52 protein-coding genes and 1 pseudogene are annotated in these 54623 nt (G+C 74.3%); 30 read left to right on the forward strand and 23 right to left on the reverse strand.

What is annotated here, in order from left to right; translation table 11 throughout:
* Positions 1 to 21: 21 nt before the first annotated feature.
* Positions 22 to 2148 (reverse strand): prolyl oligopeptidase family serine peptidase, encoded by a 2127-nt coding sequence (locus V9U70_RS27165; protein ID WP_336679474.1) that lies wholly within the window; start codon positions 2146 to 2148, stop codon positions 22 to 24.
* 165 nt (positions 2149 to 2313) lie between these two features.
* On the opposite strand from V9U70_RS27165, the gene V9U70_RS27170 reads away from it, so the two are divergent.
* The 4 genes from V9U70_RS27170 (at position 2314) to V9U70_RS27185 (ending at position 6324) form a co-directional block, all read left to right on the forward strand.
* Entirely contained in the window at positions 2314 to 2508 is a 195-nt protein-coding gene (locus V9U70_RS27170; protein WP_026290246.1) for a hypothetical protein, read from the forward strand.
* 75 nt (positions 2509 to 2583) lie between these two features.
* A complete protein-coding gene (gene mshB / locus V9U70_RS27175) occupies positions 2584 to 3534 on the forward strand; it encodes an N-acetyl-1-D-myo-inositol-2-amino-2-deoxy-alpha-D-glucopyranoside deacetylase (RefSeq protein WP_336679477.1) in 951 nt (316 codons plus the stop codon).
* A complete protein-coding gene (locus tag V9U70_RS27180; RefSeq protein WP_336679479.1) occupies positions 3531 to 4007 on the forward strand; it encodes a DUF6113 family protein in 477 nt (158 codons plus the stop codon). Before mshB ends, V9U70_RS27180 begins: the two co-directional genes overlap by 4 nt.
* A gap of 175 nt (positions 4008 to 4182) precedes the next feature.
* Positions 4183 to 6324, forward strand: a complete 2142-nt coding sequence (locus tag V9U70_RS27185) for a VanW family protein (protein WP_336679480.1) — start codon at positions 4183 to 4185, stop codon at positions 6322 to 6324.
* Between the two features lie 189 nt (positions 6325 to 6513).
* Here the strand turns inward: V9U70_RS27185 and V9U70_RS27190 are convergent.
* Together V9U70_RS27190 and V9U70_RS27195 are read right to left on the reverse strand one after the other, a co-directional pair.
* Positions 6514 to 7073 (reverse strand): annotated as a pseudogene (locus V9U70_RS27190) (sugar O-acetyltransferase).
* A gap of 32 nt (positions 7074 to 7105) precedes the next feature.
* Positions 7106 to 8332, reverse strand: coding sequence for an MFS transporter (locus V9U70_RS27195; RefSeq protein WP_336679482.1), 1227 nt, complete (start codon positions 8330 to 8332; stop codon positions 7106 to 7108).
* A gap of 135 nt (positions 8333 to 8467) precedes the next feature.
* Here V9U70_RS27195 and V9U70_RS27200 point away from each other — a divergent pair, with 135 nt between their 5' ends.
* The 5 genes from V9U70_RS27200 to V9U70_RS27220 all read left to right on the forward strand — a co-directional run bounded on the left by V9U70_RS27200 (position 8468) and on the right by V9U70_RS27220 (position 16648).
* The gene (locus V9U70_RS27200) at positions 8468 to 9445 is read left to right on the forward strand and encodes an ArsR/SmtB family transcription factor (RefSeq protein ID WP_336679485.1); all 978 of its coding nucleotides are present in this window, start codon (positions 8468 to 8470) and stop codon (positions 9443 to 9445) included.
* A 266-nt stretch (positions 9446 to 9711) separates the two neighbouring features.
* Positions 9712 to 12345 (forward strand): class III lanthionine synthetase LanKC, encoded by a 2634-nt coding sequence (gene lanKC, locus V9U70_RS27205; protein ID WP_336679487.1) that lies wholly within the window; start codon positions 9712 to 9714, stop codon positions 12343 to 12345.
* 43 nt (positions 12346 to 12388) lie between these two features.
* On the forward strand, positions 12389 to 12520 hold the full coding sequence (locus V9U70_RS27210; RefSeq protein ID WP_336679488.1) for a SapB/AmfS family lanthipeptide: 132 nt from the start codon (positions 12389 to 12391) through the stop codon (positions 12518 to 12520).
* A gap of 286 nt (positions 12521 to 12806) precedes the next feature.
* On the forward strand, positions 12807 to 14624 hold the full coding sequence (locus tag V9U70_RS27215; protein ID WP_336679489.1) for an ABC transporter ATP-binding protein: 1818 nt from the start codon (positions 12807 to 12809) through the stop codon (positions 14622 to 14624).
* Between the two features lie 95 nt (positions 14625 to 14719).
* Positions 14720 to 16648, forward strand: coding sequence for an ATP-binding cassette domain-containing protein (locus tag V9U70_RS27220; protein WP_336679490.1), 1929 nt, complete (start codon positions 14720 to 14722; stop codon positions 16646 to 16648).
* On the opposite strand, the gene V9U70_RS27225 is transcribed toward V9U70_RS27220, so the two are convergent.
* The 3 genes from V9U70_RS27225 to V9U70_RS27235 form a co-directional block, all read right to left on the reverse strand.
* Positions 16617 to 17222 carry a response regulator transcription factor gene (locus V9U70_RS27225; RefSeq protein WP_336679492.1) on the reverse strand — a complete coding sequence of 202 codons (606 nt, stop codon included), beginning with the start codon at positions 17220 to 17222 and terminating at the stop codon, positions 16617 to 16619. The two genes, V9U70_RS27220 and V9U70_RS27225, sit on opposite strands and share 32 nt — an antisense overlap.
* A 248-nt stretch (positions 17223 to 17470) precedes the next feature.
* On the reverse strand, positions 17471 to 18346 hold the full coding sequence (locus V9U70_RS27230) for a transglutaminase-like domain-containing protein (RefSeq protein ID WP_336679494.1): 876 nt from the start codon (positions 18344 to 18346) through the stop codon (positions 17471 to 17473).
* A gap of 194 nt (positions 18347 to 18540) precedes the next feature.
* Complete coding sequence (locus tag V9U70_RS27235) at positions 18541 to 19599, reverse strand: GNAT family N-acetyltransferase (RefSeq protein WP_336679496.1); 1059 nt, start codon at positions 19597 to 19599, stop codon at positions 18541 to 18543.
* Between the two features lie 117 nt (positions 19600 to 19716).
* Here V9U70_RS27235 and fdxA point away from each other — a divergent pair, with 117 nt between their 5' ends.
* Together fdxA and dapC are read left to right on the forward strand one after the other, a co-directional pair.
* Positions 19717 to 20037, forward strand: coding sequence for a ferredoxin (fdxA, locus tag V9U70_RS27240; RefSeq protein ID WP_336679498.1), 321 nt, complete (start codon positions 19717 to 19719; stop codon positions 20035 to 20037).
* Positions 20038 to 20152: 115 nt separating this feature from the next.
* Positions 20153 to 21247: a succinyldiaminopimelate transaminase gene (gene dapC / locus V9U70_RS27245; protein WP_336679500.1), complete on the forward strand. Its 1095-nt coding sequence runs from the start codon at positions 20153 to 20155 to the stop codon at positions 21245 to 21247.
* 90 nt (positions 21248 to 21337) lie between these two features.
* Here dapC and V9U70_RS27250 read toward each other — a convergent pair whose 3' ends face one another.
* Both V9U70_RS27250 and V9U70_RS27255 read right to left on the reverse strand, forming a co-directional pair.
* Positions 21338 to 21745, reverse strand: a complete 408-nt coding sequence (locus tag V9U70_RS27250; RefSeq protein ID WP_336679502.1) for an ATP-binding protein — start codon at positions 21743 to 21745, stop codon at positions 21338 to 21340.
* 306 nt (positions 21746 to 22051) lie between these two features.
* Positions 22052 to 22969, reverse strand: a complete 918-nt coding sequence (locus tag V9U70_RS27255) for a hypothetical protein (RefSeq protein ID WP_336679504.1) — start codon at positions 22967 to 22969, stop codon at positions 22052 to 22054.
* Positions 22970 to 23030: 61 nt separating this feature from the next.
* Here V9U70_RS27255 and dapE point away from each other — a divergent pair, with 61 nt between their 5' ends.
* Both dapE and V9U70_RS27265 read left to right on the forward strand, forming a co-directional pair.
* Positions 23031 to 24110: a succinyl-diaminopimelate desuccinylase gene (gene dapE, locus V9U70_RS27260; RefSeq protein WP_336679506.1), complete on the forward strand. Its 1080-nt coding sequence runs from the start codon at positions 23031 to 23033 to the stop codon at positions 24108 to 24110.
* Positions 24111 to 24193: 83 nt separating this feature from the next.
* Positions 24194 to 24979 (forward strand): LOG family protein, encoded by a 786-nt coding sequence (locus tag V9U70_RS27265; RefSeq protein ID WP_336679508.1) that lies wholly within the window; start codon positions 24194 to 24196, stop codon positions 24977 to 24979.
* 181 nt (positions 24980 to 25160) lie between these two features.
* Here the strand turns inward: V9U70_RS27265 and folP are convergent, their stop codons facing one another.
* The gene (folP, locus tag V9U70_RS27270) at positions 25161 to 26033 is read right to left on the reverse strand and encodes a dihydropteroate synthase (protein ID WP_336679510.1); all 873 of its coding nucleotides are present in this window, start codon (positions 26031 to 26033) and stop codon (positions 25161 to 25163) included.
* Between the two features lie 104 nt (positions 26034 to 26137).
* Between folP and V9U70_RS27275 the strand changes: the two genes are divergently transcribed.
* Both V9U70_RS27275 and V9U70_RS27280 read left to right on the forward strand, forming a co-directional pair.
* Positions 26138 to 26644, forward strand: coding sequence for a cell division protein DivIVA (locus V9U70_RS27275; RefSeq protein ID WP_336679512.1), 507 nt, complete (start codon positions 26138 to 26140; stop codon positions 26642 to 26644).
* A complete protein-coding gene (locus tag V9U70_RS27280) occupies positions 26641 to 27228 on the forward strand; it encodes a DNA-3-methyladenine glycosylase I (protein ID WP_336679514.1) in 588 nt (195 codons plus the stop codon). The genes V9U70_RS27275 and V9U70_RS27280 overlap by 4 nt, the downstream gene beginning before the upstream one ends.
* A gap of 4 nt (positions 27229 to 27232) precedes the next feature.
* Here the strand turns inward: V9U70_RS27280 and chcB are convergent, their stop codons facing one another.
* Positions 27233 to 28045 (reverse strand): 2-cyclohexenylcarbonyl CoA isomerase, encoded by an 813-nt coding sequence (gene chcB, locus V9U70_RS27285; RefSeq protein ID WP_336680111.1) that lies wholly within the window; start codon positions 28043 to 28045, stop codon positions 27233 to 27235.
* A 315-nt stretch (positions 28046 to 28360) separates the two neighbouring features.
* Between chcB and V9U70_RS27290 the strand changes: the two genes are divergently transcribed.
* Positions 28361 to 28528 (forward strand): DUF3117 domain-containing protein, encoded by a 168-nt coding sequence (locus tag V9U70_RS27290; protein ID WP_003966491.1) that lies wholly within the window; start codon positions 28361 to 28363, stop codon positions 28526 to 28528.
* Between the two features lie 189 nt (positions 28529 to 28717).
* Here the strand turns inward: V9U70_RS27290 and V9U70_RS27295 are convergent, their stop codons facing one another.
* Positions 28718 to 29383: an O-methyltransferase gene (locus tag V9U70_RS27295; protein ID WP_336679515.1), complete on the reverse strand. Its 666-nt coding sequence runs from the start codon at positions 29381 to 29383 to the stop codon at positions 28718 to 28720.
* Positions 29384 to 29561: 178 nt separating this feature from the next.
* On the opposite strand from V9U70_RS27295, the gene sigE reads away from it, so the two are divergent.
* The 5 genes from sigE (at position 29562) to V9U70_RS27320 (ending at position 34646) form a co-directional block, all read left to right on the forward strand.
* Positions 29562 to 30323: an RNA polymerase sigma factor SigE gene (sigE, locus tag V9U70_RS27300; protein WP_336679516.1), complete on the forward strand. Its 762-nt coding sequence runs from the start codon at positions 29562 to 29564 to the stop codon at positions 30321 to 30323.
* Positions 30320 to 31363 carry an anti-sigma factor family protein gene (locus V9U70_RS27305; RefSeq protein ID WP_336679518.1) on the forward strand — a complete coding sequence of 348 codons (1044 nt, stop codon included), beginning with the start codon at positions 30320 to 30322 and terminating at the stop codon, positions 31361 to 31363. The genes sigE and V9U70_RS27305 overlap by 4 nt, the downstream gene beginning before the upstream one ends.
* 89 nt (positions 31364 to 31452) lie before the next feature.
* Positions 31453 to 33252, forward strand: coding sequence for a S1C family serine protease (locus V9U70_RS27310; RefSeq protein WP_336679520.1), 1800 nt, complete (start codon positions 31453 to 31455; stop codon positions 33250 to 33252).
* A gap of 118 nt (positions 33253 to 33370) precedes the next feature.
* Positions 33371 to 33859, forward strand: coding sequence for a sec-independent translocase (locus V9U70_RS27315; protein WP_336679521.1), 489 nt, complete (start codon positions 33371 to 33373; stop codon positions 33857 to 33859).
* Positions 33860 to 33983: 124 nt separating this feature from the next.
* Positions 33984 to 34646, forward strand: coding sequence for a hypothetical protein (locus tag V9U70_RS27320; RefSeq protein WP_336679523.1), 663 nt, complete (start codon positions 33984 to 33986; stop codon positions 34644 to 34646).
* A 71-nt stretch (positions 34647 to 34717) separates the two neighbouring features.
* On the opposite strand, the gene V9U70_RS27325 is transcribed toward V9U70_RS27320, so the two are convergent.
* Genes V9U70_RS27325 through V9U70_RS27335 form a run of 3 tightly spaced genes read right to left on the reverse strand, consistent with a single transcriptional unit; the run spans position 34718 to position 37719 of the window.
* Positions 34718 to 35851 (reverse strand): Mrp/NBP35 family ATP-binding protein, encoded by a 1134-nt coding sequence (locus tag V9U70_RS27325; RefSeq protein ID WP_336679525.1) that lies wholly within the window; start codon positions 35849 to 35851, stop codon positions 34718 to 34720.
* Positions 35852 to 35894: 43 nt separating this feature from the next.
* Positions 35895 to 36455 (reverse strand): DUF1003 domain-containing protein, encoded by a 561-nt coding sequence (locus V9U70_RS27330; protein WP_336679528.1) that lies wholly within the window; start codon positions 36453 to 36455, stop codon positions 35895 to 35897.
* The gene (locus V9U70_RS27335; protein WP_336679530.1) at positions 36442 to 37719 is read right to left on the reverse strand and encodes a magnesium transporter MgtE N-terminal domain-containing protein; all 1278 of its coding nucleotides are present in this window, start codon (positions 37717 to 37719) and stop codon (positions 36442 to 36444) included. Before V9U70_RS27335 ends, V9U70_RS27330 begins: the two co-directional genes overlap by 14 nt.
* 230 nt (positions 37720 to 37949) lie before the next feature.
* On the opposite strand from V9U70_RS27335, the gene V9U70_RS27340 reads away from it, so the two are divergent.
* Positions 37950 to 38717 carry a hypothetical protein gene (locus V9U70_RS27340; protein WP_336679532.1) on the forward strand — a complete coding sequence of 256 codons (768 nt, stop codon included), beginning with the start codon at positions 37950 to 37952 and terminating at the stop codon, positions 38715 to 38717.
* 13 nt (positions 38718 to 38730) lie between these two features.
* Here V9U70_RS27340 and V9U70_RS27345 read toward each other — a convergent pair whose 3' ends face one another.
* Complete coding sequence (locus V9U70_RS27345; RefSeq protein ID WP_336679534.1) at positions 38731 to 39267, reverse strand: hypothetical protein; 537 nt, start codon at positions 39265 to 39267, stop codon at positions 38731 to 38733.
* Between the two features lie 98 nt (positions 39268 to 39365).
* Positions 39366 to 40493 (reverse strand): magnesium and cobalt transport protein CorA, encoded by a 1128-nt coding sequence (locus V9U70_RS27350; RefSeq protein WP_336679536.1) that lies wholly within the window; start codon positions 40491 to 40493, stop codon positions 39366 to 39368.
* Positions 40494 to 40937: 444 nt separating this feature from the next.
* Here V9U70_RS27350 and V9U70_RS27355 point away from each other — a divergent pair, with 444 nt between their 5' ends.
* From V9U70_RS27355 to V9U70_RS27370, 4 genes are all read left to right on the forward strand, one after another.
* Entirely contained in the window at positions 40938 to 41522 is a 585-nt protein-coding gene (locus V9U70_RS27355) for a suppressor of fused domain protein (RefSeq protein ID WP_336679538.1), read from the forward strand.
* A 132-nt stretch (positions 41523 to 41654) separates the two neighbouring features.
* On the forward strand, positions 41655 to 42335 hold the full coding sequence (locus tag V9U70_RS27360; RefSeq protein ID WP_336679540.1) for a DUF6758 family protein: 681 nt from the start codon (positions 41655 to 41657) through the stop codon (positions 42333 to 42335).
* Between the two features lie 174 nt (positions 42336 to 42509).
* Complete coding sequence (locus tag V9U70_RS27365) at positions 42510 to 43376, forward strand: PHP domain-containing protein (protein WP_336679542.1); 867 nt, start codon at positions 42510 to 42512, stop codon at positions 43374 to 43376.
* A gap of 145 nt (positions 43377 to 43521) precedes the next feature.
* Entirely contained in the window at positions 43522 to 44127 is a 606-nt protein-coding gene (locus V9U70_RS27370) for a MarC family protein (protein WP_336679544.1), read from the forward strand.
* Between the two features lie 130 nt (positions 44128 to 44257).
* On the opposite strand, the gene V9U70_RS27375 is transcribed toward V9U70_RS27370, so the two are convergent.
* Positions 44258 to 44410, reverse strand: coding sequence for a hypothetical protein (locus tag V9U70_RS27375; protein ID WP_336679545.1), 153 nt, complete (start codon positions 44408 to 44410; stop codon positions 44258 to 44260).
* Positions 44411 to 44622: 212 nt separating this feature from the next.
* Here V9U70_RS27375 and V9U70_RS27380 point away from each other — a divergent pair, with 212 nt between their 5' ends.
* Positions 44623 to 45567, forward strand: coding sequence for an NYN domain-containing protein (locus tag V9U70_RS27380; RefSeq protein ID WP_336679547.1), 945 nt, complete (start codon positions 44623 to 44625; stop codon positions 45565 to 45567).
* Positions 45568 to 45703: 136 nt separating this feature from the next.
* Here V9U70_RS27380 and V9U70_RS27385 read toward each other — a convergent pair whose 3' ends face one another.
* Positions 45704 to 46561 carry an alpha/beta fold hydrolase gene (locus tag V9U70_RS27385; RefSeq protein ID WP_336679548.1) on the reverse strand — a complete coding sequence of 286 codons (858 nt, stop codon included), beginning with the start codon at positions 46559 to 46561 and terminating at the stop codon, positions 45704 to 45706.
* Between the two features lie 112 nt (positions 46562 to 46673).
* On the reverse strand, positions 46674 to 48896 hold the full coding sequence (locus V9U70_RS27390) for a DEAD/DEAH box helicase (protein WP_336679550.1): 2223 nt from the start codon (positions 48894 to 48896) through the stop codon (positions 46674 to 46676).
* Between the two features lie 450 nt (positions 48897 to 49346).
* Here V9U70_RS27390 and V9U70_RS27395 point away from each other — a divergent pair, with 450 nt between their 5' ends.
* Positions 49347 to 50093, forward strand: a complete 747-nt coding sequence (locus V9U70_RS27395) for a ferritin-like fold-containing protein (protein WP_336679552.1) — start codon at positions 49347 to 49349, stop codon at positions 50091 to 50093.
* Positions 50094 to 50112: 19 nt separating this feature from the next.
* Here V9U70_RS27395 and V9U70_RS27400 read toward each other — a convergent pair whose 3' ends face one another.
* From V9U70_RS27400 to V9U70_RS27415, 4 genes are all read right to left on the reverse strand, one after another.
* The gene (locus V9U70_RS27400; RefSeq protein WP_336679554.1) at positions 50113 to 50385 is read right to left on the reverse strand and encodes a hypothetical protein; all 273 of its coding nucleotides are present in this window, start codon (positions 50383 to 50385) and stop codon (positions 50113 to 50115) included.
* 186 nt (positions 50386 to 50571) lie between these two features.
* Positions 50572 to 50799 (reverse strand): DUF3107 domain-containing protein, encoded by a 228-nt coding sequence (locus tag V9U70_RS27405; RefSeq protein WP_336679556.1) that lies wholly within the window; start codon positions 50797 to 50799, stop codon positions 50572 to 50574.
* A gap of 141 nt (positions 50800 to 50940) precedes the next feature.
* Positions 50941 to 51582, reverse strand: a complete 642-nt coding sequence (locus V9U70_RS27410; protein WP_336679558.1) for a TetR/AcrR family transcriptional regulator — start codon at positions 51580 to 51582, stop codon at positions 50941 to 50943.
* A gap of 167 nt (positions 51583 to 51749) precedes the next feature.
* A complete protein-coding gene (locus tag V9U70_RS27415) occupies positions 51750 to 51965 on the reverse strand; it encodes a hypothetical protein (protein WP_336679560.1) in 216 nt (71 codons plus the stop codon).
* A 110-nt stretch (positions 51966 to 52075) separates the two neighbouring features.
* Here V9U70_RS27415 and V9U70_RS27420 point away from each other — a divergent pair, with 110 nt between their 5' ends.
* Together V9U70_RS27420 and V9U70_RS27425 are read left to right on the forward strand one after the other, a co-directional pair.
* Complete coding sequence (locus V9U70_RS27420) at positions 52076 to 53044, forward strand: alpha/beta fold hydrolase (RefSeq protein ID WP_336679562.1); 969 nt, start codon at positions 52076 to 52078, stop codon at positions 53042 to 53044.
* A gap of 8 nt (positions 53045 to 53052) precedes the next feature.
* Positions 53053 to 54597 carry a DUF3152 domain-containing protein gene (locus tag V9U70_RS27425; RefSeq protein WP_336679564.1) on the forward strand — a complete coding sequence of 515 codons (1545 nt, stop codon included), beginning with the start codon at positions 53053 to 53055 and terminating at the stop codon, positions 54595 to 54597.
* Positions 54598 to 54623 lie beyond the last annotated feature (26 nt).

Genomic DNA, 54623 nt, shown 5'->3' on the forward strand with positions numbered 1-54623 from the left:
CCGGTCGCCCCGGGCCCCGGCTCAGGCTCCCCGCAGCCCCAGCGACCGCTTCAGGAAGTCCACCTGGAGCAGGAGCAGGTTCTCCGCGACCTGCTCCTGCGGCGTCATGTGCGTCACCCCGCTGAGCGGCAGCACCTCGTGCGGCCGCCCGGCCGACAGCAGCGCAGAGGACAGCCGCAGGGCGTGCGCCACCACCACGTTGTCGTCGGCCAGCCCGTGCACGATCATCATCGGGCGGACCTGCTCCGCGGGCGCGGACAGCCCCTCGTCGGTGACCAGCGCGTTGGCCGCGTACACCTCGGGCTGCCGGCCGGGGTCCCCGAGATAGCGCTCGGTGTAGTGGGTGTCGTACAGCCGCCAGTCCGTCACCGGGGCCCCCACCACGGCCGCGTGGAAGACGTCCGGGCGGCGCAGCACGGCCAGCCCCGAGAGGTAGCCGCCGTACGACCAGCCGCGCATCGCCACCCGGGAGAGGTCCAGCGGGAAACGCCCGGCGAGCCCGTGCAGGGCCTCGATCTGGTCGCCCAGGGTGAGGGTGAGATCGTCCCGCACCGCCTTCTCCCAGCCGGGCGAGCGGCCCGGGGCGCCCCGCCCGTCCGCCACGACCACGGCGAAGCCCTGGTCGGCGAACCACTGGGAGGTCAGATGCGCGTTGTGAGCGGCGACCACCCGGCGGCCGTGCGGACCACCGTACGGGTCCATCAGGACCGGAAGGGGACCGTCCGCCTCCTGGTAGTCGGACGGCAGCAGCACGGCGCACGGAATCCGCCGTGCGCCCCCCTCGGTGAGGGTCACCCGCGCGGAGAGCACCGGCTCCTGGGCGAAGCTCGCGATCCGGGCCACCCGCTTGCCGTCCCGCACCGCCCACGCGGAGGCCCCGGGCTCCTCCGGGACGGCTGAGACCAGGACCGTCAGACCGCCCGAGCGGACCGCGGAGTGCACACCCACCCCTTCGGAAATCCGCTCGATTCCCAGCTCGTTGACCCGGTACACATGGCTCTGCCCGACCTCCGGCTCGACCGCGTCCTCACCGGCCACCGCCGAGATCAGGATGTCCGACTCCCCGATGTCCAGCACCGACTGCACGTGCAGCTGGGACCCGGTCAGCAGTCGATCGCCGACCGCGAGCACCCGCGCGCCGCCCTCGTCCGCGATCCGCACGAGCCGCCCGTCAGGGGCCCAGGCGGGGGCCCCGGGGAAGAGATCCAGCCATACCGGGTCCTCGTCCACATGCACGATCCGGGTGGCGCCGCTCTCCGGGTCCACCGCGAGATAGCGCTGACTGCGCTGGTCACGGGCCTGCACCAGCAGGAGCGGAGCGCCCGCCGACGACCAGTGCACCTGCGCCAGATACGGGAACGCGGCCCGGTCCCAGACCACTTCGGTCCGGCCGCCCTCCAGGTCCATGACGAAGAGCCGCACCTCCGCGTTGGCCGTTCCCGCGGCCGGGTAGGCGATCTCGGCCGGTTTGCGGCCCGGATGCGCGGGATCGGCGATCCACCACCGCTGCACGGGGCTGTCGTCGGCCCGCGCGACCAGCAGCCGGTCCGATGCGGGGGACCACCAGAAGCCCCGGTGGCGGTGCATCTCCTCGGCCGCGATGAACTCGGCCAGACCGTAGGTGACCTGGGCGCCCTCCGGCTCCGCCAGCGCCCGGTCGCCGTCCCCCTCTGCGCCCACCACCCGCAGCGCTCCCTTGGCCGCGTACGCGATGTGCCGGCCGTCGGGCGAGGGGCGCGGGTCGACCGCAGGCCCCGGCACCGGCAGGGCCCGCGCCGTGCCGGCCCGCAGCTCGGCCACGTACACCTTTCCGGACAGCGCGAAGGCCGCCAACTCCGCCGTGGCGTCCACCGCGTAGGAGACGATGCCCGCCGAGCCCTCGCGGGACCGCTCGCGCCGGGCCCGCTCCTGCGGCGACAGCTTCTCCGCCGAACCGCCCAGCAGGGCTTCGGGGTCGGCGGCGAGGCGTTCCTCGCCGGTCGTGAGGTCGAGCACCCAGAGCCGGTTGGTCCGGTCCGTCCCGGAGGCGGACCTCAGAAAGAGCACCCGCGTCTCATCCGGCGAGACGGTGAAGGCGCGGGGTGCGCCCAGAGTGAACCGCTGGGTCCGTGCGTGCTGGCGGGGAAAAGACAGCTTCTGCGAGGTCATGGCTCCGAACTTAGCTGTGTCACGCGGTCCGTGCGCCCCTCGTGCTGCCGTGCACCGACCAATGCCGTGGCACGGAAAGTTATGATCCGTAGCGCTCGGTGGGTAGAAACCCGCTGACTCCGCGTGTGCCGCCCGTCCCGACCGTACTGATGGAGGTGAACCGCCGTGGCGCTCTCGATTTCGGCGGTAGTGCTGCTGGCGATCATCGTCTTCCTGCTGATCCGGAAATCCGGGTTGAAGGGCGGACACGCGGTGGTCTGCATGCTGCTCGGGTTCTACATCGCGAGCTCGTCCGTCGCGCCGACCATCTCCGATCTCACGAGCAACGTCGCGGGGATGATCAGCAGCATCAAGTTCTGACCGCGCCCGCCCGCACCGGCGGCCGGCGGGGGTCGCGGCGGCACGGGGGCCCCCGGGGCTCGTAGGGTGGTTCCCATGAAGGACCTTCCCGCCCGCCGTCTGCTGCTGGTGCACGCGCATCCCGACGACGAGTCGATCAACAACGGCGCCACCATGGCCAGGTACGCGGCCGAAGGCGCCCACGTCACCCTGGTGACGTGCACGCTCGGCGAGGAGGGCGAGGTCATCCCGCCCGGCCTCGCCCACCTCACCGCCGACCGGGACGACTCCCTGGGCCCCCACCGCGTCGGCGAACTGGCGGCGGCGATGCGGGAGCTCGGCGTCGCCGACCACCGCTTCCTCGGCGCGGCGGGCCGGTTCCGGGACTCCGGCATGATGGGCGCCGCGCAGAACGACCGACCGGACGCCTTCTGGTCCGCCCCGGTGGACGAGGCCGCCGCCCTCCTCGCCGAGGTGATCCGCGAGATCCGGCCGCAGGTCCTGGTCACCTACGACCCCGACGGCGGCTACGGGCACCCCGACCACATCCAGGCCCACCGGGTCGCGATGCGCGCCGCCGACCTGGCCGCCGACCCGGCCCACGGCGCGGGCGCCCCGCACACCGTCGCGAAGATCTACTGGAACCGGGCGGAGCGGGCGGTGGTCGAGGCCGGTTTCGACGCCCTGCGCACCACCGCGCCCGACGCCTTCCCCGGCATCGCGGCCGTGGACGACGTCCCGGGGGTGGTCGGCGGCGAGGAGATCACCGCCGAGATCGACGGAACGGCGTACGCCGGGGCGAAAGCAGCCGCGATGCGCGCCCACGCGACCCAGATCGTGGTGGACGGGCCTTTCTTCGCCCTCTCCAACGACCTCGGCCAGCCGCTGCTGACGACCGAGCACTACCAACTGGTGCGCGGCGTCGCGGGCGTGCCCGCGGGGAGCCGTGAGCACGACCTGTTCGCGGGCCTGCCCGACGCCCCGGCGTCCGTGCCGGGCGCCGGGGTGTCAGCCGCGTCCGCCTCCGTGCCTGGAGAGGGCGTATGAGCGGGGGTCGGGGCGAGGGGCGCGACCGTGCGGACTCCTCCCGCCCCGCGCGGACCGGAGGGCCGCCCGGGGCGGCCGAACTCGCCGGTTTCTCCGCCGCCCGCCCCCGGCCGTCCCGGATCGCGGCCTACGCCGGCCTGGCCCTGCTCGGAGTGCTCGTCTCCCTCGCCGGGAGCCTGGTGCAACCGGCCTGGTTCCCGGGCGGGTTGCTCATCGCCCTGGCGGGCGCCGGGGGCCTCTTCTACGGCGGCCGCCTGCTGACCGGCACCCAGATGGGCGCCCTCGCCCCGGCGATCGGCTGGTTCGTGACGGTGTTCCTTCTGCTGAGCGGCCGCCCGGAGGGCGACTACGTCTTCGGCGACGAACTCGGTCTGCTGCTCTACATGCTCGGCGGCACGGCCGTCGCTGTGATGTGCGCCACCACATCGAAAGTGCCGCAACCAGCCATCCGCACCACGCGGTCCGGCACCTGAAACGCCATGTACGGGCCCGGAAAGTCGCCCACGGGCGTGAGGCGCGGGGGGAGCTTCCCCCCGGTCGCGGAATGTCCGACGGCGGCGGCCAGTATGGTGGTGCGCGCGCCGAGCCGTCCCCTGGCCTGCGGCATGGGGGAAGTACGGGCGGCGGAGCCAATCGGGAGAACCTGCTTTGAGTCGTGAAACTGACAGTTCGTCCTCCGGGCCCCAGGGTCGCGGAGGAGCCGCGTACCCACCGGGTACGCCGCCGTACGGATCACGCCAGTATCCGTCGCCGCACCCGTCGCAGGACGGCGCGGACGAGACTCCTGAATCCGTGGACCCGCCCCGGCCCGAGGAGCCCAGGACCGAGACGACGCTGACCACGCGCATCCGGATCAACATCCCCGGCTCGCGGCCCATCCCGCCGGTCGTGGTGCGTACTCCGGTGGGCGAGGGCGACGCCGCCGGGGGCCGGACCGACCCGGAGCGCACCACCAGCACCCCGCGTCCCGGCGCACCGGCCACCGCGGGCCGCTCCACGGGCTCGGACGAGCCCGCCTCCGGCGACCGGCCGCGGGACGGCGGCGCACCCGCCGGCCCGGCGTCCGGCGACAAGCCGGCGAGGGAGAAGAGCGGAAGCGACTGGTTCGCCCCGCGCAAGTCCCCGACCCCGCCGCAGGGTGTGGCCACCCAGGGCCCAGGGGCCTTTGGCGCTCCCGGCCCCGGCACGTCCGGCCCCGGCACGTCCGCTCCCGGCACGTCCGCTCCCGGGACTCAGGGAGCTCCCGGCGCGGGCGGGCCCGGCGCCGACGGCCCCGGTGGCGTCTCCGACACCGGGGCGGGGCGTGTGCGCCCCGACATGCCGTACTTCTCGGACTCCCCGCGGTCCGGCGGCGCACCGGGCGGCCCCGGCGCGCCCGGCCCCGGCGGCGGCAGCGCGCTCGACGGCCTCGGCGCCCAGGTCCCCGGCGGCCCGCGGCCCGCGCCCGGAGCGCGTACGCCCGCCCCGTCCGGCCCCACGACGGGCCCGGCCACCGGCAGCTCTTCGCTGACCCCGAACCTCGACGGCGTACCGGGGCTCGGCGGTCCCGGGCCCGGCCCGATGGTGCCGGGCGGCCCCGGCGGCGCACCGCCCCGGTTGTCCGACGACACCGCGATCCTCACGCCGCAGGTCCCGGCGCCCGGGCCCGGCCCCGACGGCCCTGTCCCGGGGGCCACGCCGGCCGGCGGCGTCCCCGTCGTGCCCGGCGGGCTCCGCTCGCCGTTCCCGGACCGGCCGGAAGGCCTCGGCGGCCCGACGACGGACGCCCCGGGCGTCCCCGGCGTCCCCGCCCCCGGCCCCTCCGCCCGCCCGGCCCCGCAGCCCCCCGCCGCGCCCGCGAAGAAGGGCCGCTCCAAGCTGGTCCTCCTCGGGGTGGCCGCGGTCGTGCTGCTGGGCATCGCCTACGGGGCGGGGCTCCTGCTGAACCACTCCGAGGTCCCCAAGGGCACCACGGTGCTCGGCGTCGACATCGGCGGCGGCACCAAGGAGGAGGCGGTCGTCAAGCTCGACGCCGCTCTCGGCGAGCGGGCCCAGGCGCCCCTCCGGCTGTCGGTGGACGGCAAGGAGGAGAAGCTCGACCCGGCAAAGGCCGGTCTGACCCTGGACAGCCAGGAGACCGTGCGCGGCGCCGCGGGCAGCGACTACAACCCGGTCTCCGTGATCGGTTCGCTGTTCGGCGGGGAGCGCCCGGCCGACCCGGTGATCCCGGTCGACGAGGAGAAGCTCGGCGTGGCCCTGTCGGATCTGGCGGGCGCCTCCGGCTCCTCCAACGACGGCACGATCCGCTTCGAGCCGAACAAGGTCGTGGCCGTGCCGGGGAAGCCCGGCAAGACGCTCGACGTCGGCCAGTCGCTCATCTCCGTCCGGGACGCCTACCGCGCCCAGGTGCAGACGGGGCAGGCCCGGACGGTCGACCTGCCCGTCGCCACCACAGAGCCCACCATCACACAGGCCGAACTGGACCGGGCGATGAAGGAGTTCGCCGAGCCCGCGATGTCCGGCCTGATCACGATCAAGGCGGGCCCCAAGTCGATCCAGTTCGGACCGGCGCGGAGCCTGCCGCAGATCCTCTCGATGAAGGCCGTGGACGGCCGGCTGGTGGACGTCTACGACAAGAAGGCGATCGACCGGCTCCTGGACGGCGTCTTCGACGGCATCACGGCGGTCAAGGCCGACGGCAGGGAGCACCCGGTCGGCGCCGACGACGTGGCCCAGGCCATGAAGACGGCCCTCACCGGCACGACCCCCGCCGAGCGCACGGCCGTCATCGACCTGACGGGCGAGGGCTGAGCCCCGGCGCCCGTACCTCCTTTGCCCCCGTCCGGGACGTCTCCGGCCGGGGGCGGAGCCGTACGGGATCGAAGCCGTACGGGGTCGGCCGGGGCACGCCCCCGCCGGCGCGTCCGGCCCCCGGCCCCGGCGCCCGCCGGCCGCGTACGCCTCCCGGCCTCCCCGTGCCCGACCGCGTACCGCCTCCGGTCAGGCCTCCGCGCCCTGCGCCGCCTCGTCGATCTTCCGGATCACCCGCGCGGGATTGCCGACCGCGACGACGTCAGCGGGCAGGTCCTTCGTGACGACGGCACCCGCCCCGACCACCGTGTTCTCACCGATGGTCACCCCGGGGCAGACGATCACCCCGCCCCCCAGCCACAGTTGTCGCCGATGGTGATCGGCAGGGCGGCCTCCCACTTGGCGCGGCGCGGGCCGGGGGCGATGGGGTGGGTCGGGGTGAGCAGCTGCACGTTCGGGCCGATCTGGACGTCCGCGCCGATGGTGATGCGGGCGACGTCCAGGAAGACCGCGCCGACGTTCACGAACGTCCGGGGACCGATGGAGATCTGGTAGCCGTAGTCGACCTGGAGCGGGGGCCGGACCGCGACGTCCTCGCCCAGGTCGCCGACCAGCTCCGCGAGGGCCGCACGGCGGGTCTCGGGGTCGGCCGCCGCCGTGGCGTTGAAGCGCTCGGTCAGCTGGACCGCCCGCAGCGCGTCGGCGGTCAGTTCCGGGTCGTCGGCGAGGTACGGCTCGCCCGCGAGCATGGCTTCCTTCTGACGAGGCTGGTCGTTGCCGGTCATGTCGTCTCTTTCCTCCGGGGCTCCTCGGGCGATCCGTTCCCGAGCAGTCTGCCCCCGTCGCCGCCCACCGGGCCACGCAGCCCCGGGGCCAGGGCCAGGGTCACCGCCACGGAGAGCCCCGCGAGGGCCGCCATGCCCGTCGCGGGGGAGGTCAGCTGGGCGATGCCGCCGCCCAGGGCCGCGCCCACGCCCTGCATCGCGAGCATCCCCGAGGCGCCGAGGCCGAGCGCCTGGCCGCTCAGCTCCCGGGGGGTGAGGGCCATCAGCCGCTCCTGGAGCAGCAGGCTCGCGGCGAAGCCGACGCTCGCCAGGACGACGGCCGCCAGCGCCAGGGGCAGACCGGGGCGCAGCGCGAAGAGGAGGTAGGGCGCGGCCAGCAGCAGCCGGAGCGGGCTGCCCAGGCGGGCCCGCCATCGTGCCGTGACGAACCGGCCGACCAGGGCGTCCCCGGCCAGCATGCCCAGGGCGCCGCCGGCGAAGAGCAGCCCGGCGTGGTCCGGGGCGTAGGCGACGTACAGGGACTCGCAGCCCACGACGAGCCCGTTGGGGACCCACAGGCCGAGGAGGACATAGCGGCGCGGGACGGACGACCACAGCCGCGCGTTCGTCCGGCGGGTCTCCCGGACCGACGGCCGGCCGGTGGACCTGGGCGGCCGTGCGGTGAGGCCGAACCGGACCACGGCCGCGGCGACGGCGTACAGGACCGCACCGGCCAGCAGCGTGCCGCGTGCGGAGAGGACGGCCAACAGCACCCCGCCGACGGCGAACCCGCAGATCTGCATCGCCCCGCCCGCCACGGTGAGCACGGAGCGGCCGAGCAGGAACCCCTCGCGCGGAAGGATCTCGTTGAGCAGCCCGTACCGTACGCCGCCCCCCGGCGACGCGGCCGCCCCCAGCACCAGCAGGACGGCGAAGGCGGCCCACAGGGGCAGGCCGGGCAGCGCCTGCACTCCGGCGGCGAGCGAGGACAGCAGGGCCAGGGCGGTCAGTGCGGCGCGCGGTGGCAGCCGGTCCGCGGCCGACAGCAGGGTGAGCGCCCCGGCGACCTGGGCGAGGGAGGGGCCGAACATCGCCAGCGCCGACAGCAGGGGAGAGCCGGTCCGGGCGTACACGAGGGTGCCCAGCGCCAGGCCGGTCGCCGTCTGCGCCGCCGTCTGCACGGAGACGGCGGCGAAGAACGGAGTGAACTCCGGGGTCCGGAACAGCTCGCGGTAGGTGTGCATGGGGTGGATTCTTCGTACGCCGTCGTCGGGCTCGTTAATGTTTCGCGCGGGTGCGAAACCCTGGGCCCGACCGGGGGGAGCGGGGTTTCCTCCGGGGACGGACGGAGGACGGCTGCGAGGGGCGGGCGGTGGCGCGTGGGCTGGTGGCAGGTCAGTGCGGACACGCTGGCGGACAGCCGGTTCGTGCTCTCGCCGCTCTCGGAGGCCGTCGCGAGCCTGATGTCGCTGGAGCAGGCCACGGCGGCGCACCCCGGTGAACAGGCCTGGCTGGAGGCCCACCTCCCCGCCTACCGGTCGCGGCAGGCGGCGGAGCCGCTCTCCGCGCTGATCGTCCGGTCGGCGTTCGCGCCCCGTTGGAACGCCGACTTCCTCACCCCCGCGCCCGTCCCCGCCCCGCCCGGCCAGCAACCGCCCGCCTTCGCCGAGGAGCTCGCACGCCTCCGGGCCACCCCGCCCGGCCGGGCCCGCGCCGAGCTGGCCGAGGCGCTGGGCGGGCCGCTGCCGGCCGCGCTGGACCGTGACGACCTGGCCCAGCGCGCCGCCGACGTCGTGGAGTGGGTGTGGACGCACACCGTGCTGCCCGACTGGCCGCGGCGGCTGCGCGTCCTGGAGGCCGATGTCATCGCCCGTGCCGCCCAGCTGAGCCGGGGCGGCTGGAGCGAGGCGCTGAAGGGGATGCACTCCGGGGTCCGCTGGCTCGGCGGCAGCCGCCTCCAGATCAACGCCTACGACAACCCGCCCCGCGAACTGGGCGGTGCGCAGCTGATGTTCGTCCCCGTCACCCCGCGCAGGTCCTGGGTCTGCTGGGACATCCCGCGGCGGTACGGGGTGGTGTACCCGTGTTCCGGCCCGCTCGCCGAAGCCGGGCGCGCTCCCGTGCCGGCGGCCCTGGGAGCGCTGATCGGCCCGGCGCGCGCGGCGGTCCTGGTGCTGCTGGCCTCCCCGCTGAGCACGACGCAGCTGGTCGCGCTGACCGGCCAGGGGCTGGGCTCCGTCGGCCGGCATCTGCGGGTTCTGCTGGACGCCGGGCTGGTCCGCCGGCGCAGGGCGGGCCGCTCCGTGCTCTATTTCCGTACGGCGGCGGGGGACGCGCTGGTGTACGGCGCGCGCTGAACCGGGCGCGAAGCACCCCGCGCACGCATCGTCGAAGCCGCCGCCCGGCGCCCTCCCCCGCCTGCGCGACGCGCGGAACACACCGGCAGGAGACCCACGGAACGCACCGGCGGCCGGTGCGCGGAACGCACCGTCGGGCGATGCACCGCGCAGGGATCGCGCGCATGTGTGAGTCGTGACATCCGTGACTATGGGCGGCCCCGATCGTTGTGGCAGGTTCTCTCTCGCCACGACGAAGCCGACCAAGCCGAGCGAGGGGAGCGTGCGTGAATCCGGAGTACGCCGCGTACTGCCAGGCGGACCGCCGCTTCTACGACGCCCCCCACCGCTCTTCCACGCCGGGCGACCCGCCGGGCCAGGACAGCTCGTTCTACGCAGCGGTCCGCGGCGCTGAACCCGAGGGGTGGACCCGCTCCCGGCGCGGCGACTGGCTCTCGTACAGCCCCGACGGGCTCCATCTGCCGCCCCAGGGCTGGAAGATCCACGTCTCGGCGGCCCTCGACAACGCCGCCTCGGTCCTGGACCGGGTCGTCGCCCACTGCCTGGAACACCGGCTCGCCTTCAAGTGCGTGCCGAGCCCCGGTCTGCTGGCCCTGCGCAACGGCAAGTACGCCGACCGGGCCGGCAGCGGCAAGTTCATCACCGTCTACCCGCCCTCGGAGGACGCGTTCCCCGAGGTGTGCACCGCCTTGATGCGGCTGCTGGAGGGCGAACACGGACCGTACATCCTGAGCGACCTGCGCTGTGGGAACGGGCCCGTGCACACCCGGTACGGGGCGTTCGCCGCCCGCTTCTGCCCCGGCCCGGACGGCCGGCCCGTGCCCGCCGTCGCCGACGGGCAGGGACGCCTGGTCCCCGACGACCGGGGGCCGTCCTTCCGCGTCCCCTCCTGGGTGACACCGCCGCCCTTCCTGGCGCCGCACCTCGAAGCCCGCGCCGCCGTGCAGCTCACGGATCTCCCGTACACCGTGGAGAAGGCGCTGCACTTCTCCAACGGCGGCGGCGTCTACCTCGGCCGCGACACCCGCACCGGCGAGCAGATCGTCCTCAAGGAAGCCCGCCCGTACGCAGGTCTGGCCGCCGACGGGGCCGACGCGGTGGCCCGGCTGGAGCGCGAGCGGTCCGCACTGGAACAACTGGCCGGGCTGGACTGCGTACCGGCCGTCCGGGACGTGTTCCAGGCCGGGGACCACCACTTCCTGGTCCTCCAGTACATCCCCGGCACCACGCTCAACACCGTCTTCGCCCGGCGCTTCCCGCTCGCCCGGCAGCACGCGGAGCCCGCACTGCTCGCCGAACACGCCCGATGGGCCGCGCAGACGTACGCGCAGGTGGAGCGGGCCGTCGAGGCGGTGCACGCCCGGGGCATCGTCATCAGCGATCTGCACATGAGCAACGTCATGGTGGACGAGGAGACGTCGAGGATCGTCCTGCTCGACTTCGAGGCCGCGTCCCCGGCCGCAGAACGCCGCCGCCAGATCGTCGCCAACCCGGCCTTCGTCGCCCCGCCCGACCGGCGCGGCACCGACATCGACCGCTACGCGCTCGCCTGTCTGCGGCTGGCCCTGTACCTCCCGCTGACCACGCTGCTGGGCATCGACCGCTCAAAGGCCGTCGACCTGGCCCGGGAGGCGGCCCGTCTCTTCCCGGTCGGCGAGGAGGACCTGCGCCCCGCGGTGACGGAGATCCTGCGCTCCCCGGGCGGGCCCGCGCCGCGTGACGCCCCCGCGAGTCCCGTCCCGGCCCCGGGGGACTGGCCGCGCAGCCGTGACGCGATGGTCCGGGCGATCACCGCCTCCTGCACACCGGAGCGCGAGGACCGCTGCTTCCCCGGCGACATCGCCCAGTTCGCCACGGCCACCGGCGGCCAGTCCTTCGCCTACGGGGCCGCCGGAGTGCTCTACGCCCTGCACGAGACGGGCTCACCGTCCTGCGCGCCGGCCGAGGACTGGCTGCTGCGGCACGCCAAGGACCCGGCTTCCGGCAGCCCGCTCGGCTTCTACGACGGCCTCACCGGCATCGCCTGGACCCTTGACCGGATCGGCCACCACGCCGAAGCCGCCGACCTGCTCCGCATCGTCCTCGACCAGCCCCTCCAGGGCCTGCCGGCCGGGCTCCACAGCGGGTACGCGGGGATCGGCCTCGCCCTCGACGACCTGGCCCGCACCGCGTCCGCCGCCGACGCCCCCCGCCTGGCGGCCGCCGCCGGCCGCTGCACCGACCTGGCCGTGCGCGCGCTCACCGACGGACCTCCCTCGCCCCGGACCGGTCTGCTGCACGGCGCCAGCGGCATCGCGCTGCTGCTGATACGCCGCTACGCGTCCACCGGGGACGCCAGGCTGCTCGATCTGGCGGCCGTCGCCCTGCGCCGGGACCTGGACCGGTGCCGTACCGGGGACGACGGGGCGCTCCTCGTCGTCGAGGGCAAGCGCCTGATGCCCTACCTCGGAGCGGGCAGCGCAGGCATCGCGGCCGTCATCGACGCCTACCTGGCCCACCGCCCCGACCCCGTGCTCGAAGCGGCGGGCCGCGACCTGCTGCCGGCCGCGTTCTCCGCCTTCTACGTCCAGCCCGGGCTGTTCCGCGGCTCGGCCGGACTCCTCCTGCACGCGGCCCGCACCCCGCTGTGCGACCAGGCCGCCCGCGATCGCGCGATCGCCCGCCACACCGGCCTGCTCGGCAGCCACGCCCTGACCTACGAGGGCGGCCTCGCCTTCGCCGGGGAGCAGCTCATGCGCCTGTCGATGGACCTGGCCACCGGGACCGCCGGCTGCCTCCTCGCCCTCGGCGGCGCGCTGGGCGCCCCCGCGACGCTGCCCTTCCTCACCGCCGCTCCGGCGGCGCACCCGGCCGCACCCGCGGCCCCACAGACCGGCCCCGATCACACATCAGGGTCGTAGCAACACCACCGTTGACCGACAACAGTCCCGGAAAGGACACATCATGGCGCTTCTCGACCTTCAGGCGATGGAGACCCAGGCCGACGAATCCTTCGGCGAGCTCGCCACGGGCAGCCAGGTCTCGCTGCTGGTCTGCGAGTACAGCTCCCTCAGCGTGACGCTCTGCACCCCGTGATCCCGCGCCGGCCGGGCCGCCGATGATCCCACCGGCGGCCCGGTCGGCCCACGCGTCCTCCGGTCCCGGGCGGTTCCTCCGCCCGGGGCCGGAGGCGTCCCCACGCCGACCGGGCCCCCGCCGACGGCGCCCTCCCCGTGCACGGGCGCGGCCCCGGGGCGGCGGGCCCCGCACACGCTCGCAGAGCCCCCGCCCACGGCGCCTCGGCGGCGCCGCGGGCGTCCGTGCCGGGCGTCGCGCGGGAGACAGTTCGACTACAGGCCCCAGCGGCCGGAAGGGCGACCACGTGCGGCTGCACCCCTCCACCGGCATGGCGGCCGGCACCCGGCGGCTCGCCCGGGAACACCCGGCGGCCCTCCTCGGCCTCCTTCTCTGCTCCACCGGCGGGGCGCTCGCCGCCCTCGCCCTGCCCGCCGCCCTCGGCCACACCGTGGACCGGCTCGTCTCCGGCGGCCCCCCGCCCTGGAGCGGGCTGCTGCTGTGCGCCGCCCTGGTCCTGGCCGAGACCGGGTTCGACGCCGCCGCGGCGGTGTCCGGCACCACCACCACCGCCCGGCTCACCGCGTCGCTGCGCACCCGGACGGCGGCCCGTGTCCTGGCCGCGGAACCCCGCCGCGCCCTCGCCGTGCCCACCGGCGACCTCACCGCCCGGCTCACCGCCCGCACGGCCGACGCCGCGTCCGCGCCCGTCACCGCCGCCGGAGCCGTAGCGGGCGTCCTGCTCCCGGCCGGCGCGGTCGTGGGGCTCCTCCTCATCGACGTGTGGACCGCCGCCGCGCTCCTCGTCGGCGCGCCCCTGCTCTTCGCCCTGCTGCGCACCTTCACCCGCCGGACCGCCGACGCCGGGGCCGACTACCAGCGGGCCCAGGCGCTCATCGCCCACCGGCTCACCGAGGCGCTCGACGGGGCCGACACCATCCGCGCGGCCCGCACCGGCGCACGGGAGTACCGCCGTGTCCTGGAGCCCCTGGGCGCCCTCGCGGAGCACGGCAGGCGCACCTGGACCGTCTACGGGCGGGCCGCGGGCCAGAGCGCCCTGCTGCTGCCCCTCCTCATGCTGCTGGTCCTCGCGGTCGGCGGCGTGCGGCTCGGCGCGGGCGCGATCGGCGTCGGCGACCTGGTCGCCGCGTCCCGCTACGCGAGTCTCGCCGTCGGCATCGGCGCCCTCACCGGCGCGCTCGGAGCCCTGGCCCGCAGCCGCGCCGCCGCCCGCGTCCTGGAGCCCCTCCTCACCCTCGAACCGCTGCCGCACCGAGGCGGGGCCCCCGTGCCCGACGCCCCCGGCCGCCTCGAACTCCGGGGCGTCGGCGTCGTCCAGGACGGCCGGGAGCTGCTGGCCGGCGTCGACCTGACCGTCCCGGGCGGCACCTCCCTGGCGGTCGTGGGGCGCTCCGGCTCCGGCAAATCGGTGCTGGCGGCGGTCGCCGGACGGCTGTTCGACCCGGACACCGGCGCCGTGCTGCTGGACGGCGTGGCGATGGACGGCATGGCACCGGACCGGCTGCGGCGCGAGATCGCGTACGCCTTCGCCCGCCCCGCCCTGCCGGGCGCCACCGTCGAGGACACGATCGCCTTCGGGCCCTGGACCGCCTCGCCCGCGGCCGTCCGCTCCGCGGCCCGCGCGGCCCGCGCCGACGGGTTCGTGACGCTGCTCCCCTCCGGCTACCGCACCCCCGTCGCCGACGCCCCGCTCTCCGGGGGCGAGCGCCAACGTCTCGGACTGGCCCGCGCGTTCGCCCACCCCGGCCGCCTGATGATCCTCGACGACGCGCTGTCCAGCCTCGACACCGTGACCGAACACCACGTCCGGCGCGCCCTGGACGCGCGCGCCGGACGCTGCACCCGCGTCATCGTGGCCCACCGCCTGTCCTCGGCCGCGCGGGCGGACCGGGTCGTGTGGCTGGAGGACGGCCGGGTCCGCGGCACGGGCCGGCACGACGCGCTGTGGGCGGACCCGGACTACCGGGAGATCTTCCGCACGGACGCCCCCGCCCCCCCGCCCTCCGCCGCGTCCGGCTCCGGCTCCGGTGCTTCGACGCCCGCCGCCCCCGGCGGTGACGCGCGGACGCCCGCGGCCGCGGACTCCCGAAGGGGGTCCCGGTGAAGGGCGGTCGCTGCCCGGCCGGAGCGCCGCGGGCCGGGACGGGCGAGGCGCGGGGGCGGGGCGCGGGCACAGGCCGGCCGGAAGGCGGCGGGGCGTTGCGCAGGGTCGTACGCGACGCCAGGCCCTTCCTGCGGGCGCGCACCCGTGTGCTCGTGCGGCTGTCCGGCTGGTCCCTGCTGGAGTCCGCCCAGACCTTCCTCAGCGGTTTCGGGGTGGCCCGCGCACTCGACCACGGCTTCCTCGCCGGACGCCCGCTCACCGGCCTCCTCTGGCTGGCGGTCGCCGCGGCGGCCGTCCTGCCCGCCCGGCTCGCCACCCGCGGGGTGTTCGACCGGCTCGCGGACCTGGTGGAGCCGCTGCGCGACGGGCTGGTGCGGCGCGCGGTCGCCCGGGCGCTGTCCGGGGCGCTCACGCGGTCCGGCGACGTCAGCACGAGATCCCTCTCCCAGGTCACCCATCAGAGTGAGATCGCCCGGGACGGCTGGGCCGGACTCGTCCTGACGCTGCGGTCGTTCGTGTTCACGGCGGCCGGGGCGGTCGCCGGCCTGCTGGCCCTGTCGCCCGCCCTGCTGCTGGTCGTGCTGCCCCCGCTGTTCCTGGGGGCCGCCCTGTTCCTCGGCACCCTCCTGCCCATGGCCGCCCGCCAGCGCGACTACCTCACCGCCGACGAGTCGTACGCCGCGCACGCGGGCCGGCTCGCCGCCTCCGTACGCGACATCGCCGCCGCCGGGGCCGCCGAGCGCACGGTGGCCGAATCCCGGGACCTGGCGGAGGCGCAGCTCGCCGCCTCCCGCTCCCTGGCCCGCTGGTCGGCGGCCCGGGTGCTGGCCCTCGCGGTGTGCGCCCGGTTCCCGCCACTCGTGCTGCTCCTGGCAGCGCCCTGGCTCCTGCGCAACGGCCTGACCCCGGGCGCGCTCGTCGGCGCGCTGACCTACCTCACCCAGGCGCTGGCCCCCGCGGTCCAGGCCCTGATGACCGTGCTCGCCACGGTGGGGGGCCGGCTGGTCGTGGTCCTGGACCGGTTCACCGACGCCCCGCCCCCGCCCGCCGACGACCCCCCGCCCGCGGCCGAAGCGCCCGCGCCCCTGGGGCCCGCCCGGCCCGCGGCCGCCGGGCCCTCGCGCCCCGCCCACGACGGCGGCCCGGCCCCGGCGTCACGGGCCCCGGAGGCGGCCGGCCCCGCCGCGCCGGGCGACGCCGCGCCCACGCCGCCCGCCGCCCGCACGGTCCCGCCGGCAGAGGGCCCCGTCGCCGAACTGGACCGGGTCACCTTCGCGTACGGCCCCGGAGCCCACCCCGTCGTGGACCGGCTCTCCCTGGCGGTCGGCCCGCAGGAGCACCTCGCGGTCGTCGGCCCCAGCGGCAGCGGCAAGTCCACCCTGGCCGCCCTGCTCGCCGGGGTCGAGCTGCCCACCCAAGGCACGGTGCGCTGGCGGGGCGGGTCGGCGCGCCCGGCCGACGCCGCCTCCACGGGCGTCCTGCTGCCCCAGCACGCGTACGTGTTCAGCGGTTCGCTGCGGGACAACCTCACCTACCTCCGCCCCGGCGTCCACGACCGGGAGATCGCCGCCATGGCCGACGCGGTCGGCCTGGACGCCCTGCTCTCCCGGCTCGGCTCCCTGGACGCGCCCCTGGACCCGGAGCGGCTCTCCCAGGGGGAGCGGCAACTCGTCGCGCTGGGGCGGGCCTACCTCGCCGCCCCACCGCTCCTGATCCTCGACGAGGCCACCAGCCGCCTCGACCCGGCCGCCGAGACCCGCGCCGAGCTGGCCTTCGCCGACCGGCCGGGCGCCCTGGTCGTCGTCGCCCACCGGCTCAGCTCCGCCCGGCGGGCCGGTCGCGTTCTGGTGATGGACGGCCCGCGCACCCAGTGCGGCACCCCCGGCGAACTCCTGCGCTCCAGCGCCCTCTACCGGGACCTCGCCGGGCTGTGGGAGCCGCGGGAGCGACGGCAGGCGGAGGACCCGGGGGAGCGGCGGGCGCCGGCCGGTGTCAGATCCACCCCGCCTCCTGCGCCCGTCTGATCGCGTCCAGCCGGTTACGTGCCCCGGACTTCCGGATGGCGGCGGCCAGGTAGTTGCGGACCGTCCCCGGTGTCAGGTGCAGCCGGCCGGCTATCCCCGCCACGGTGTCGCCTCCCTCGGCCAGCGAGAGCACGCTCAACTCGCGCGGGGACAGAGGCATGTCGGCCACCTGTAACAGACCGAAGGCCAGCGACTCGTCGATGTGCCGTCCGCCGTCCGCCAGTTTGTGCATCACCTCGCACAGATTGCTCCCCGACCGGTACTTGTCGATGTAGCCCCGCGCCCCCGCCTCGTACGCCCGCCGCAGGCCCCGGGGGCGGTCGCTGCGGGTGAGCACGGCCAGCGGACACGGCCCGCCCTGCGGTTCGGCCATCGAGCTCACCTCCTCCAGGACCTCCAGGGCCCCCGGACAGTCCAGATCGGTGAGCAGCACGTCCGGGGCCGGACCGCCCAGTGCCGCCCGTATCCCGCCCCGCTCGGCGGTCGCCACGTCGATTCCCTGCCCTGTGCCCAGCAGCGAAGCCAGCGATGCGCGCCACAGCGGCACGGTATGGATCAGCAGCACGGTCGTCATCAATCGGCCCTCAGCGTTTCTCTCCTGGCTCGCGTATCGCGGAATGCGATGACGCGTGCGCGTCCAGTGACGGTCTCCAGTTGAGCGCATGGACCTTCGGGTACGCCGAGAAATGGGCGGAAAAACGTGCCTGGCGGGCGCGGACGGGGGCGTTCGGGTGTACGACGGGAGCGCACGCGGCCCCGGGGCAGCACAACCGTGGTCCCCCGGCAGACTCGGCGGCGGCCGGGGTGGGCCGCTCCGCCGGATCAGTTCAGCAGGGCGCGCGCCGCGCGAGCCTTGCGCCGGACACTTTCGGCCGTCGTCGGCTCGATGTGGTCGAGCACCTCCGCATATGCCTCCATCTCCGCCGCACCGGCGAGGAACTCACCGCGCTGCACCAGGAGTTGAGCCCGTTCGTAACGGAGTCTCGCCGGGTGCGAGGGCAGCAGCAGCGACAACTCCAGCGCCCACAGCGCCACGTCCGTGCGCTCGGGCCGGGCGGCCGCCCAGGCCCGGACGTTGTTCAGGATGCGCAACACGATCTCCAGGGGCCGCGCGGGCACCGTCATCGACGGCTCCAGTGCGGCCCCTGCCGTCCCGGTGGCCAGCAGCCCCGCGTCCTCGGCGGACAGGGGCGCGCCCCCGGCGTAGGGATCGGCCAGAACCGGCCGCTCCGGATCGCCGAAGCCCACCACGAAGTGGCCGGGAAGCGCCACCCCGTACACCGGTGCGCCCGCCCGCCGGGCGACTTCGATCCAGACGACCGACAGCAGGATCGGCAGCCCCCTGCGACGTCGCAGCACCTGCTGCAGGACCGAGGAGTCCAGGCGCTGGTAGTCGGCGGAGGAGCCCGCGAACCCGCACCGCGCGCCCAACAGCTCGGCCAGGGCCGCGATCCAGCCGGAGGCGGAGCGGCGGCCGTGGGGCAGCAGCCCCGCCAGCCGGTCCAGCTCGATCTGCGCGGCGTCGATGCCGTACGGGTCGGGCCCCTGCTCCGCCGCCGGGCGGGCCCCGGCGGGCCCCGCCGCGCCTGCCTCCGCGCCCAGCAGCAGGCAGAGCAGGGCCAGGTCCGGGCGCTCGGACCTGGCCTCCTGTGCGAACTGCCGCCGCCGATCGGCCGTGCCGGAATCGTCTGCGCTCATATGCGGTCCACGCCCTCGTTCATCGCCCCGACTTCCCGCGGAACCGCTGCCCGGCCCGCCTGATCTGTCCGACTCGCCCGCACCCGCCCCGCCGTCACGGCGCCCGGCGCGGTCCGCCCTGCCCATCGGCCGGACCGCCTTCTCCCGCCCGGAGGTCCGTCCGCCGTGTCCGGCCCCGTCCGCCCGCGCGCCCGTCAGCCCTCCGGCGTCTCGCGCGTTCCGCCGGCCCCGTGCGTCCGTCGCGCGGGGCGGAAGTGGTGATAGCGGTGGTGGGCCGCGAACCCCATCCGGTCGTAGAGCGCCCGCGCCCCGTCGTTGTCCTCCTCCACCTGGAGCCAGGCCGCCGAAGCGCCCTCGTCCAACGCCCGGCGGGCCAGGGCCGTCATCACGGAGGTGGCGAGCCCCTGCCGCCGCCGCTCCGGCGCCACCTCGACGGCCATGAACCCGGCCCACCGCCCGTCCACGACACACCGGCCGATCGCGGCGGGGGCCGCGTCCGGGCCCGCCCCCGGGGCGTCGTCCGGCACCGCGGCGAACCAGACGGAGGGCCCGCTGCCCAGGACCCGCAGCACCTGGGGCCCCGGCGTGGCGAAGCGCTGGTAGCGGGAGAGCCAGGCCGCGTCCGGCTCGCGGGCCAGCCGGACCGCCGCCACGTCCGCGTCCCGGTCGCCGACCGGGGCCAGCGCGGCGATCCGCACCTCGGCCGAGACCTCGCGCCACCAGCCGTGCCGCTCCAGCTCCGCGCACAGCGCCTCCTGCGCGCCCTCGGCCCCGGTCGCCGCCTGGACGCAGGCGGGCAGGCCCCGCTCCGCGTACCAGCTCGCGACCCGCTCGAAGGCCTCGCCGAGCGGCAGGCCCGGATCGCCGAGCGGCAGCGCGGAGTTGGCGCGCCGGGTGAAGCCCCCGGCGGCGCGCAACCGCCAGTCGCCCAGCGCCTCGCTCTCCACCGGCTGCCAGGCCCGCGCGGTGACGGCCGCCAGCTCGTCGAAGGAGGCGGCGGGGCCCCGGCGGCGGGCCGGGGCGGCGGGCACGACCTTGCCCGCGACCAGAGAAGACTCCACGACGCGGACCGACTGCCCGCTCTTTCGTGTGATGGAGAGCACACCATCGTCCCACGATGTGAGAATCCCGACCGCGTCGGCGAATTCCGCGCCCGCCCCGCCGTCGTCCGCGCGGCGTCGAACGGATACGCGTTTTCCCACGTCAGCCGGTGTGATGCGGACGGCCAGCCGTCCGCCGATGGCGAATTCCACAGCTCTCTCCGCCCCTCCTGTTCGGTTCGTGCCTGAGAACGGAGATACTAGGGGCGGGCATCGACGACGCCGCGCTCCCGCGCGAGAGCCAACGCCCTACCGAGGAGGAACGACAGCGTGACCTACGTCATCGCGCAGCCTTGTGTCGACGTGAAGGACAAGGCCTGCATCGAAGAGTGCCCCGTCGACTGTATCTACGAGGGCCAGCGGTCCTTGTACATCCACCCGGACGAGTGCGTCGACTGCGGAGCCTGTGAGCCGGTCTGCCCGGTCGAAGCCATCTTCTACGAGGACGACACTCCGGAGGAGTGGAAGGACTACTACAAGGCGAACGTCGAGTTCTTCGACGACCTCGGCTCGCCCGGCGGCGCCTCCAAGCTCGGCCTCATCGAGCGCGACCACCCGTTCGTCGCCGGTCTGCCGCCGCAGAACCAGTAGACGGCGGCACTGCGCGCGGCCCGGTCCCGTACGGTTCGTCACCGTACGGGACCGAGGCATGTCCCGCCGCGCGCCCCGCCGCCCGTACGAGAACAGCCCGAGAAAGCAGAGTCCCGTGTCCGCAGTCTCCTCCCGCCTCCCGGTCTTCCCGTGGGACAAGCTCGCCCCCTTCAAGTCGACGGCGCTGGCCCACCCGGACGGCATCGTGGACCTGTCCGTCGGCACCCCGGTCGACCCGGTGCCCGAGCTGATCCAGCGGGCGCTCGTCGCCGCGTCCGACAGCCCCGGCTATCCGACGGTGTGGGGCGCCCAGGCGCTGCGCGACGCGCTCACCGGCTGGGTGGAGCGCCGGCTCGGGGCGGTCGGGGTCACCCACGCGAACGTCCTGCCGGTCGTCGGCTCCAAGGAACTGGTGGCGTGGCTGCCGACGCAGCTCGGGCTCGGCGCCGGCGACAAGGTGGCCTACCCGCGGCTCGCCTACCCGACGTACGAGGTGGGCGCGCGGCTCTGCGGCGCGGAACCCGTCGTCTACGACGACCCGACCGAGCTGGACCCGGCCGGGCTGAAGCTGCTGTGGCTCAACTCCCCCTCCAACCCGACCGGGCGGGTGCTGCCCCGGGACGAGCTGGTCCGGATCGTCGCCTGGGCGCGCGAGCACGGCGTCCTGGTCTTCAGCGACGAGTGCTACCTGGAGCTTGGCTGGGACGTCGAGCCGGTCTCGGTCCTCCACCCGGACGTCTGCGGCGGCGACGTCGAAGGACTGGTCGCCGTCCACTCGCTCTCCAAGCGCTCCAACCTGGCCGGATACCGGGCCGCGTTCATCGCGGGCGACGCGGCCGTCCTGGGCGAGCTGCTCCAGATCCGCAAGCACGGCGGGATGATGACGCCGGCCCCGGTGCAGGCGGCCGTCGTGGCGGCGCTCGGCGACGACGCGCACGTGGCCGAGCAGCGCGCCCGGTACGCGGACCGCCGTCTCGCCCTGCGCGCCGCCCTTCAGGCGCACGGCTTCCGGATCGAGCACAGCGAGGCGAGCCTCTACCTGTGGGCGACGCGCGACGAGCCGTGCTGGCAGACCGTGGCGTACCTCGCGGAGCTGGGCGTTCTGGTGGCGCCCGGGGACTTCTACGGACCGGCGGGCGACCGCTTCGTCCGGGTCGCGTTCACGGCGACCGACGAGCGTGTGGCCGCGGCGGTCCAGCGTCTGAGGTGACCGGTGCGCGCTGACGGCGTGAACACGGGCCGAGGGCCTCGGGAGTGCACACTCCCGAGGCCCTCGGCCCGTTCGCGGTACGGCGTCGGCTCAGCCGATCGGCAGCGCCAGCGGCAGGCCGTCGGTGGGCAGACCGCCACCGGTGGCGCCGGCCACCTCGCCGACGGCCTCTCCCGCGCTGCCCGCGGACTGGCCCGCGGTCTCCTGGACGGCCGGGGCGGCGACCTTGGCGGTCTTGCCGACGGTCTTGCCCGCGGCCGGCACGGCGGTGCCGACGAGGTGGCCGCCGGTCTCACCGGCGGTCTCGGTGCCCTGCCGGGCGACGCCGTCCACGGTGTTGCCGAGACCGGCGCCGTCCAGAGCGGTCAGGCCGCCCAGGTTCGGGGTCTGCGGGAGCTCCGCGGCGCCGGCGGCGCCGGCCGCACCGACCACGGGGGCCGCGCCTGCGGCGATCAGCAGCGCGGCACGAGCGATCCGACGGGTCAGGGGGAGGGACATGATGCTCCTTCGACGGGGTGTCAACGGGTCGGCAGGTTCGGGGAAGCTGCCGGTCCGACGGGCGGACGCACTGACAACCGGTCAGGGGGCGGGGGAGGTTGCGGTGGGCGAAGGTAAAGAGTGGGTAATGCGTCCGATGGCCCGCAGCGGGAGAACCCGGGCAAACAATCCATTCCGCGAGGGCCGGGCGAACCGTCACTCCTCTTGCGGGGCAAGGGAATCGGCATCACGGTCCAGCCCTGCGACCTGAGGCGCCGCCAAGGCCCGGGGGCACCGCCGCCACATGCTTGCGAGTGACAAGGCGTACTACTGAGCGACCCGGATCGCGACGGCCGCCGTGTCCGGTTCCGTCCCCTTCGCGCGCTCCGTCCGCCAGCCCGAAGCGGCCTCCCACACCCGGTCCGCATAGCTCACGCGCTCGATCCGCAGTGCCTCGGACTGCGCGACGGCCCAGTGCGCCAGCTCCCACCCCCGCCGCTGCCCGGCGTCGGCCCGGTCCGCCGCGGGGACGGGCACGGAGACGGTCGCCGACGAGGACGCGCCCGCGGCCTTCGCGGCGGGCAGCACCTCCTTGCCGAAGGCGCGCACCAGCTCGGCCCGTACCCGCTCGGCGTCGCCGGGACCGGTCGCGGTGGCCGTCGAGGGCACGCAGTTCACCGAGGCGGGCTCGCGACCGGTCAGCGCGGCGGCCAGCAGCGCGGCGTCCGGCTCGTGCTTCGCGTACGCCTGCGGGAAGCCGCTGCGCTGCACCTGCTGCGCGGCCACGGTCAGCGGCAGCCGGGAGTAGCCCGGCACCTCGGCGAGCTGGTCGTAGAACGCGCCGGCGGAGTAGACCGGGTCCATGATCTGCTCCGGGGCGCCCCAGTCCTGCGAGGGGCGCTGCTGGAACAGACCGAGGGAGTCGCGGTCCCCGTAGTCGATGTTGCGCAGGCCGGACTCCTGGAGCGCGGTGGCCAGCGCGATCGTCACCGCACGCTCCGGCATGCCCCGGGCAGTCCCCACCGCGGAGATCGTCGCGGCGTTCACCGCCTGGGCCAGGCTCATCTCGTACGTGTGCGACGCGCCGTCCGGCCCGTCGGAGGCCCGCACCACACAGCGGGGCGGGTTCGCGGAGCCGGAGACGTACTGCATGGCCAGGTAGCCGCCGAGAGCCACGAGCACGGCGAAGGCCGCCGTGAAGCGGAAGAGGCGACTGCGGCGGGCGGGGCGGGCTGTCCGGGGCACGGGCCCACCGTACTGGAGGCCCCGGGCCGGGCCGGTACCGAAGTCCCTTAGGGTCAGGGCCATGGCCGACAGCACCCTTGACCTCACCCTGGACGGACCGGCGCTCACCGCCCGGCTCGTCGACTTCCCCTCGGTCAGCGGGGAGGAGAAGGCCCTCGCCGACGCGATCGAAACGGCCCTGCGCGGCCTGCCCCACCTGACCGTCGACCGCCACGGCAACAACGTCGTCGCCCGGACCGACCTCGGTCGCGCCGAGCGCGTCGTGCTCGCCGGGCACATCGACACCGTGCCGATCGCCGACAACGTCCCCTCCCGCCTCGACGGGCACGGAATCCTCTGGGGCTGCGGGACCTCCGACATGAAGTCCGGCGTCGCCGTCCAGCTGAGGATCGCCGCGACGGTCCGCGAACCCAACCGCGACCTGACCTTCGTCTTCTACGACAACGAAGAGGTCGCCGCCCACCTCAACGGCCTCGGCCACATCGCCGACGCCCATCCCGAGTGGCTCGCCGCGGACTTCGCCGTCCTGCTGGAGCCCTCCGACGGCGAGGTCGAGGGCGGCTGCCAGGGCACGCTCCGGGTCCATCTGCGCACCACGGGCGAGCGGGCCCACTCCGCACGCAGCTGGATGGGGTCCAACGCCGTCCACGCCGCCGCGCCGATCCTGGCGAAGCTCGCCGCGTACGAACCGCGCCGCCCGGTCATCGACGGCCTCGCCTACCACGAGGGTCTCAACGCGGTCGGCATCGAGGGCGGGGTCGCCACCAACGTCATCCCGGACGCCTGCACCGTCGTCGTCAACTACCGCTACGCCCCCGACCGCACGGAGGAGGAGGCGCTCGCCCACGTCCGCGAGGTCTTCGCCGACTGCGGTGTGGCCGAGTTCGTCGTCGACGACCACTCCGGGGCCGCCATGCCCGGCCTCTCGCACCCCGCCGCCCAGGCGTTCATGACCGCGGTCGGCGGCGCCGCCAAGCCCAAGTTCGGGTGGACCGACGTCTCCCGCTTCGGCGCCCTCGGCGTCCCCGCGGTGAACTACGGCCCCGGCGACGCGCTCTACGCCCACAAGCGCGACGAGCACGTGGCGGTCGACAGGATCACCCACTGCGAGGACCGGCTGCGCTCCTGGCTGTCCGGCTGACGCACGGCATTCCCCCGTACGTAACCTCCGCCGATCTACGCTGGCCGGACAGGCACGACGCAGGTCGGTGGAGGGAGCGGAACATGGGCAATGCCGAGGACGCGCGGATTCCCGAGGGCGCGGAGGTCCCCGAGGGGGCGGTCAGCCCGGAGGAGAAGTGGATGGGCCCGGTGCTGCGCCGCAGGGAGCAGGTCCAGCCCGGGACGACCGACCAGCGGCTGCTGGACTCCGAGGGCGACTCCGAGTGGGTGCACACCGACCCCTGGCGGGTGATGCGCATCCAGTCGGAGTTCGTCGAGGGCTTCGGCGCGCTCGCCGAGCTGCCGAGCGCGATCAGCGTCTTCGGATCGGCCCGCACACCGGCCGGGTCCGTGGAGTACGACGCCGGAGTCCGGATCGGCAAGGCCCTGGTCGACGCCGGCTTCGCGGTCATCACCGGTGGCGGGCCGGGCGCGATGGAGGCCGCCAACAAGGGCGCCCGGGACGCGCAGGGCGTCTCTGTCGGCCTTGGCATCGAGCTGCCGTTCGAGTCGGGGCTGAACCCGCACGTCGACATCGGCGTCAACTTCCGCTACTTCTTCGTCCGCAAGACGATGTTCGTGAAGTACGCCCAGGGCTTCGTCGTCCTGCCCGGCGGCCTCGGCACCCTGGACGAGCTCTTCGAGGCGCTGACCCTGGTCCAGACCGGCAAGGTCACCCGCTTCCCCATCGTCCTGTTCGGCACCGCCTACTGGGGTGGCCTGGTCGACTGGCTCCGCGACACGGTGGTGGCCCAGGGCAAGGCCTCGGAGAAGGACCTGCTGCTCTTCCACGTGACGGACGACGTGGACGAAGCGGTGTCGCTGGTGACGAAGGAGGTCGGGCGGTAGGACCGGACCCGCCCGCCACGGGCCGGAGCCGCGTCCGGGCCCGCCCGGGGTTCGGGGGCGCCCTCTTCGGGGCGGCGGCCCCGCCGCCCGCCCGGCTGGCGCCGCGGTCCTCCCAGACCCAGCGGCGACCACGGAGCGGCGGCGCCGTGGGGCGCGCCCGTCCGTCCGGGTGGGGCGGGCCCTAGGCCAGGCCGCGCCGCGCCACCGCCGGCGGCCGGCGCCCCGCGATCGACGCCACCATGTCCAGCACCTGCCGCGTCTCCGCCACCTCGTGCACCCGGTAGACCCGCGCCCCCAGCCACGCCGAGACCGCCGTCGTCGCCAGCGTGCCGACGACCCGCTCCTTCACCGGCCGGTCCAGCGTCTCCCCGACGAAGTCCTTGTTGGAGAGCGAGACGAGCACCGGCCACCCGGTCTCGGCCATCTCACCGAGGCGCCGCGTCGCCTCCAGCGAGTGCCGGGTGTTCTTCCCGAAGTCGTGGCCCGGGTCGATCATGATCCCGTCCGGCCGCACCCCGAGCCGCACCGCCCGCTCGGCCAGCCCCGCCGTCACCCCAAGGATGTCCGCCATCACGTCGTCGTACGCGATCCGGTGCGGCCGGGTACGCGGCTGAGCGCCGCCCGCGTGGGTGCACACGAGCCCCGCCCCGTGCCGTGCGGCGACCTCCGCCAGCCTCGGGTCGACCCCGCCCCACGCGTCGTTCAGCAGGTCGGCCCCGGCCTCGCAGACCGCCTCGCCCACCTCGTGGCGCCAGGTGTCGACGCTGATCACCACGTCCGGGTGCCTGCGGCGGACCTCGGCGACGAACCCGACCGTGCGGCGCGCCTCCTCCTTGGCGCTGACCTCGTCGCCGGGGCCGGCCTTCACCCCGCCGATGTCGACGATCGCGGCGCCGTCGGCCACCGCCTGCTCGACCCGCGCGAGCGCCGGCTCGTCCTGGAAGGTCGCGCCCTGGTCGTAGAAGGAGTCCGGAGTCCGGTTCACGATCGCCATGATCACCGGCTCCCGGGGGCCGAACTCCCGCCGCCCCAGCCTGAGTGCACCGCTTCGCATCCCGTTCTTCCTCCTCAGTAGCCCGCCTGCGACCCTAACGTTCGGCCCGAACCGTCAGTGCCGCATGGCACGATCGGAGCCTGACGAGGTTCTCGCCCGGGGAGATGCGCGTGTTCTGGTATTTGCTGCTCACGATGGTCGTGGTGGTCACCGCGGTCACCCTCGCGGTGGTCGGCGGCGGAGGGAGCGCGGTGCTCCAGGACGTCCCGCCCGAGCGGTCCACCGATCCGCTGCCCGCGAACCGCCCGGTCGGCCGTGCGGACGTCGAGGGGCTGCGGCTGCCGATGGCCCCCCGCGGCTATCGGATGGCGGACGTGGACGAGGCGCTGTCCCGGCTCGGAGCGGAACTCGCCGAGCGCGACGCGCGGATCGCGGAGCTGGAGTCCGCCCTGGCCGGGGTGCAGGCAGCCGCGGTGACGACCGGCGCCGACCTGTTCAAGCAGCCCGGCGCGCGGGCGGGGGAGGGCGCCGACGGCCCGGACCGCCCGCCCGTCGAGCCGCACGGCTCCTCCATCGCCCCGCACGGCTCCTCCGCCGCACCGGGCGCGCCCGCCGGACCGCCCGGCGGAGAGGCCGGCGGTCAGGCCCTCGCCCAGGAGGACGGACGATGAGCGGCGGAGCCGTCGAGGCCGCCGACGGCGGCCCGCGCTGCCCGTGGGGCCTGGCCGCCGAGGACTACCTCGCCTACCACGACACCGAGTGGGGCCGCCCGGTCCACGGGGACGACGCCCTGTTCGAGCGGCTCTGCCTGGAGGCCTTCCAGTCCGGGCTCTCCTGGCTCACGATCCTGCGCCGCCGCGAGACCTTCCGTACCGCCTTCGAGGGATTCAGGATCGCGGCGGTCGCGAAGTTCACCGACGCGGACCGCGAGCGGCTCCTCGCCGACCCGGGGATCATCCGCAACCGGGCCAAGGTCGACGCGACCCTCGCCAACGCGAAGGTGCTCGCCGACTGGCCGGCCGGGGAGCTGGACGAGCTGATCTGGTCCTACGCCCCCGACCCGGCCGGCCGCCCCGCCCCGCGCACGCTGTCGGACGTCCCGGCCGTCACACCGGAGTCCACCGCGCTCGCCAAGGAGCTGAAGAAGCGGTCGATCCGCTTCGTCGGCCCCACCACCGCCTACGCCCTGATGCAGGCCTGCGGGCTGGTCGACGACCACCTCGCGGACTGCGTCGCCCGGGGCGGCGGCCGATGAGCGGCTACTTCCCGAGGTAGACGGGCTTCTCCTTGGCGAGGAACGCCTCCACCGCGATGGTGTGGTCCTTGGACCTGCCCGCGCGGGTCTGGAGTTCGTCCTCCTTCTCCAGCGACTCGGCGAGCGTGTGCCCGGCCCCGTAGGCCATCGACTCCTTGAGCGCGGCGTACGCCACGGTGGGACCGTCCGCCAGGGCGCGGGCCACCGCCCCGGCCTGCTCGGCCAGCTCGGCCGCCGGGACCACGCGGTTGACGATGCCCAGCTCGTAGGCGTCCTGCGCGGAGATCGAACGCGGGAAGAACAACAGGTCGGCCGCGCGGCTCTGCCCGATCAGCCGGGGCAGCGTCCAGGACACGCCCGAGTCGGCGCTGAGCGCGACGCCCGCGAACGACGTGTTGAACGAAGCGGTGTCGGCGACCACCCGGTAGTCGGCCGCCAGGGCGAAACCGAACCCGGCCCCGGCCGCGACGCCGTTGACCCCGGCGACCACCGGCTTCGCCATCTCGGTGATCGCCCGCACGATCGGGTTGTAGTGCTCCCGCACGGTGCTCAGCGCGTTGCCGCTGCCCGCCTCCCGGGTGGCCGTGAGCGAGGCGACGTGCTCCTTGAGGTCCTGGCCGACGCAGAAGGCGCGCCCCGCGGCCGTGAGCAGCACGGCCCGGACGTCCGCGTCCGCCGACGCCGCCAGCAGGGCGTCCCGCAGGGCGACCTTGGCCGCGGTGTTCATCGCGTTCATCGCGTCGGGTCGGTTGATCGTGATCGTCGCCAGACCGTCGCTCACGTCGTACAGGACGGTGTTCGCCAGCTCGTCGGCCATTCCGGTTTCCCCTCGCTGCTCGGGCATCGTTGCCACTGGAGGCAAGCATGGCCGACGCGGGCCGGGCGGGAGATGTGACCTACGTCTAATAAAGGACGCGCGCACAGGGGGCCGGAACGGCGCAGTATCGCAGCCCGATCGCCGAATTGGGGGGTTTTGCGAGAGCGCGTTGCGCAAGCGATGCAGAGCGACGTTGGTCATCGGGGTCCCTGATGCGGGATAATGACGGAGAAGCAATGTGTTCGATGCCGGTGAGGCAGCGCCTGTCATGGGGCCGCCGGTTGCGATGAGCTGGTTTCAGGAAGGGGAACGAGCATGGCGGCCATGAAGCCGCGGACGGGCGACGGCCCGCTCGAGGTGACAAAGGAGGGGCGGGGCATCGTCATGCGCGTTCCGCTCGAAGGCGGCGGTCGGCTTGTTGTCGAGCTGACTCCGGACGAGGCCGATGCCCTCGGCGACGCGCTGAAGAAGGTCGTCGGCTGACGCGGAACGCCCATCACCTGCACCACTGCCCCGGTACGCGACGCGTACCGGGGCAGTGGTGCGTCCGGGGCGGGTCAGAAGACCCCGGACGCGCCACGGGGCAGCACGAGCCCGCGTACGGGGCCGGCCCGCACGTACGGGAACGGCCCCGTAAACGCGGGCCGGGCGGCCTTTGGCGCAGCCGACGCGTCAGCCGCGCCGGACCGCGCAGAGGAGGCCGTCCCCGACCGGGAGCAGGGCAGACATCAGCTCCTGGCTCTCGCGTACCGCCCGCAGCAGCTCCCGCAGCCGCAGCACCTCGGCCGGCTGGGCGGCGGAGTCGATCGTGCGGCCGTCCGCGAAGACGCCCTCGAAGCAGACCAGGCCGCCGGGCCGCAGCAGGCGCAACGATTCAGCCAGGCAGTCCATACTCTCCAGCCGGTCGCCGTCGCAGAACACGAGGTCATAGCCGCCGTCCGCGAGCCGGGGCAGGACGTCCAAGGCGCGGCCGGGGATGAAACGGGAACGGTTGGAGGCGAAGCCCGCCTCGCGGAACGCCTCACGGGCGAACTGCTGACGCTCGGGCTCCGGGTCCACCGTGGTGAGCACGCCGTCCGGCCGCATGCCGTGCAGCAGGTAGATGCCGGACACGCCGGTGCCCGTGCCGATCTCCGCCACCGCCTTGGCGTCCGCGGTGGCGGCCAGCAGGCGCAGCGCGGCCCCGGTGCCCGGTGAGACCGAGCGCAGCCCCAGCTCGAGAGCCCGCTCCCGGGCCCGGTGCAGAGCTTCGTCCTCGGGGACAAAGGCGTCGGCGAACGCCCAGCTCGTCTGCCGGTTGGCGGTAATGACCCTCTCCTGTCCCCGTAGTTGGCGCAACGGTGACTGTATCCGCTGCGCCCGGGAACCCGCAGATGGGACCGGGCGTTGTGCAGGGCGTGGGGAAAGCGCAGTGACCCGGACCGCGGATCGGACCGGTGAGCGGCGGGGAAGTTCCGGGCGACGCCCGGCCCCAGCAGCGAAAAAGGCTTATCCGGAGCTAACGGGCGAGGTGGCTATGGTAGGGGCTCCACTGGACACCACCAGAGCCGATAGGGGAGGTGCGGCTGCGCCTGTGGATCGGGGAGGAGTGCTGCGGCGCCTTCTCAGATCGGCGGGTGAGCCGAAATCCGTGACCAACATCGCTGACCGTTCTTCCGAAGACTCCGCAACGACCGCGACCTTCGCCTCTGATGCGGACTCTCAGGCGTGGACCCCGCCCTCATGGGAAGAGATCGTCAGCACGCACAGCGGTCGCGTGTACCGCCTTGCCTACCGGCTGACGGGCAACCAGCACGACGCCGAGGACCTCACCCAGGAAGTCTTCGTGCGGGTCTTCCGCTCGCTCTCGACCTACACGCCCGGCACCTTCGAGGGCTGGCTGCACCGCATCACGACCAATCTCTTCCTCGACATGGTCCGTCGCAAGCAGCGCATCCGCTTCGACTCCCTCGGCGACGACGCGGCCGAGCGGCTGCCCAGCCGTGAGCCGTCCCCGCAGCAGGTGTTCAACGACACCCACTTCGACGCCGACGTGCAGCAGGCGCTGGACACCCTCGCGCCGGAGTTCCGTGCGGCGGTGGTCCTCTGCGACATCGAGGGCCTCAGCTACGAGGAGATCGCGGCGACCCTCGGGGTGAAGCTCGGCACCGTCCGCAGCCGCATCCACCGGGGCCGCTCGCACCTGCGCAAGGCGCTCAAGCACCGTTCGCCCGAGGCGCGCGCCGAGCAGCGCTCGCTGGCGGACGCGGTCCTGGCGGGGGAGGTCGGAACGGCGTGAGTGGCACAGGCCCGACCCCCGCGGAAGCGCACCTGGGGGACCGGCTCGCCGCGCTGGTCGACGGCGAGCTGAAACACGACGCCCGCGAGCGGGTCCTGGCTCATCTGGCCACCTGCGCCAAGTGCAAGGCCGAGGCCGACGCCCAGCGCCGCCTCAAGAGCGCCTTCGCCATGTCCGCCTCTCCTTCGCCCTCCGAGGGGTTCCTGGCCCGGCTCCAGGGCCTTCCCGGGGGCTCCGGTGGCGACGACACCGGCTCCGGCCGGCCGTTCGGCGGGGGCGGGCCCCTCGCCGACGAGTTCTTCCCCGGACTGCGGTCCCCCGGCGGCCGGGCCGACACCGTCGCCTCCCCGCTGGGCGGCTTCGGATACCTCCCCACCGCCCACGGTTCCACCGCCGTGCTGCCCGGCGGCTCCGGCGCCTCCTCGGTCTTCCGCATACACGCGGTCTCCCGCGACGCGGACCGTTCTCCGTGGCGCGGACGGCGTTTCGCGTTCGCCGCGGCCAGCGCCGTCTCCCTCGCGGCCATCGCCCTCGGCGGCGCCCTGCCGCTGGACTCCGGCCCCGACGCCCCGCTGCGCGCCGAAGGCAGCGGGAACACCGTCACCCCTCTCGACGCCGGGACCCGCGCGGGCGGCGGCGCCGAAGCCGCCTCCCGCCGTGGCGGCGCACTGGCCGTGAGCGCCGGGCCGGAGCCCGGACGGTCGCCCGCCGACACGCCGTCGGCCCGGACCACCGGGATCGCCCCGTCGCTCGCCGGGCCGGCCGACCCGGCGGTGACGCCCCGGGCGAGCCGGCGGTCGCCGACGGCCGCGCCCCCGCTGTTCGGCGTCTCCGCGTCGGTCGGGCACCCCTACACGCTCCCCGCGCTGAACGTGTCCGTCCCCCCGCTGATACGCCCGACGGGCGTCGGTATCCCGCTGCTCGCGGCGGCCCTGGGCGGTGGCGTGCCGGCGAAGATTCCTCCGGCGGCCGTCCCCTCGGGCCCGGCCCCGTCGTCGCCCCCCAACGATCTGGCGAGCCCGCTTTCGCCCCGGCGCTGACCGGGGCCTGCGCACGGCTCCGCAAACCTGGTTGAATTCCGGTGAGGGACGCCTCTGTGGGGCGTGCAGAGGCCAGTTGCGGGGAGAGCATGGACGACGGGAAGCCCACCGGACCGCAGGCGGAGTGGTGGAGCCGCCCCCCGGCGGCGCCCACCGGCCGCACGGAGCCGGACGGCGCGGCGGCGGCCCCGGCCGCGGCCATGGAGGACGTCACGGGCGCGGCCCCCACGCGGCACACCCCGGACACGGACGACCGGAACACCGGCGGCCCCCGCCCGGCTGCGGAAACCGCCGCTCCCGATCGCCCGGCCCCCGGCCCGGCCGCCCCGGCCCCGGGGGCAGGGGAGCCCGGTGAGCGAGGGGGCGACGGCGGGCCGGTCCGCCCGCCCGGGCAGCCGCTGCACGAGCCCGACGAGTACAGCACCCCGCCCTACGGGGGCCCGGGCCCCTGGGCCCCCGCGCCGCCGGTGCAGCTCCCCACCCCGCCCCACGGCACCGCCGTGCCGCCGCACGCTGCCGGGCCCGCCTCCCGGTACGGAGGGACGAGCGGCGCGGGAATCCCCGCCCAGCCCCCGGCGCCGCCCGCCGAGCCCCTCGTGCCGCCGCCCGCCCGGCCCGCCGCGTACGCCCAGCCCCCCGCGCCCGTACCGCAGGGATCGCACGGGCAGGAGCCCGCGCCGCAGCACGGGCAGTGGCTCCAGTACGACCCGTGGGGCGCTCCGGGGCAGCCGCTGACGCGGCCCGGCCCGCCCGCGGGCGTCGAGCCGGAGCGGCGGAAGAGCCGCCGGAGCGGCGCGTTCGCCGGAGTGCTGCTGCTGACCCTGGTCGCCAGCGGCATCGGCGGCGGAGTCGGCGCGTACATCGAACGCAACGGCGGGCTGACCACCGTCGAACTGCCCCAGGCGGGCCGCGACGGCGGCGACCGTGCCCCCACGAGCGTGGCGGGCATCGCCGCCAGCGCCCTGCCCAGCGTGGTCACCCTCCATGTCAGCGGCACCGCGGAGTCCGGCACGGGCACCGGCTTCGTCCTCGACGAGCAGGGCCACATCCTCACCAACAACCACGTCGTCGCCCCGGCCGGGTCGAGCGGGGACATCACCGTGACGTTCAGCACCGGGGAGACGGCCGCCGCCGAGCTGGTCGGCAAGGACAGCGGCTACGACCTCGCGGTCGTCAAGGTCCGCGGGGTCTCCGGGCTGACGCCGCTGCCCCTCGGCAACTCCGACAACGTGCAGGTCGGTGACCCTGTGGTGGCCATCGGAGCCCCGTTCGACCTGTCCAACACCGTCACCTCGGGCATCATCAGCGCGAAGCAGCGGCCGATCACCGCCGGCGGCGAGAAGGGCGACGGCAGCGACATCAGCTACGTCGACGCGTTGCAGACCGACGCCCCGATCAACCCCGGCAACTCCGGTGGACCGCTGGTCGACTCCCGGGCTCACGTCATCGGCATCAACAGCGCCATCCGGGCTGCCGACAGCGGCCGGGGGCCGGAGGCGGGCGGCCAGTCCGGGTCCATCGGCCTCGGCTTCGCCATACCGATCAACCAGGGCAAGCGCGTCGCGGAGGAGCTGATCAACACCGGCCGGGCGACCCACCCGGTCATCGGCGTCACGCTGGACATGCAGTACACCGGCGACGGGGCCAAGGTCGGCGCCGAGGGCGCGGAGGGCGGGCCCGCCGTCGCGAAGGACGGACCCGCCGACGCGGCGGGCATCCGGTCCGGCGACGTCATCACGGCGGTCGAGGGCCAGCGGGTGCGCAGCGGTGAGGAGCTGATCGTGAAGATCCGGGCCCACCGTCCGGGCGACGAGCTGGACCTGCTGCTGACGCGAGGCGGCAAGGAGCGGACGGTGACGTTGACGCTCGGTTCTGCGAGCGGCACGTAACGGACACCGCGAGGTACCGCCGGGACACGTTCGACGGGTACCGTTGAGCGGTCCGGGGACCTGGGAGACATGGTCGGGAACGCACGGAGACCCCACGGAGAACACGAGGAGCAGCTAGGTGTTCAATGACATAGGCGCACTGGAGCTGCTGACGCTCGGAGTGCTGGCCGTGCTGGTCTTCGGCCCCGACAAGCTGCCCAAGCTGATCCAGGACGTCACGCGCACCGTCCGCAAGATCCGTGAGTTCTCGGACAGCGCCAAGGAAGACATCCGCTCCGAGCTGGGCCCGCAGTTCAAGGACTTCGAGTTCGAGGACCTCAACCCCAAGACGTTCGTCCGCAAGCAGTTGATGGACGGCAACGACGACCTGGGGCTGAAGGAGATCCGTGAGAGCTTCGACCTGCGCAAGGAGCTGGCCGACGTCACCGACGCGGTCAACGGGCGCCCGGCCGCCGCTGCCGATTCCGCCAACAGTGCGTCGACCGGTGCGGCGGGTGCGGCCGCGTCCGGCCTCGCCAAGACCGGCGACACATCGCCTGACCTGCTGAAGAAGGCTCCGTCGGCCGCTCAGCCCGAGCGCCCGCCGTTCGACGCAGACGCCACCTGACCCCGGTCAATCCCGACGCGCCCGAACCGTATGGCTATTCTCCATCTGTCCGGTTGCGAGGACGCCCACGCCCGCGGGGGCGGGCCGCTCCGGATCATGAGTGATCGAGGAGGCGGCCGCGCAGATGGAGACGACGAGTCGGGTGGAGACGGACGGTGCCACGGGCACGGGCCCGGCGGAGGGGGCGCCGGCGGCCCCGCGTGCCGTCGACGGCTACCTGAAAGCGCCCTTCCCCTGGTACGGGCTGGACGAGGCCTTCACCGGACCGCGTTGGCTGATGCAGGTCGGCACGGCGGCGGACGGCACGGTGCAGCACGGAGCGACCGGCCACGGCGACGAGCCTTCGGTGAAGACCGACGGCTCCGCCGACAAGGAACGGTTCGCGGCGGTCATCACGGTGGGCGCGAGCCCGGTGCGGCGCAGTGGTGACGGCACGGGAGTGCTGGACGCCACCACCGTGGCCTCCGCGGCCTGGCTCGCGGGCTCCGGCCTGCTGGCCTACACCTGGCCGTCGCAGCTGGACCACTCCCTGCGCGACGACTGGCTGGACCAGCAGACCGAGGCGGCGTTCGCCCTCGCCGACGACCTCGGCAGCGCCCCCTGGTCGACCCTCTCCCTGCCGGTGGACGGGGTGCCGGTGGAGTTCCACTACCGCGAGTCCGAGTTCGGCTGGGTGCTCGCCGGGTCGGCGCACGAGGGCGTGCACATCGGGGCGTACGGGCGCGGGATGAGCGCGTACGGGCTCGGCTTCGCGGTCATCAAGGACATCGCCGGTTACGACGCGTAGGCGGTCCGGGCCCCGGTCGGGCGAGCGCCGGGCGGGGCCGGAGGCCCGGCCCGGCGCTCGGGACCGGGCCGTCAGAACTTGTTGCGCGGGGTGATGCCGAGCGACATGCCGGACAGACCGCGCTGACGGCCCCCCAGCTTCTCCGCGATCGACCGCAGCGCGCTGCCTGCGGGGGAGTCCGGGTCGGACAGCACCACCGGCTTGCCCTCGTCGCCGCCCTCGCGCAGCCTCAGGTCGATCGGGATGGAACCGAGCACGGGAACCTCGGCGCCGACCGTCCTCGTCAGCCCCTCCGCGACCCGTGCGCCGCCGCCGGAGCCGAACACGTCGACCGTCTCGTCGCAGTGCGGACACGGCATGCCCGACATGTTCTCGACGACGCCGACGATCTTCTGGTGGGTCTGCACGGCGATGGAACCGGCCCGCTCCGCGACCTCCGCGGCGGCCTGCTGCGGGGTCGTGACGACCAGGATCTCCGCGCCCGGCACGAGCTGCGCCACCGAGATCGCGATGTCACCGGTGCCCGGCGGCAGGTCCAGCAGCAGGACGTCCAGGTCGCCCCAGTACACGTCGGCGAGGAACTGCTGGAGCGCCCGGTGCAGCATCGGACCACGCCACACCACGGGCGCGTTGCCCGGCGTGAACATGCCGATGGAGATGACCTTCACGCCGTGCGCGGACGGCGGCATGATCATGTTCTCGACCTGGGTGGGCTTGCCGTCCGCGCCGAGCATCCGGGGCACGCTGTGCCCGTAGATGTCGGCGTCCACGACGCCGACCTTCAGACCGTCCGCGGCCATCGCCGCCGCGAGGTTCACCGTCACCGAGGACTTGCCGACGCCGCCCTTGCCGGAGGCGACCGCGTACACCCTGGTCAGCGAGCCGGGCTGGGCGAACGGCACCTCGCGCTCCGCCGTGGAGCCGCGCAGCGAGTTCGCCAGCTCCTTGCGCTGCTCGTCGCTCATGACGTCGAGGGTGACCTCCACCCGCGAGACGCCCTCGACCCGGGCGACCGCCTCGGTCACGTTCCGGGTGATCGTTTCGCGCATCGGACAGCCGGAGACGGTGAGATACACCGTGACAGCCACTACACCGTCAGGATCGATCTCGACCGACTTCACCATGCCCAGCTCGGTGATCGGGCGGTGGATCTCCGGGTCGTTCACTGTCGCCAGTGCCTCAAGCACCGCGTCTTCCGTAGCCATACCGACGATGTTACGGCGCGGGGCACGCCACGCGGGCAGGGCGTCAGCGGTCGCGTTCGTCACTCTCGGCCGGGAGGAGGACCTGCCGGTCCTCCAGGTCCCGCACCACGTCCTGGAGCTCGGACCTGATCCAGTCCCGGGTGGCGACCTCGCCGAGGCCCATCCGCAGCGCGGCGATCTCCCGGGTCAGGTACTCCGTGTCGGCGATGGAGCGCTCGTTCTGCTTGCGGTCCTGCTCGTGGGTCACCCGGTCGCGGTCGTCCTGCCGGTTCTGCGCGAGGAGGATCAGCGGCGCGGCGTAGGAGGCCTGGAGCGAGAGCATCAGCGTCAGGAAGATGAACGGGTACTCGTCGAAGCGCAGCTTCTCGGGCGCGAAGATGTTCCACACCACCCAGATGATGATGATCAGCGTCATCCAGACGATGAACCGCCCGGTCCCCAGGAAGCGGGCGATCCGCTCGGAGAACCGGCCGAACGCCTCGGGGTCGTACTCCGGGAGCAGCCGCCGCCTCGGGGCCTTCGGCTGGTCGAGGCGGGTGCGCGGGGGCCGCATCAGGCCCGAGGCCCCGGTCGACGCCGCTTTGGCCCGCTCATCGCCCGCCATGGCCGATCCCCTCCTCCCCGTGCAGATCCGTCTCGCGCCAGTCGTCGGGCAGCAGGTGGTCCAGGACGTCGTCGACGGTCACCGCGCCCAGCAGCGAGCCGCTCTCGTCCACGACGGGCGCGGAGACCATGTTGTACGCGGCCAGATAGCTGGTCACCGTCGGCAGCGGGGTGTCCGGGGACAGCGGCACCAGGTCACTGTCGACCAGCGAGCTGACCAGCGTGAACGGCGGGTCGCGCAGCAGCCGCTGGAAGTGCACCGTGCCCAGGTACTTGCCGGTCGGGGTCTCGTCCGGCGACCGGCACACGTACACCTGCGCGGCCAGCGCCGGCGACAGGTCCGCCTGGCGCACCCGGGCGAGCGCGTCGGCCACCGTCGCGTCGGGCCGCAGCACGATCGGCTCGGTCGTCATCAGGCCGCCCGCCGTCCGCTCCTCGTACGACAGCAGGCGCCGCACATCGGCGGCGTCGTCCGGCCGCATCAGGGCCAGCAGCCGTTCCTTGTCCTCCTCCGGCAGCTCGGACAGCAGGTCGGCCGCGTCGTCGGGGTCCATCGCCTCCAGAACGTCGGCGGCCCGCTCCTCCGCCAGCTTGCCGATGATCTCCACCTGGTCGTCCTCCGGCAGCTCCTCCAGGACGTCGGCGAGCCGGTCGTCGTCCAGGGCGGCGGCGACCTCGACCCGGCGCTTGGACGAGAGGTGATGCAGGGCGTTGGCGACGTCGGTGGGCCGCAGCCGTTCGAACGTGGCGACCAGGTTCTCCGCGCCCTGGCCGTGCTCCTCCAGTGAGAACCCGCTGACCGCCGACCACTCCACCGTCAGCGTCTCGCCCTTGCGGCGCAGCGCCCCGCCGCGCCCCTTGCGGACGAAGTACTTGTCGATCTCCCAGTCGCGGCGGGCGGGCAGCTGCTGGATGGCCACGTCCAGGACGGTGACCTCCTCGTCGCTCTCCACCAGCCGCACCCGCCGGTCCAGGAACTCCCCGAGGACGAGACGTTCGGTGGGCCGCTGCTCGAAGCGGCGCATGTTGACGACACCCGTGGTGATGACCTGACCCGACTCGACGCCCGTCACCCGGGTCATCGGCAGGAAGATCCGCCGGCGGCTGACCACCTCCACCACCAGGCCCAGGACGCGCGGGGGGCGTCCGCCGACGCGCAACATCGCCACCAGGTCGCGGACCCGGCCGACCTGGTCCCCGTTCGGGTCGAAGACCGCGACCCCGGAGAGGTGCGAGACGAAGATCCGGGGGGTGGTCGCCACCATGCTCCGCCTCCTTCCGTCACCGTGCCGGGGAAGCCCGCGACCGTGTGTCCGCCCGGTCGGCCCGGCGGCGCCGGCCAGCGGATCTCACCGGCACGCCGGGATCAGGCTAGCCCGTGCAGGCACACCGTGCCCGGGCGGATCAGTCCGTACGGTCGGCGGCCGGGCGGTGCGCGGACGCCGGGTACGCTGCCGTCTGCCACCCCCGATCGCCCTCGAGAGGCAGTGCGCCCGTGACCTCTTTCGCCCCGGCCCTGCGGAGCCATCGCCGAACCGCCCTCGCTCTCGTGCTGTGCGGGGGGCTCGCCGTCGCCCTCACCGCCTGTGGCACGGAGGAGGACCCGGACAAGGGGACCAACGGCATCGGAAGACTTCCGGCCTCCGAGATCGACGCGAAGGCCAGAGCGGCGGCCGCCGCCGCCACGGCCGTACGGCTGTCGGGCACGCTCGTCAGCAAGGGCGGCACCTACCGGCTGGACATGAAGCTCAACACGGAGGGCGGCGTCGGGTCGGTGACCTCCAAGGAGCAGAGCTTCGCCCTGCTGCGCGTCGAGGACGACCTGTTCCTCAAGGCGGGGGCCGACTTCTGGTCCCACGGCCGAAGCGAGGAGCACGAGGAGTCCGTCGACGTGGCGGCCGCCGACAAGCTGGGCGGCAAGTACGTGAAGGTCCCGGAGGGCGACCCCAGCTACGGGCAGCTCCGCGGCTTCACCGACAAGAAGGTGCTGCTCGACGGTTTGCTCGCGCTGCACGGCACGGTCAACAAGGGCAGCCGCGGCACGGTCGCCGGCCACCGCACCGTCCAGATCCTGGGCGGCAAGGGCGAGGGCGGGGCGTTCGACGTGTCGCTGGAGGACGAGCCCTACCCGCTGCGGGTGGCCCGGGGGGGCGGCGGCGGCACGATCGCGCTGGCCGACTGGGGCCGGGCGTTTCCGCTGGAGGCCCCGGACGAGGACGACACGGTCGACTACGGCGGGCAGCTCCCGAAGTCCTCCGGCTGAGCCGCCCGCCGCGTCAGCGCGGCCGGCGGCGCTTCAGCAGGAGCCGGGGCAGCGCCGCGGGCGCCGGACGGCGGGTGGTGGCGGCGGTCGGCAGCGGGACGGCCGCCAGCGAGGCGTCCGGCAGCCCCGCGGCGACCTCGGCGGGCGTCAGCCGCACCACCGTGCACTCCCGTGCCCACCGTTCCGCCATCCTCTCGGCGTCCGGCGCGTTCAGCCGCTTGCTTTTCAGCTCGGCCACCGCCGCCTCCCACTCCTGCGAGCGCGGCGCGAGGAAACGTACGCGCGCGGTCCAGGCGACGATCCGGCCGCCCTTGTCCTTGCTGCGTACGGTCACCTCGGCGCGGCCCTCGTCGGCGAGGCCCTCGGGCAGCGGCTGCTCGCCGGGGCCGCCGGCGACGAGGAGCGCGGCGCCCTCGTGCCAGACGTGCCAGACGGCACGGGAGGGCCCGGTGCCCCGGACCCAGACGAGGCCGGACTTCTTGGTGGCCTCCTCGACGAGGGCCCGGTCCAGCAGCGCGTCGGCGGCGTCGGGCGGGAGCGCGTGAGTCATGAGCGCGAGCTTACCCAGGGGCCGGCCGCCCCGCCGGGCCCGGAACCGGCCGCCGTGCGGGTCTTCGGCATCCGGCGGCCGCTCCCGCCCCGGGGCTCTCAGAGCCAGCCGTTGCGCTTCAGGATGCGGTGGATGGAGAAACAGACCACCCCGATGACGCCCAGGACCATCGGATAGCCGTACGTCCACTCCAGCTCCGGCATGTGGTCGAAGTTCATGCCGTAGACGCCGCAGATCATCGTCGGCACGGCGATGATCGCCGCCCAGGAGGTGATCTTGCGCATGTCCTCGTTCTGGGTGACGGTCGCCTGCGCGAGGTTCGCCTGGAGGATCGAGTTCAGCAGTTCGTCGAAGCCCAGAACCTCCTCCTGGACCCGGGCGAGGTGGTCGGCGACGTCGCGGAAGTACTTCTGGATGTCGGGGTCGATCAGCCGCATCGGGCGCTCGCTCAGCAGCTGCATGGGCCGCAGGAGCGGCGACACGGCCCGCTTGAACTCCAGCACCTCACGCTTGAGCTGGTAGATCCGCCCCGCGTCCGAACCGCGCGCGCTGCCCTTGGCCGGAGTGGAGAAGACGTCGATCTCCACCTCGTCGATGTCGTCCTGCACCGCCTCGGCCACCGCGATGTACCCGTCGACGACGTGGTCGGCGATGGCGTGCAGCACGGCGGACGGGCCCTTGGCGAGCAGCTCGGGGTCGTCCTGGAGGCGGTGGCGCAGCGCCCGCAGGGAGCCCTGGCCGCCGTGCCGGACGGTGATGACGAAATCCCGGCCGGTGAAGCACATCACCTCGCCGGTCTCCACGACCTCGCTGGTCGCGGTCAGTTCGGCGTGCTCCACGTAGTGGATGGTCTTGAAGACGGTGAACAGCGTGTCGTCGTACCGCTCCAGCTTGGGCCGCTGATGGGCGTGGACGGCGTCCTCCACGGCCAGCGGGTGGAGCCCGAACTCCCGGGCGATGCCCGCGAATTCCTCCTCCGTCGGCTCGTGGAGGCCGATCCACGCGAAGCCGCCCTCCTCCCGCACCTGGAGCATCGCCTCGTGCGGGGTCGGCGCGGCGGGCGCGACCAGCCGGCGCCCGTCGCGGTAGACCGCGCAGTCGACGACCGCGCTGGAGGCGGACGGGTCGCGGGTGGCGTCGTAACCGCTGTAGGGGGTGCTGTTCTTACGGAGGGACGTGCGCAGGGACGGGCGCACGGCGGCGCGCAGGTCACGGATCATCGACATGGCTGGCTCCTTCACGGAGGGCCGTCGGCGAGGGCGTGGAACAGCCCGGAACGGGGACGTGGGCTCACGTCCGCAAAGCGGGCGGCACCGCGCGGGCGCGATGACGGCGTTCGCTACAGACAGGCAAAAACGAGGGGCTCTTCCGTCGCGCGAACTGCTGTCGGGGCGTCAGCCGGGCACCGCGGCGCGGTGGTTCCGGAATGACCGACGAGGCGTCGGATCAACGAGAAAGGCGAGATTCGGAAGAGCGATCGGTACTGCACGGTCGACTTGGATCCATGGCAGTCCCCACCTCCTCCGGCCGGTCCCCCGTGAGGGACGACGTGTCGTCGGGACGTGGAGAGCAACGCTTCTGCGTGCTGTCCCGACCGGCGGCCAGGCTATCAGCCGTCCTGGGGCCAATCCCGTACTTTGCCCAATCCCTACGCGATCTATGCTCGCCGCATGGCAGAAATTCTTCCGCTGGTCGAAGCACGGCTCCTTTCCGCCCTCGGAGACCCGGACGCCCGCGCCGAGGTGACGTTCCTCGGCACGGACCGCATCGAGGTGCTGCGCTTCCTCGACGGCGATGTGGTGCGCTACGCGACGCTCGGCATGTCGGCGCAGCCGATGGCCGATCCCACCTCGCCGCTCGCCGACCCGGTGAAGGGCCCCCGCGCCGAGCTGGTCCTCTCCGTCAGGGGCGGCCTGGCCGACACCGACCAGGTGCTGCGCCCGCTCGCCGTCCTCGCCGCCTCCCCGCAGGTCGAGGGGGTGATCGTGGCTCCCGGGGCCTCGCTGGACCTGGGGGAGCCGCTGTGGACCGGCGCACCGTTCACCTCGGTGCTGGTGGCGGAGTCCGGCGGACTGGTCGAGGACCTGGAGCTGGACGAGCCGATGGACCCGGTGCGCTTCCTGCCGCTGCTGCCGATGACCCGCAACGAGGCCGCCTGGAAGCGGGTGCGCGGCGCTCAGGAGCTGGAGGAGCGGTGGCTCTCGCACGGCACGGACCTGCGCGATCCGCTCCGTACGTCCGTACCCCTGGACTGACCTCGGAGGCGCCCCGCGCCCGGTCCTCCTGTGCGCGCGCCGGGCCTCTGTCACCCGCCTCCGGCCGGGGCCACGCTGCGGACGGGTGATCGTCCTTGACGCGAGGACCGGCGGGGAGGACCGTTGGTCGGTATGAGGGGCGAACCCAGTTGCCCGAAATGCGGTGGCCGGGTCAGGGCGCCCGGTCTCTTCGCCGACGCCTGGCAGTGCTCCGCGCACGGGCAGATCCATCCCATGCAGCCGGTCGTCCCGCCGAGCGTCGAGGCGCTCGCCGTCGTCGTCCACCGCACCCGGGTGCCCGTCTGGATGCCGTGGCCGCTCCCCGTGGGCTGGCTGTTCACCGGGGTGGCCAGCGCGGGCGACGACCGCAGCGGCGGCCGGGCGACCGCCGTCGCCTGCACCGGCCCCGGACCGCTGGGCGGCATGGGCGAGCTGCTGCTCGTCGCGGAGGAGCTGGGCGTCGGACTCGGCGCCCGTTACGCCGGCATCGACGGCCCGGACCCCGGCCCCCTCCTGGACGTCGACTCCGCCCCCGACGCCAAGGTGCACGCCGCCGGCCGCCCCACCCCGCTCTGGCACGTCCACGGCGTCCCCGGCGACCGGGCGGTTTTCGCGGGCGAGGCGCGCGGACTGTGGCTGTGGGCGATCCTGTGGCCGGGGCAGTCGGGGCTCCTGATGTACGACGAGCTGGTGCTGACCGACCTGCGGGACGCCGGGGGAGAAGTGGACCTCGTCCCGTGCGGCGCCCTCACCCCGCGGCTCCTCACCGCTGGGGACGTGCCGCCCCGGCAGGCGACGGGCGACCGCGACTGAGGCGGACGCGGCCGGGGCGCGACGGCCCTCCCGGCGCGTCGGCGTCCGCGCGGCCAGGAGCGACGCCGGCGCCGGGCCCGCCGGCCGGGGACGTACGCGCGGCAGAGGCGGCAAGGCGCGGCGGTTATCCTTGAGCGTCCCCCTGTTCGCCCGCGAGCCCTGGAGTCAGCCGTCGTGCGTATCGACCTGCACACCCACTCCACCGCTTCGGACGGCACGGACACCCCCGCCGAGCTGGTCGCGAACGCCGCCGCCGTGGGACTGGACGTCGTCGCGCTCACCGACCACGACACCGTCGGCGGCCATCGGCAGGCCATCGACGCACTGCCCGAAGGCCTCACCCTCGTCACCGGCGCCGAGCTGTCCTGCCGCGTCGACGGCGTGAGCATGCACATGCTGGCGTATCTGTTCGACCCCGCGGAGCCGGAGCTGGAGCGCGAGCGCGAGCTCGTCCGCGACGACCGGGCGCCGCGCGCCCGGGAGATGGTCCGCAAGCTCCGCGCCCTCGACGTCCCCATCACCTGGGAACAGGTCGCACGCATCGCGGGGAACGGCTCGGTCGGCCGCCCGCACGTGGCCGCCGCCCTCGTCGAACTCGGCGTCGTCGCGACCGTCTCCGACGCCTTCACGCCCGCCTGGCTGGGCAACGGAGGACGGGCGCACGCGGAGAAGCACGAACTCGACCCCTTCGAGGCCGTCCGGCTGGTCAAGGCGGCGGGCGGCGTCACCGTCTTCGCCCACCCGGCCGCCGCGAAACGGGGCGCCGTGGTCCCCGAGACCACCATCGCCGCGCTCGCCGACGCCGGCCTCGACGGCATCGAGATCGACCACATGGACCACGACGGGCCCACCCGGGCCCGGCTGCGGGGCCTCGCCCGCGAGCTGGGACTCCTGGCGACCGGAGCCAGCGACTACCACGGCAGCCGCAAGACCGTGCGGCTCGGCGAGTACACCACCGACCCCGAGATCTACGGCGAGATCACCCGGCGCGCCACGGGAGCCTTCCCGGTGCCGGGCGCCGGTGGAGCCGGACACCGGTAAGTCCCGTGCGCCCCGCGCGCGATCCCTTTCACCGCACCTCTCGTCCCTCTCTCCTCGCGCGCCCCTTCGCGAGCCGTCCTGCGCCCCGCGCCGGCGGCCGGCCGCGCGCCCCTGTCACGCCCGCTCTTCTCTCGCAAGGCTCACTGTGTTCGACGTCGCTGTCTTCGGATCACTTTTTCTCACCCTTTTTGTGATTATGGACCCTCCGGGCATCACACCGATCTTCCTCGCCCTCACCGCCGGCCGCCCCGCCAAGGTGCAGCGCAGGATGGCGTTCCAGGCGGTCATGGTCGCCTTCGGCGTGATAGCCGTCTTCGGTCTGCTGGGTCAGCAGATCCTCGACTACCTGCACGTCTCCGTGCCCGCGCTGATGATCGCGGGAGGGCTCCTGCTGCTGCTGATCGCGCTCGACCTGCTGACGGGCAAGACCGACGAGCCGACGCAGACCAAGGACGTCAACGTCGCCCTCGTGCCGCTGGGCATGCCGCTGCTCGCCGGGCCCGGCGCCATCGTCTCGGTCATCCTGGCGGTGCAGCACGCCGACGGCATGGGCGGCCAGCTCTCGGTCTGGTCGGCGATCGTGGCCATGCACGTGGTGCTCTGGCTGGCCATGCGCTACTCGCTGGTGATCATCCGGGTGATCAAGGACGGCGGCGTGGTGCTGGTGACCCGGCTCGCCGGCATGATGCTCTCGGCCATCGCCGTGCAGCAGATCATCAACGGCGTCACCGAGGTCGTCCAGAACTCCTGACGCCCCCGGACACCACAGCGCCCCCGCACAGACGATCCGTGCGGGGGCGCTTCCTCTTGAGGGCCCGGGGTCCGGTCCGGACGCGGGCCTCAGCGGCGCAATGCGTGAATCAGGACAAGCCCGTGAAGCGTTACGAAGCCGAGCCGATGGCCGGCCGGATGTAGATGCGACGGCCCACTGCTGCGGCCTGCTGCACGATCCGGTTGACGGAGGCGGCGTCCACGACGGTGCTGTCAACGGCGGTACCGTCGACGTCGTCGAGTCGCATGATCTCGAAGCGCATGAGGCTTCCCTTCGTCTGATCCTCCTGCTGGAGAACTACTGGCGCGGACGGGTCGCCCCGTCCGCGAGGATGTGGAGCACCAAGCGTCCTCGCTTCGCGCTCCACAGGGAGTACAACGAGGTGGCTGATGCAAACATTCCCTACGCTAAGGAAATTTTTTGGATGGCTAAGTACCCCTCGGTAGTCGCCCAGCCACAGTCCCTGGGGCCCGCATGAACGAAAGGGACCCGCGGTTCCCCGGCCGCGGTGCGGGCCCGGAGGCCGCCGGAGCGCCGGTCGACCGCGCCGACGAGCGACTGGACCGCACCAACGAGCTGCTCCAGCGCGTGCTCGTCGAGGTGTCCAAGACGCCGTCGACCCACGCCATCTTCGTGGACGCGGGCTATGTGTACGCCGCCGCCGGTCTGCTCGTCACCGGCACAGAGGACCGGCGCTCCTTCGACCTCGACGCCGAAGGGCTGATCGAGGCCTTCATCGACAAGGCCCGCACGATCTTCGCGGACAGCAGGCTGCTGCGCGTCTACTGGTACGACGGCGCCCGGCGCCGCATCCACACCACCGAGCAGCAGGCCATCGCGGAGCTCCCCGACGTCAAGGTCCGGCTCGGCAACCTCAACGCCAACAACCAGCAGAAGGGCGTCGACTCGCTCATCCGCACCGACCTCGAATCCCTCGCCCGGCACCGCGCCATCAGCGACGCGGCGCTCGTCGGCGGCGACGAGGACCTGGTCTCGGCGGTCGAGGCGGCCCAGGGCTACGGCGCGCGCGTACACCTGTGGGGCATCGAGGCCGCGGAAGGCCGCAACCAGGCCGAGCCGCTGCTGTGGGAGGTCGACAGCCAGCGCACCTTCGACCTGGACTTCTGCCGCCCGTACGTCGCGCGGCGACCCGTCACGACCTACGAGGACGACGCCCCGGCGCCCTCCCGGGAGGACGTCCGCTTCGTCGGCGCGCAGATCGCCGCCGCCTGGCTCGCCGCACGCAGCCGGGAGTCCCTCGCCGACCTGCTGCCCGGCCATCCGTATCTGCCGGGCTCCGTCGACCAGGACCTGCTGGTGGAGGCCGAACGCCTGCTCCAGCATTCCCTGCGCGGCCACGCGCACCTGCGGCGGGCGCTCCGGGACGGCTTCTGGCAGCACCTCCAGTCGCAGTACTGACGCCGGGACCGCGTCGAGGCCCTGACACGGGCCTCCACCGCCGTGCCGCGCGACGGCCGATCCGCTTTCCTGGCCGGGTATGGCGCGACGGCGGCGCGGTCGCCACCGTCGCGCCGGACGGGCTGTCGGCGGGGCGTCAGGAGGCCGGGAGGTCGTCCCAGAACGCGGCGAGCGCCTCGGCCGTCTCGTGCGGGCGGGCGGTGTTGGGGGAGTGCTCGGCCCCGGCGATCGTGGTCCGACGGGCGCCGAGACGCCGCGCCATCGAGTCGAGCAGCTCCACCGGCCACACGTCGTCGCGCTCGCCGGACAGGACATGGACGGGCAGCCCGACGGCGGCCAGCTCGTCCACCCGGTCCGGTTCCCCGCTCAGCTGCGCCCCCGTGGCGATGAGCTGGGCCGCGCGGTGACGGACCCAGCGCCTGCGCATGTCCTCGCCGCCGTCGGTGTCCGCGTCCTCGGGCGGGTCCAGGGCCCGCATCGCCTGCCACACCTCGTCCATGGACAGCACGGACAGCGCGTCGCTCAGCATCCTCACCTTGTCCCGCTGGGCCGCGACCACCTCTGCCGGCCCCGAGGACATCAGCGTCAGCGAGCGGAACGGGGCGGCGTCCAGGAGGACGGCGGCCCGGGCGATGTGGCCGCCGAGCGAGTGCCCGAGCAGGTGCAGCCCGCCGCCGCCCTCGTCGAGGGCCGCCGCCTGGGCCAGCACATCACGCGCCAACTCCCCCTGAGCGTAAGCCTCCTGGCACTCCGGCCCCTCGGATTCGTACTGTCCCCGGCCGTCAGCGGCGACCACCCGGTAGCCCGCGGCCGACAGCGGTTCGAGCAGCGCGATGAAGTCCTCCTTGCTGCCGGTGTACCCGGGCAGCAACAGAGCGGTGGCCCGCACCGGACCACGCGGCGCGGCGTCCAGGACGGCGAAGTCACCGCGCTCGGTGCGCAGGACGCGGGCGCGGGCACAGGGGGGCGGGGTGAACGTGGGCGGCCGACTCATACGGCGAGGCTATCCCCGGCGCCGCGACCGGGACGCCGCCGGGCAGCCGAACGGCCCCGGCCCCCGCGTGTGCGGGGGCCGGGGCCGTCGGTCGAGCAGTACGGCGGGGGCGTCAGCTCCCGCTCGTCGGCGACGCCTGGCCCGCGGGGCGGGTGGCGCGACGGCGACGGGGCTTCGCCTCCGGGGCGGGAGCGACCTCGCCCGGCACGGCATCCGAGGCCACGGCGGCCTCCTGGGACACCGTGGAGGTGACGCTGCGCGTGGCCCGGCGGCGACGCGGCTTGGCGTCCGCCGCGCCCGCCTCGGCGGCCGGCGCCTCTGCCGTCGCCGGTGCGGCGGTCTCCGCCACGGGCTCCGTCGTCGGCCGGGACTGCTTCGCCGCGGCCGCGGACCCGGCGGTCTTCGCCGCCTTGGCCTTCGGCTCCGCCGCCGAGGACTCCGCCTTCGGCTTCGTCGTGGCGCGGGCCGGACGGCGGCGCGCCCTGGGCTCCTGCTGCGGCTCCGAGGCCGGGGCGATCTGGAAGTCGACCTCGTCGGCCGGCTTCACGGTCCGGGTGCGGCGGCGCGGCCTGACCGCCTTCGGCTCCGCGGCCGGCTCTGCGACGCCCGCGGCCGCCGCCACGGTCTGGAACTCGGCCTGCGCGGGGGCGGCCGGGGCCGGGGCGCCGGGCTGCGCCGTCTCCGCGGCGACCGGCTTGGCGGCGGCCTTGCGGCGGCGGCGCGGCTTGGTCTCCGCGACGGTCTCCTCCGCCTCGGCGGCCGGCTCCGCCACGGGGGCGGACCGGGGCTCTGCGACGGGCTGGGGCTCCGTTACCTGGGCGGGCTCGGTGACCGGGGCGGGCGCGGTCGGAGCCTCCGCGACCGCGACGGCGGCCTCCGTGACGGCCTCGGCAGCGCTGACCCGGGTGCGGCGGCGGCGGCGCGGCGTACGCGGCTCCGGGGCCTCGTCACCGGACGGGGCGACGGGAGCGGCCTCCTTGGCGGGCGCGGGCACCGTCGCGGCGCCCTCCTCCGGAGCGGCCCCGCCACGGGTGCGGCGGCGCTGGCGCGGCGTACGGGTGCGGGGCTCGCGCTCCTCGCGGGCGGGGGCCGGGGCGGCGGCCTTGCGGCCGCGACCGCCGGTTTCGCCGAGATCCTCGACCTCCTCCGCGCGCAACCCGGCACGGGTCCGCTCGCCGCGCGGCAGGACGCCCTTGGTGCCCGCGGGGATGCCGAGCTCCTCGAAGAGGTGGGGCGAGGTGGAGTACGTCTCGGGCGGGTCGGGGAACTTCAGGTCCAGCGCCTTGTTGATCAGCTGCCAGCGCGGGATGTCGTCCCAGTCGACCAGCGTGATCGCGATGCCCTTGGCGCCCGCGCGGCCGGTGCGGCCGATGCGGTGGAGGTAGGTCTTCTCGTCCTCGGGCGACTGGTAGTTGATGACGTGCGTCACGCCCTCGACGTCGATGCCGCGCGCGGCGACGTCGGTGCAGACCAGGACGTCGACCTTGCCGTTGCGGAAGGCGCGCAGCGCCTGCTCGCGGGCGCCCTGGCCGAGGTCGCCGTGGACCGCGCCGGAGGCGAAGCCGCGCTTCTCCAGCTGCTCGGCGATGTCGGCGGCGGTGCGCTTGGTCCGGCAGAAGATCATCGCGAGCCCGCGGCCCTCGGCCTGGAGGATGCGGGAGACCATCTCCGGCTTGTCCATGTTGTGCGCACGGTAGACGTGCTGCACGGTGTTCTTGACGGTCGTGCCCTCGTCGTCGGGCGACGTGGCGTTGATGTGCGTCGGCTGGGACATGTAGCGGCGCGCGAGGCTGATGACGGCGCCGGGCATGGTGGCCGAGAACAGCATCGTCTGGCGCTTGGGCGGCAGCATCGTGATGATGCGCTCGACGTCGGGCAGGAAGCCCAGGTCCAGCATCTCGTCGGCCTCGTCGAGGACGAGCCCGCGGATGTGGGAGAGGTCGAGCTTGCGCTGACCCGCCAGGTCGAGGAGGCGGCCCGGGGTGCCGACGATCACGTCGACGCCCTTCTTCAGAGCCTCGACCTGGGGCTCGTACGCCCGGCCGCCGTAGATCGCCAGAACGCGGACGTTGCGGACCTTGCCGGCGGTCAGCAGGTCGTTGGTGACCTGCTGGCACAGCTCGCGGGTGGGGACGACGACGAGCGCCTGCGGCGCGTCGGTCAGCTGCTCGGGTGTGGCGCGGCCCGCCTCGACGTCGGCGGGGACGGTCACGCGCTCCAAGAGCGGGAGACCGAAGCCGAGCGTCTTGCCGGTGCCGGTCTTGGCCTGGCCGATGACGTCGGAGCCGGAGAGGGCCACGGGGAGCGTGAGCTCCTGGATGGGGAAGGGGGACATGATGCCGACCGCCTCAAGGGCTTCGGCCGTCTCGGTGAGAATCCCGAGGTCGCGGAACGTAGTCAGGGTGCTGCCTCTTCTGTGAGACGCGGTCCGAGGCGAACGCTGGGGGTCGTACCGTGCCGGGGTTGGTCATCCGGCCGTGGATGGGCCGGGTGGCGCGGGACCACTGCCGTCGCTCGAGCGCTCGTGCCGCTGAGGGGGCCCCTCATCTGCGGTCGTACGTGTCGCACGCACCGCGTGGAGGGCTGTCGGGTCGGAGCCGATCGGGCCACCGACCGGGCATCCTCATTCAAGGGCGCGCCTCTGGCACAGCACAGTGCTCAGTAAGCGCAATACCACTGTACCCCGGATCTGCGCATGTGTGTTGGGCGAATTCATTGGAACGGTATGGAGGCGACGGCTGACCAGGCCCTTCCGCCCCTCGCGGAGCGGGCTATCGTTCGGTTCATGGAGACGCCTGACCACGCCACTGAGAACACCGCCGAAGCTTCCGAGGCCACCGGGATCGCCGCCCAGGACTGGGCCACCGCGTCCGCCGAGCCGCAGTACCGCGCCGCCGTCGTGGACCTGCTCGGCGCCCTCGCCTACGGAGAGCTGGCGGCCTTCGAGCGGCTGGCGGAGGACGCGAAACTCGCGCCGACGATCGGGGACAAGGCGGAGCTGGCGAAGATGGCCGCCGCCGAGTTCCACCACTTCGAGCAGCTGACCGAACGGCTCACGGCGGTGGACGAGGACCCGGCCGCCGCGATGGAGCCGTTCGGCAAGGCGCTGGATGACTTCCACCGCCAGACGGCCCCGTCCGACTGGCTGGAAGGCCTGGTCAAGGCCTACGTCGGCGACTCGATCGCGAGCGACTTCTACCGCGAGGTCGCGGCCCGGCTCGACACCGACACCCGCTCCCTGGTCCTGTCGGTGCTCGACGACACGGGCCACGGGAACTTCGCCGTGGCGAAGGTGCGCGCCGCCATCGAGGCCGACCCCCGCGTCGGCGGGCGGCTCGCGCTGTGGGCCCGCCGGCTGATGGGCGAGGCGCTGTCGCAGGCCCAGCGGGTGGTCGCCGACCGTGACGCTCTCTCCACGATGCTGGTGGGCGGTGTCGCGGGCGGGTTCGACCTCGCCGAGGTGGGCCGCATGTTCTCCCGGATCACCGAGGCCCACACCAAGCGGATGGCCGCCCTGGGGCTGGCCGCCTGACACCCTTCCCCGGCTCGCGCTACTGGGCCGCTGCCGACCGGGTGAGGCGTCGGCCTCCGGGCCGGATGAGCAGGGACAGCGTCACCGCTGAGACGGACACGGCTCCGGCCAGCGTCGCCGGAACATGGCCGGGGTCCAGCGCCGCATGGGTCAGGAACGCGCCGAAGAGAGCTCCCAGGGCGCCGGTGGGATACACCGCACGGCCGGACGGGAGCCGGTCGGCCAGCGACCGGAGAGCCGCCCAGGACAGGGCGAGCCCCAGAGCGGCGGAGCCGAGGAATTCCCAGATCACAGATCACCTCGCGGGGGTGGGCGGGGCGGGCGTATCGGTCGTAGGCGGTACTACCCCCTGCCTCCGGACAGCAACCCTCCGCGGCCCCTCGTGACCCCGTACGAGGCCTGGCGCCCGGCACCGCGAAAGCGGGGCCCGGCACGCACGGAAGCGGCNNNCCGCTTCCGTGATCGACGCGTCCGTGGACTACACCGTGCCGAACCCCACCCGTCGGGCGGTGGGCTCACCGATCTCCACGTAGGCGATCCGGTCGGACGGCACCAGGACCTTGCGGCCCTTGTCGTCCGTGAGGCTGAGCAGCTCCGACGTGCCGCCCAGCGCCGCGGCGACCGCGCTCTCGACGTCCTCGGCGGAAAGCCCGCTCTCCAGAACGATCTCGCGGGGCGTGTGCTGCACCCCGATCTTGACCTCCACGGCTATGTCCCTCCGACGGTCACTCCTTGCGCGGTGAACCGCGCCGTACGCAGCCACATTAGCCCGGCGGGCGGGCGGCTCAGGGTCCGACCGGCAACGCCCGCAGCGAACACGGCGCCCGGCGACTCCCGGGCGGCGGCCTCAGTGCTGCTCGGCGCCGTGCAGCGGGAAGCCGGCGATGCCCCGCCAGGCCAGTGAGGTCAGCAGCTGCACCGCCGTCTCCCGGGGGATCGCGGACCGGCTGGAGAGCCAGTAGCGCGCCACCACCTGGGAGACGCCGCCCAGCCCGACCGCCAGCAGCATGGACTCCTCCTGGGACAGCCCGGTGTCCCCGGCGATCACGTCGGAGATGGCCTCCGCGCACTGGAGGGACACCCGGTCGACCCGCTCGCGCACGGCGGGCTCGTTGGTCAGATCGGACTCGAACACCAGCCGGAAGGCTCCGCCCTCGTCCTCGACGTACGCGAAGTAGGCGTCCATCGTCGCCTCGACGCGCAGCTTGTTGTCCTTCGTCGAGGCGAGCGCCGTGCGGACGGCCTGGAGCAGCGCCTCGCAGTGCTGGTCCAGGAGGGCCAGGTAGAGCTCCAGCTTGCCCGGGAAATGCTGGTAGAGGACCGGCTTGCTGACCCCGGCCCGCTCGGCGATGTCGTCCATCGCGGCGGAGTGGTAACCCTGCGCGACGAACACCTCCTGCGCGGCGCCCAGCAGCTGGTTGCGTCGGGCGCGGCGGGGCAGACGGGTGCCCCGCGGGCGCGCCGCCTCTGTCTGCTCGATGGCTGTCACGCCGCCTCCCAAATATGTGTTCCAGCACAGCCGGTCCGTGCACGCTGCGCCGTCCAGCCATCGTACTTTTGGGTAACCCGGCTGTGCGCGGCGCGGACGCAGAATTTCACGGACCGGACCGCTGTGGAAGCCAACGGGGAAGGCGAGCGCGAGCAAACCGGGGCGTACTAGCGGTAATCGTCCTCGTCGAGCGGGACGACCCTGTTCTGCTCGGCCACATCGGCGGGATTGGCGGTGGCCGGATCGACGCTTGCGTCCTGTTCGTCGTCCTCGGGCCGGACCTCCGTGCGCTGTTCCGCGGCGTCGGCCTCCGGGGCCTCGTGGCCCGGGGCCTCCGGCTCGGTCCGCTCGAAGGTCTCCGGGTCGCTGGGGTCGACCGTCATGAGGGCTCCCTTCCTTTCCTTGAAGCGTAGGAGCAACACTCCTACCCCGCGATGCGGCCTGTGACCGCGAACACAGGAATCGGCGCGTGATCGTCTCGTAACATTGCCGCATGTCCTCGACCCAGCCGCCCGGAACCCGAGCCGCCGCCGCAGCGGCGGTGGCCCCCACGGTCAGTGCCGTCCGGGTCGCCGACGGCGAGCGGCTGCGCACCGTGTCGCTGCCGGGCGTCGGTCTGGCCCTCCGCTCCCGGCCGGCGACCCGGGCCGGCCTGCCCCCCGCGCTGTACGTCCACGGACTCGGCGGTTCGTCGCAGAACTGGTCGTCCCTGATGCCGCTGCTGGCGGACGTTGTCGACGGGGAGGCGGTCGACCTGCCCGGCTTCGGGGACTCGCCCCCGCCGGACGACGGCGACTACTCCGTCACCGGGCACGCCCGCGCGGTGATCCGGCTGCTCGACGCCGAGAGCCGCGGACCCGCTCATCTGATCGGGAACTCCCTGGGCGGCGCGGTCGCCACCCGGATCGCCGCCGTCCGCCCCGACCTGGTGCGCACCCTCACCCTGATCTCGCCCGCGCTGCCGGAGTGGCGGGTGCAGCGGCCCGCCGTCCCTACGGGCCTCCTGGCGGTGCCGGGGCTCGCTTCCCTGTTCGCCCGGCTCACGAAGGACTGGACGGCGGAGCAGCGGACGCGCGGAGCCATGGCACTCTGTTACGGCGATCCGGCACGGGTCTCCGAGGAAGCCTTCCGCCACGCGGTGGCCGAGATGGAGCGGCGGCTGGAGCTGCCGTACTTCTGGGACGCGATGACGCGCTCGGCACGGGGCATCGTCGACGCCTACACCCTGGGCGGACAGCACGGGCTGTGGCGCCAGGCCGAGCGGGTGCTCGCGCCGACCCAGCTCGTGTACGGCGGGCGGGACCGACTCGTCTCGTACCGGATGGCGCGCAGGGCGTACGCGGCCTTCCGCGACGCCCGGCTGCTGGCCCTGCCGGAGGCGGGGCACGTGGCGATGATGGAGTACCCGGAGGCGGTCGCCCAGGCGTTCCGGGAACTGCTGGACGATTGCGGCGGGAGCTGATCCGGGGCGTGGGACGACACAGTCGAAAGGGCTCAGAGGCGCTCCGCCCGGAGGCCGCCGCGGCGGAGCCGGGGGGCGGTGAGCGCTCCGCATCCCGGACCGCGCCGGGAAGCGGCCGCCGCAGGCGGACCCCGGCCCCGGCGGCCGATGACGGGCGCTCCGCCTTCTCCGCCGACGCCCCGCTGACGCGCGGTGGCCACCCCGAACAGCGTGAGGGGGGCGGCGGCTGGGGGGCCGGCCCGCTGCCCCGCTCGGGCGAGGCCCGGGGCCGGCCCTACGGAGCCGGCCCCGGCCCGCTGCCGTATCCGCCCCGCCAGCAGCCCGCCCCCGACCACGGGGAGGGCGCCCGGCCCCCCGCCCAGGCCGCTTCTGCCGACTCCGGAACCTCCGGCCCTCCCGGCGTCCCCGAACACTCCGGCGCCCCCGGTCGCACCGGCCCCTCCGGCCGCACTGACGCCGTCGCCGCCGACCCCGCCGGCCCCTCCGGGCGTCAGCACGGCGCGGCCCGGCAGGAGGCCGTGGAGCGTCAGGTGTCCGCCCAGCGGGCGGCCCAGCGCGCCGCGGACGGACGGGCGGCGCGGCAGCCGGCCGCCTCCCCCCACGTTCCGGGGCCGCGCCGGGAATTCGTCGACGCCTTCGACGACGAGCCGCCCGAACCCCGGGCCGCAGAGCCGCCCTCGGCGCCCCCGGCCTATCCTGCCGGCGACGGAGAGGGGGAGCCGGCCGAGCGCCGGGCGACCGGAGGAGGCAGGGGGCGGACCCTCACCGGCGTCGCCGCCGCCGCGGTGACCACCGTGCTCGCGGTCGTGGTGGCCGGGCAGGTCGCCGAGGACTCCGGCGACCGTGCGACGGCGAGCGGCACGGAGCAGCGGGCCGACCCCGAGGAGGCCGCCCGCTCCGACGCCCGGCCGACGCCCGAGTCCCCCTCCGCGGAGCCCGATGTGCAGCCCCTGTCGTACGCGGACCGGATGGCGAAGCCGTACGCCATCCCCCCGGACCTGACGGCCGAGGGCTCGTTCGAGGCCGTCCCCGGACTGGCCAAGGCCCCCGGCAAGGGGGTGAAGCGCCGCTACCGGGTCGATGTGGAGAAGGGGCTCCCCCTCGACGCGGGCCTGTTCGCAGAAGCGGTCCACAAGACGCTGAACGACGACCGGAGCTGGGCCCACAACGGGGCGATGGCCTTCGAGCGGATCTCCTCGGGAGACCCCGACTTCGTGATCACGCTCGCCAGCCCGGGGACGACGGGCGAATGGTGTGCCAAGTCCGGCCTCGACACCACGATCGACAACGTGTCCTGTGACTCGGCAGCCACCGACCGCATCATGATCAACGCCTATCGCTGGGCGCAGGGCGCCGCCACGTTCGGCCCGGACAAGCTGCTGGCCTACCGTCAGATGCTCATCAACCACGAGGTCGGCCACCGCCTGGGCCACAACCACGTGAACTGCTCCACGCCCGGCGCCCTGGCCCCGGTCATGCAGCAGCAGACCAAGACCCTCACGCTTCAGGGCATCACCTGCAAGCCCAACGCCTGGGTCTACCCCAAGGGTTGACCGGTGGCAGGCCGACGCGCCGGGAC

This window comes from Streptomyces pratensis (assembly GCF_037137275.1).
GTDB lineage: Bacteria > Actinomycetota > Actinomycetes > Streptomycetales > Streptomycetaceae > Streptomyces > Streptomyces pratensis_B.

Bases quoted from the DNA above. Each gene is read 5' to 3' on its own strand.
- V9U70_RS27165 (WP_336679474.1), bottom strand. From the start codon at position 2,148: ATGACCTCGCAGAAGCTGTCTTTTCCCCGCCAGCACGCACGGACCCAG.
- mshB (WP_336679477.1), top strand. From the start codon at position 2,584: ATGAAGGACCTTCCCGCCCGCCGTCTGCTGCTGGTGCACGCGCATCCC.
- V9U70_RS27180 (WP_336679479.1), top strand. From the start codon at position 3,531: ATGAGCGGGGGTCGGGGCGAGGGGCGCGACCGTGCGGACTCCTCCCGC.
- V9U70_RS27195 (WP_336679482.1), bottom strand. From the start codon at position 8,332: ATGCACACCTACCGCGAGCTGTTCCGGACCCCGGAGTTCACTCCGTTC.
- V9U70_RS27210 (WP_336679488.1), top strand. From the start codon at position 12,389: ATGGCGCTTCTCGACCTTCAGGCGATGGAGACCCAGGCCGACGAATCC.
- V9U70_RS27225 (WP_336679492.1), bottom strand. From the start codon at position 17,222: ATGACGACCGTGCTGCTGATCCATACCGTGCCGCTGTGGCGCGCATCG.
- V9U70_RS27230 (WP_336679494.1), bottom strand. From the start codon at position 18,346: ATGAGCGCAGACGATTCCGGCACGGCCGATCGGCGGCGGCAGTTCGCA.
- V9U70_RS27250 (WP_336679502.1), bottom strand. From the start codon at position 21,745: ATGTCCCTCCCCCTGACCCGTCGGATCGCTCGTGCCGCGCTGCTGATC.
- dapE (WP_336679506.1), top strand. From the start codon at position 23,031: ATGGCCGACAGCACCCTTGACCTCACCCTGGACGGACCGGCGCTCACC.
- V9U70_RS27265 (WP_336679508.1), top strand. From the start codon at position 24,194: ATGGGCAATGCCGAGGACGCGCGGATTCCCGAGGGCGCGGAGGTCCCC.
- folP (WP_336679510.1), bottom strand. From the start codon at position 26,033: ATGCGAAGCGGTGCACTCAGGCTGGGGCGGCGGGAGTTCGGCCCCCGG.
- V9U70_RS27275 (WP_336679512.1), top strand. From the start codon at position 26,138: ATGCGCGTGTTCTGGTATTTGCTGCTCACGATGGTCGTGGTGGTCACC.
- V9U70_RS27280 (WP_336679514.1), top strand. From the start codon at position 26,641: ATGAGCGGCGGAGCCGTCGAGGCCGCCGACGGCGGCCCGCGCTGCCCG.
- chcB (WP_336680111.1), bottom strand. From the start codon at position 28,045: ATGGCCGACGAGCTGGCGAACACCGTCCTGTACGACGTGAGCGACGGT.
- V9U70_RS27290 (WP_003966491.1), top strand. From the start codon at position 28,361: ATGGCGGCCATGAAGCCGCGGACGGGCGACGGCCCGCTCGAGGTGACA.
- sigE (WP_336679516.1), top strand. From the start codon at position 29,562: ATGGTAGGGGCTCCACTGGACACCACCAGAGCCGATAGGGGAGGTGCG.
- V9U70_RS27310 (WP_336679520.1), top strand. From the start codon at position 31,453: ATGGACGACGGGAAGCCCACCGGACCGCAGGCGGAGTGGTGGAGCCGC.
- V9U70_RS27320 (WP_336679523.1), top strand. From the start codon at position 33,984: ATGGAGACGACGAGTCGGGTGGAGACGGACGGTGCCACGGGCACGGGC.
- V9U70_RS27325 (WP_336679525.1), bottom strand. From the start codon at position 35,851: ATGGCTACGGAAGACGCGGTGCTTGAGGCACTGGCGACAGTGAACGAC.
- V9U70_RS27330 (WP_336679528.1), bottom strand. From the start codon at position 36,455: ATGGCGGGCGATGAGCGGGCCAAAGCGGCGTCGACCGGGGCCTCGGGC.
- V9U70_RS27335 (WP_336679530.1), bottom strand. From the start codon at position 37,719: ATGGTGGCGACCACCCCCCGGATCTTCGTCTCGCACCTCTCCGGGGTC.
- V9U70_RS27345 (WP_336679534.1), bottom strand. From the start codon at position 39,267: ATGACTCACGCGCTCCCGCCCGACGCCGCCGACGCGCTGCTGGACCGG.
- V9U70_RS27350 (WP_336679536.1), bottom strand. From the start codon at position 40,493: ATGTCGATGATCCGTGACCTGCGCGCCGCCGTGCGCCCGTCCCTGCGC.
- V9U70_RS27355 (WP_336679538.1), top strand. From the start codon at position 40,938: ATGGCAGAAATTCTTCCGCTGGTCGAAGCACGGCTCCTTTCCGCCCTC.
- V9U70_RS27360 (WP_336679540.1), top strand. From the start codon at position 41,655: ATGAGGGGCGAACCCAGTTGCCCGAAATGCGGTGGCCGGGTCAGGGCG.
- V9U70_RS27375 (WP_336679545.1), bottom strand. From the start codon at position 44,410: ATGCGCTTCGAGATCATGCGACTCGACGACGTCGACGGTACCGCCGTT.
- V9U70_RS27380 (WP_336679547.1), top strand. From the start codon at position 44,623: ATGAACGAAAGGGACCCGCGGTTCCCCGGCCGCGGTGCGGGCCCGGAG.
- V9U70_RS27385 (WP_336679548.1), bottom strand. From the start codon at position 46,561: ATGAGTCGGCCGCCCACGTTCACCCCGCCCCCCTGTGCCCGCGCCCGC.
- V9U70_RS27390 (WP_336679550.1), bottom strand. From the start codon at position 48,896: ATGTCCCCCTTCCCCATCCAGGAGCTCACGCTCCCCGTGGCCCTCTCC.
- V9U70_RS27395 (WP_336679552.1), top strand. From the start codon at position 49,347: ATGGAGACGCCTGACCACGCCACTGAGAACACCGCCGAAGCTTCCGAG.
- V9U70_RS27415 (WP_336679560.1), bottom strand. From the start codon at position 51,965: ATGACGGTCGACCCCAGCGACCCGGAGACCTTCGAGCGGACCGAGCCG.
- V9U70_RS27420 (WP_336679562.1), top strand. From the start codon at position 52,076: ATGTCCTCGACCCAGCCGCCCGGAACCCGAGCCGCCGCCGCAGCGGCG.